Source organism: Cupriavidus gilardii (assembly GCF_013347325.1).
Lineage (GTDB): Bacteria > Pseudomonadota > Gammaproteobacteria > Burkholderiales > Burkholderiaceae > Cupriavidus > Cupriavidus gilardii.
In genome coordinates this window covers 2,862,537-2,907,500 of the sequence record NZ_CP054626.1, presented here as the reverse complement: position 1 = coordinate 2,907,500, position 44,964 = coordinate 2,862,537, and the positions used below count along the sequence as shown (strand labels likewise).

At 67.4% G+C, this 44,964-nt stretch carries 35 protein-coding genes and 2 rRNA genes (1 of these 37 cut by a window edge); 30 read left to right on the top strand and 7 right to left on the bottom strand.

What is annotated here, in order from left to right; all coding sequences use genetic code 11:
- The first annotated feature begins 248 nt into the window (after nt 1-248).
- The 3 genes from FOB47_RS23280 (at nt 249) to FOB47_RS23270 (ending at nt 4,604) form a co-directional block, all read left to right on the top strand.
- Nucleotides 249-3,129, top strand: a 23S ribosomal RNA gene (locus FOB47_RS23280).
- 123 nt (nt 3,130-3,252) lie between these two features.
- Nucleotides 3,253-3,366, top strand: a 5S ribosomal RNA gene (gene rrf / locus FOB47_RS23275).
- Between the two features lie 173 nt (nt 3,367-3,539).
- Nucleotides 3,540-4,604, top strand: a complete 1,065-nt coding sequence (locus FOB47_RS23270) for a DUF3047 domain-containing protein (protein ID WP_315904342.1) — start codon at nt 3,540-3,542, stop codon at nt 4,602-4,604.
- Nucleotides 4,605-4,747: 143 nt separating this feature from the next.
- Here FOB47_RS23270 and FOB47_RS23265 read toward each other — a convergent pair whose 3' ends face one another.
- Together FOB47_RS23265 and FOB47_RS23260 are read right to left on the bottom strand one after the other, a co-directional pair.
- Nucleotides 4,748-5,821, bottom strand: a complete 1,074-nt coding sequence (locus tag FOB47_RS23265; protein ID WP_226994768.1) for a DUF2891 domain-containing protein — start codon at nt 5,819-5,821, stop codon at nt 4,748-4,750.
- Nucleotides 5,818-7,011 (bottom strand): M20 aminoacylase family protein, encoded by a 1,194-nt coding sequence (locus FOB47_RS23260; RefSeq protein WP_053822582.1) that lies wholly within the window; start codon nt 7,009-7,011, stop codon nt 5,818-5,820. Before FOB47_RS23260 ends, FOB47_RS23265 begins: the two co-directional genes overlap by 4 nt.
- A 482-nt stretch (nt 7,012-7,493) precedes the next feature.
- On the opposite strand from FOB47_RS23260, the gene FOB47_RS23255 reads away from it, so the two are divergent.
- From FOB47_RS23255 to FOB47_RS23220, 8 genes are all read left to right on the top strand, one after another.
- On the top strand, nt 7,494-9,083 hold the full coding sequence (locus FOB47_RS23255; protein ID WP_053822581.1) for an ABC transporter substrate-binding protein: 1,590 nt from the start codon (nt 7,494-7,496) through the stop codon (nt 9,081-9,083).
- A gap of 274 nt (nt 9,084-9,357) precedes the next feature.
- Nucleotides 9,358-10,335 (top strand): ABC transporter permease, encoded by a 978-nt coding sequence (locus tag FOB47_RS23250; protein ID WP_151023197.1) that lies wholly within the window; start codon nt 9,358-9,360, stop codon nt 10,333-10,335.
- A gap of 5 nt (nt 10,336-10,340) precedes the next feature.
- The gene (locus FOB47_RS23245; RefSeq protein ID WP_244959371.1) at nt 10,341-11,330 is read left to right on the top strand and encodes an ABC transporter permease; all 990 of its coding nucleotides are present in this window, start codon (nt 10,341-10,343) and stop codon (nt 11,328-11,330) included.
- A 28-nt stretch (nt 11,331-11,358) separates the two neighbouring features.
- Nucleotides 11,359-12,360 (top strand): ABC transporter ATP-binding protein, encoded by a 1,002-nt coding sequence (locus FOB47_RS23240; RefSeq protein WP_174782199.1) that lies wholly within the window; start codon nt 11,359-11,361, stop codon nt 12,358-12,360.
- Between the two features lie 5 nt (nt 12,361-12,365).
- Entirely contained in the window at nt 12,366-13,421 is a 1,056-nt protein-coding gene (locus FOB47_RS23235) for an ABC transporter ATP-binding protein (protein WP_390884875.1), read from the top strand.
- Between the two features lie 162 nt (nt 13,422-13,583).
- A complete protein-coding gene (locus FOB47_RS23230; RefSeq protein ID WP_174782198.1) occupies nt 13,584-15,683 on the top strand; it encodes a molybdopterin-containing oxidoreductase family protein in 2,100 nt (699 codons plus the stop codon).
- Entirely contained in the window at nt 15,683-16,948 is a 1,266-nt protein-coding gene (locus tag FOB47_RS23225) for an aminopeptidase (protein WP_174782197.1), read from the top strand. The genes FOB47_RS23230 and FOB47_RS23225 overlap by 1 nt, the downstream gene beginning before the upstream one ends.
- A gap of 179 nt (nt 16,949-17,127) precedes the next feature.
- Complete coding sequence (locus tag FOB47_RS23220) at nt 17,128-18,810, top strand: long-chain fatty acid--CoA ligase (protein ID WP_053822579.1); 1,683 nt, start codon at nt 17,128-17,130, stop codon at nt 18,808-18,810.
- Between the two features lie 34 nt (nt 18,811-18,844).
- On the opposite strand, the gene FOB47_RS23215 is transcribed toward FOB47_RS23220, so the two are convergent.
- From FOB47_RS23215 to FOB47_RS23200, 4 genes are all read right to left on the bottom strand, one after another.
- Nucleotides 18,845-19,276 (bottom strand): hypothetical protein, encoded by a 432-nt coding sequence (locus FOB47_RS23215; protein WP_174782549.1) that lies wholly within the window; start codon nt 19,274-19,276, stop codon nt 18,845-18,847.
- Between the two features lie 83 nt (nt 19,277-19,359).
- A complete protein-coding gene (locus FOB47_RS23210) occupies nt 19,360-19,863 on the bottom strand; it encodes a MarR family winged helix-turn-helix transcriptional regulator (RefSeq protein ID WP_053822578.1) in 504 nt (167 codons plus the stop codon).
- Nucleotides 19,864-19,965: 102 nt separating this feature from the next.
- Nucleotides 19,966-20,985, bottom strand: coding sequence for a Bug family tripartite tricarboxylate transporter substrate binding protein (locus tag FOB47_RS23205; RefSeq protein ID WP_174782196.1), 1,020 nt, complete (start codon nt 20,983-20,985; stop codon nt 19,966-19,968).
- Nucleotides 20,986-21,181: 196 nt separating this feature from the next.
- Entirely contained in the window at nt 21,182-22,294 is a 1,113-nt protein-coding gene (locus FOB47_RS23200; protein ID WP_053822577.1) for a porin, read from the bottom strand.
- 322 nt (nt 22,295-22,616) lie between these two features.
- Here FOB47_RS23200 and coq7 point away from each other — a divergent pair, with 322 nt between their 5' ends.
- From coq7 to lpxC, 18 genes are all read left to right on the top strand, one after another.
- Complete coding sequence (gene coq7, locus FOB47_RS23195; protein ID WP_053822576.1) at nt 22,617-23,243, top strand: 2-polyprenyl-3-methyl-6-methoxy-1,4-benzoquinone monooxygenase; 627 nt, start codon at nt 22,617-22,619, stop codon at nt 23,241-23,243.
- A gap of 469 nt (nt 23,244-23,712) precedes the next feature.
- Entirely contained in the window at nt 23,713-24,141 is a 429-nt protein-coding gene (gene mraZ / locus FOB47_RS23190; RefSeq protein ID WP_006577764.1) for a division/cell wall cluster transcriptional repressor MraZ, read from the top strand.
- A 7-nt stretch (nt 24,142-24,148) separates the two neighbouring features.
- A complete protein-coding gene (gene rsmH / locus FOB47_RS23185) occupies nt 24,149-25,141 on the top strand; it encodes a 16S rRNA (cytosine(1402)-N(4))-methyltransferase RsmH (RefSeq protein WP_174782195.1) in 993 nt (330 codons plus the stop codon).
- A complete protein-coding gene (gene ftsL, locus FOB47_RS23180; protein WP_174782194.1) occupies nt 25,138-25,491 on the top strand; it encodes a cell division protein FtsL in 354 nt (117 codons plus the stop codon). Before rsmH ends, ftsL begins: the two co-directional genes overlap by 4 nt.
- Nucleotides 25,488-27,332 carry a peptidoglycan D,D-transpeptidase FtsI family protein gene (locus FOB47_RS23175; RefSeq protein ID WP_053822574.1) on the top strand — a complete coding sequence of 615 codons (1,845 nt, stop codon included), beginning with the start codon at nt 25,488-25,490 and terminating at the stop codon, nt 27,330-27,332. Before ftsL ends, FOB47_RS23175 begins: the two co-directional genes overlap by 4 nt.
- Nucleotides 27,329-28,870 carry a UDP-N-acetylmuramoyl-L-alanyl-D-glutamate--2,6-diaminopimelate ligase gene (locus FOB47_RS23170; protein ID WP_174782193.1) on the top strand — a complete coding sequence of 514 codons (1,542 nt, stop codon included), beginning with the start codon at nt 27,329-27,331 and terminating at the stop codon, nt 28,868-28,870. The genes FOB47_RS23175 and FOB47_RS23170 overlap by 4 nt, the downstream gene beginning before the upstream one ends.
- 8 nt (nt 28,871-28,878) lie before the next feature.
- Nucleotides 28,879-30,360, top strand: a complete 1,482-nt coding sequence (locus FOB47_RS23165) for a UDP-N-acetylmuramoyl-tripeptide--D-alanyl-D-alanine ligase (protein WP_244959369.1) — start codon at nt 28,879-28,881, stop codon at nt 30,358-30,360.
- A 93-nt stretch (nt 30,361-30,453) separates the two neighbouring features.
- The gene (mraY, locus tag FOB47_RS23160) at nt 30,454-31,623 is read left to right on the top strand and encodes a phospho-N-acetylmuramoyl-pentapeptide-transferase (RefSeq protein WP_053822571.1); all 1,170 of its coding nucleotides are present in this window, start codon (nt 30,454-30,456) and stop codon (nt 31,621-31,623) included.
- A 54-nt stretch (nt 31,624-31,677) separates the two neighbouring features.
- Complete coding sequence (gene murD / locus FOB47_RS23155; RefSeq protein WP_174782192.1) at nt 31,678-33,210, top strand: UDP-N-acetylmuramoyl-L-alanine--D-glutamate ligase; 1,533 nt, start codon at nt 31,678-31,680, stop codon at nt 33,208-33,210.
- Nucleotides 33,207-34,475: a putative lipid II flippase FtsW gene (gene ftsW / locus FOB47_RS23150; protein WP_053822569.1), complete on the top strand. Its 1,269-nt coding sequence runs from the start codon at nt 33,207-33,209 to the stop codon at nt 34,473-34,475. Before murD ends, ftsW begins: the two co-directional genes overlap by 4 nt.
- Nucleotides 34,476-34,584: 109 nt before the next feature.
- Nucleotides 34,585-35,661 carry an undecaprenyldiphospho-muramoylpentapeptide beta-N-acetylglucosaminyltransferase gene (gene murG / locus FOB47_RS23145; RefSeq protein ID WP_174782191.1) on the top strand — a complete coding sequence of 359 codons (1,077 nt, stop codon included), beginning with the start codon at nt 34,585-34,587 and terminating at the stop codon, nt 35,659-35,661.
- Between the two features lie 44 nt (nt 35,662-35,705).
- Nucleotides 35,706-37,223, top strand: coding sequence for a UDP-N-acetylmuramate--L-alanine ligase (murC, locus tag FOB47_RS23140; protein WP_082371554.1), 1,518 nt, complete (start codon nt 35,706-35,708; stop codon nt 37,221-37,223).
- Complete coding sequence (locus FOB47_RS23135; RefSeq protein WP_174782190.1) at nt 37,220-38,212, top strand: D-alanine--D-alanine ligase; 993 nt, start codon at nt 37,220-37,222, stop codon at nt 38,210-38,212. Before murC ends, FOB47_RS23135 begins: the two co-directional genes overlap by 4 nt.
- 21 nt (nt 38,213-38,233) lie before the next feature.
- Nucleotides 38,234-39,166 (top strand): cell division protein FtsQ/DivIB, encoded by a 933-nt coding sequence (locus FOB47_RS23130; protein ID WP_174782189.1) that lies wholly within the window; start codon nt 38,234-38,236, stop codon nt 39,164-39,166.
- On the top strand, nt 39,163-40,395 hold the full coding sequence (gene ftsA, locus FOB47_RS23125) for a cell division protein FtsA (RefSeq protein WP_006579112.1): 1,233 nt from the start codon (nt 39,163-39,165) through the stop codon (nt 40,393-40,395). Before FOB47_RS23130 ends, ftsA begins: the two co-directional genes overlap by 4 nt.
- Nucleotides 40,396-40,559: 164 nt before the next feature.
- Nucleotides 40,560-41,753, top strand: coding sequence for a cell division protein FtsZ (ftsZ, locus tag FOB47_RS23120; protein WP_006579111.1), 1,194 nt, complete (start codon nt 40,560-40,562; stop codon nt 41,751-41,753).
- Nucleotides 41,754-42,241: 488 nt separating this feature from the next.
- Nucleotides 42,242-42,748 carry a peroxiredoxin gene (locus FOB47_RS23115; RefSeq protein WP_053822566.1) on the top strand — a complete coding sequence of 169 codons (507 nt, stop codon included), beginning with the start codon at nt 42,242-42,244 and terminating at the stop codon, nt 42,746-42,748.
- Between the two features lie 252 nt (nt 42,749-43,000).
- Nucleotides 43,001-43,918 carry a UDP-3-O-acyl-N-acetylglucosamine deacetylase gene (gene lpxC / locus FOB47_RS23110; protein ID WP_053822565.1) on the top strand — a complete coding sequence of 306 codons (918 nt, stop codon included), beginning with the start codon at nt 43,001-43,003 and terminating at the stop codon, nt 43,916-43,918.
- A gap of 35 nt (nt 43,919-43,953) precedes the next feature.
- On the opposite strand, the gene FOB47_RS23105 is transcribed toward lpxC, so the two are convergent.
- Entirely contained in the window at nt 43,954-44,466 is a 513-nt protein-coding gene (locus FOB47_RS23105) for a DciA family protein (protein ID WP_053822564.1), read from the bottom strand.
- Between the two features lie 254 nt (nt 44,467-44,720).
- On the opposite strand from FOB47_RS23105, the gene secA reads away from it, so the two are divergent.
- Nucleotides 44,721-44,964 carry the start of a preprotein translocase subunit SecA gene (secA, locus tag FOB47_RS23100; protein WP_053822563.1) on the top strand. Its footprint extends 2,531 nt past the window's final position, so only the first 244 of its 2,775 coding nucleotides appear in the window; it begins with the start codon at nt 44,721-44,723; the stop codon falls past the right edge of the window.

The following is a 44,964-nucleotide window of genomic DNA, read 5'->3' as shown; positions in this document are numbered from 1 at the left end:
GCGTTTGCCTTTGGCGTTGGCCAAGACGATGCACGGCAAGTGCGTTGGCTGTTCTTTAACAAAATGGGATGTAGTAAAGGTGTCGCGACGCGTTGATGAGGCGCGTGGACGATCGAATCTGATCGCGCGATACCGGGTTGTGATTGTATCAACCAAAGTATTTAAGTGATCGAAAGATGACTTGGAATACGGCACAAATGCGAGAACTCAACCTGTAGCGGGAGGCGTCGTAGACGCACTCGTTATAGGGTCAAGCGAACAAGTGCATGTGGTGGATGCCTTGGCGATCACAGGCGATGAAGGACGCGGTAGCCTGCGAAAAGCTTCGGGGAGCTGGCAAACGAGCTTTGATCCGGAGATGTCCGAATGGGGAAACCCGGCCCGTATGGGTCATCCCACACTGAATCCATAGGTGTGGGAAGCGAACGCGGCGAACTGAAACATCTAAGTAGCTGCAGGAACAGAAATCAACCGAGATTCCCAAAGTAGTGGCGAACGAAATGGGATGAGCCTTGTACCTTTTAGCAGTGTGGTTAGCAAAACGGGATGGAAAGCCCGGCCATAGCAGGTGATAGCCCTGTATGCGAAAACCGCGTTGTGGAACTAGGGGTACGACAAGTAGGGCGGGACACGTGAAATCCTGTCTGAAGATGGGGGGACCATCCTCCAAGGCTAAATACTCGTGATCGACCGATAGTGAACCAGTACCGTGAGGGAAAGGCGAAAAGAACCCCGGGAGGGGAGTGAAATAGATCCTGAAACCGCATGCATACAAACAGTCGGAGCCTGGAAACGGGTGACGGCGTACCTTTTGTATAATGGGTCAGCGACTTACATTCAGTGGCAAGCTTAACCGGTTAGGGAAGGCGTAGCGAAAGCGAGTCCGAACAGGGCGATTGAGTCGCTGGGTGTAGACCCGAAACCAGACGATCTATCCATGGCCAGGTTGAAGGTGCGGTAACACGTACTGGAGGACCGAACCCACTAACGTTGAAAAGTTAGGGGATGAGCTGTGGATAGGGGTGAAAGGCTAAACAAGTCTGGAAATAGCTGGTTCTCTCCGAAAACTATTTAGGTAGTGCCTCGTGTCTCACCTTCGGGGGTAGAGCACTGTCATGGTTGGGGGGTCTATTGCTGATTACCCCGCCATAGCAAACTCCGAATACCGAAGAGTGCAATCACGGGAGACAGACATCGGGTGCTAACGTCCGGTGTCAAGAGGGAAACAACCCAGACCGCCAGCTAAGGTCCCCAAGATTGGCTAAGTGGGAAACGAAGTGGGAAGGCTAAAACAGTCAGGAGGTTGGCTTAGAAGCAGCCACCCTTTAAAGAAAGCGTAATAGCTCACTGATCGAGTCGTCCTGCGCGGAAGATGTAACGGGGCTAAGCCAGTCACCGAAGCTGCGGGCGCACCTTGTGTGCGCGGTAGGAGAGCGTTCCGTAAGCCTGTGAAGGTGTCTTGTAAAGGATGCTGGAGGTATCGGAAGTGCGAATGCTGACATGAGTAGCGATAAAGGGGGTGAAAGGCCCCCTCGCCGTAAGCCCAAGGTTTCCTACGCAACGTTCATCGGCGTAGGGTGAGTCGGCCCCTAAGGCGAGGCAGAGATGCGTAGCTGATGGGAAGCAGGTTAATATTCCTGCACCGTCGTATGATGCGATGGGGGGACGGATCGCGGAAGGTTGTCCGGGTGTTGGAAGTCCCGGTCCCTGCATTGGAGAAGGCGCTTAGGCAAATCCGGGCGCGTAATTCAAGGATGTGGGGCGAGCGGCCTAGTGCTGCGAAGCAATCGGAAGGGGTCCCAAGAAAAGCCTCTAAGCTTCAGTCATACGAGACCGTACCGCAAACCGACACAGGTGGGCGAGATGAGTATTCTAAGGCGCTTGAGAGAACTCGGGAGAAGGAACTCGGCAAATTGGTACCGTAACTTCGGGATAAGGTACGCCCTGGTAGCTTGACTGGCCTGCGCCAGAAGGGTGAAGGGGTTGCAATAAAATGGTGGCTGCGACTGTTTAATAAAAACACAGCACTCTGCAAACACGAAAGTGGACGTATAGGGTGTGACGCCTGCCCGGTGCCGGAAGATTAAATGATGGGGTGCAAGCTCTTGATTGAAGTCCCGGTAAACGGCGGCCGTAACTATAACGGTCCTAAGGTAGCGAAATTCCTTGTCGGGTAAGTTCCGACCTGCACGAATGGCGTAACGATGGCCACACTGTCTCCTCCCGAGACTCAGCGAAGTTGAAGTGTTTGTGATGATGCAATCTCCCCGCGGCTAGACGGAAAGACCCCATGAACCTTTACTGCAGCTTTGCATTGGACTTTGAACCGATCTGTGTAGGATAGGTGGGAGGCTTTGAAGCGAGGACGCCAGTTCTCGTGGAGCCGTCCTTGAAATACCACCCTGGTTTGTTTGAGGTTCTAACCTAGGCCCGTGAATCCGGGTCGGGGACAGTGCATGGTAGGCAGTTTGACTGGGGCGGTCTCCTCCCAAAGTGTAACGGAGGAGTTCGAAGGTACGCTTGGTACGGTCGGACATCGTACCTAAAGTGCAATGGCAAAAGCGTGCTTAACTGCGAGACCGACAAGTCGAGCAGGTGCGAAAGCAGGACATAGTGATCCGGTGGTTCTGAATGGAAGGGCCATCGCTCAACGGATAAAAGGTACTCTGGGGATAACAGGCTGATACCGCCCAAGAGTTCATATCGACGGCGGTGTTTGGCACCTCGATGTCGGCTCATCTCATCCTGGGGCTGTAGCCGGTCCCAAGGGTATGGCTGTTCGCCATTTAAAGAGGTACGTGAGCTGGGTTTAAAACGTCGTGAGACAGTTTGGTCCCTATCTGCCGTGGGCGTTGGAATCTTGACGGGGGCTGCTCCTAGTACGAGAGGACCGGAGTGGACGTACCGCTGGTGTACCTGTTGTCTCGCCAGAGGCATCGCAGGGTAGCTATGTACGGAAGAGATAACCGCTGAAAGCATCTAAGCGGGAAACTCGCCTGAAGATGAGGATTCCCTGGAGCCTCGAGCTCCTTGAAGGGTCGTTCAAGACCAGGACGTTGATAGGCTGGGTGTGGAAGCGCAGTAATGCGTTAAGCTAACCAGTACTAATTGCCCGTAAGGCTTGATCCTATAACCAGTGCGTTTAGCGCGTTCGACGCGCACCGCTGGTATCCGCATACGTGCCATACAGCACAACCCGACGCTACATCCCAATACGCCCGATTGGCCCAGCCAGTCCGGCAACCCTTTATGCCTGGTGACCATAGCAAGTCGGAACCACCCCTTCCCATCCCGAACAGGACCGTGAAACGACTTCGCGCCGATGATAGTGCGGACTACCCGTGTGAAAGTAGGTCATCGCCAGGCTCTCCTTTGAAAACGCCCCAGATCCTCAAGGTCTGGGGCGTTTTGCTTTGCGGCGGGCTGAATCAAAACGACATGGTGTGCGCCGGCCCGCAGACGGAATACAACAGATTGGCCGCCCGCGTGAAGTCACCGGTTCCCGGCCCGAACGGCCTCTGCTATGGTGTCGCTCGGCATTGGCATCCGCCCTGTTTCAGGGCATGGCAGGCCGGCGTCATGCAATCAGAGCCGCGGTCGAATCAGCGCCCGGCGATCGGAAGTTCGGGGAGAGAGGGATGGCCGCAAACAGGGCCGGAATCATCGGCATGGACCTGCGCAGGCCTGCATTTGCAACAGCAGTTGCCGTGCTGACCGCCACGTTGGCGGCTTGTTCGACCTCTTCATCGCCACCGATCGACTCAGCGGCCCGCGCGCCGTCGGCGAAGCCATCGGTCAAGATCGCCGCGACCGACTGCCGCGGCTTTCATAAGCGGCTCGCCGCTTCCTCCACCGCCAAAACGCTGCGCACGCAAGCATCGGCCGGCACGGACGCCGCGGGCGTGTTCCAGAAAGTTGCCGACGGAAGCGAGCAAGAAGACAGCGAGCCGGCGCCGTTGTCGCATCTTCCATTATTTTCCGCGTCTGATCCCGAGCAATCGCTGCCGGCCGGCTGGCGCAGCTGGACGGTCAACCGCAGCAAGACGCCGACGCAATATGCGCTTGCCGAAGTCGATCAGCGTGTCGTGCTGCATGCCCGCGCCGAGGGCTCGGCATCAGGGCTCTATGTCCCGCTGACGCCGCGCGATCCGGGCAAGTTGCGTTGGGCCTGGAAGACCCGCGACGTCATCGCCGACGGCGACAACGCCGCCGGGCCGCGCGAAGACGCGCCGCTGCGGGTGTTCGTGGCGTTCGATGGCGACAAGAGCACGCTGTCGCTGAAGGACCATCTGATGGACGAGATGGCGCGGCTGATGACCGGGCGCGAGATGCCGTACGCGACCTTGATGTACATCTGGGGTTCGAAACGTGCGGAAGGGACCGTCATTCCGAATCCCCATACCGAGCGTGTCCGCATGATCGTGGCCGACTCGGGCACGCGTCACGCCAGGCAATGGCGCTGTCATGAGCGCGACCTGCGCGCGGACTATCGTGCCGCCTTCGGCAAGGAGCCGGGCCGTCTGCTGGCGGTCGGCATCATGACGGACACCGACAATACCAAGAGCCAGGCCGAAGCGTGGTATGGCGACATCGCGCTGGACTAGCCGCAGGCAGACCGATACGACCATTGATCGCCGAATATCGATCGCCGAACATCGATCGCGGAACATCGATCGCCGAACCTCGATCGCCGAAAATCAATCGACGAAGAACGATCGCCGAACATCAATCGTCGAAGAACAGGCGCTCACGCCGTCAGCACGGGGTCGGTCAGGGCCAGCGCCGCGAACGACGCCAGCCAGTGCGTACCGACATAGTCGCCGCTGACCGCCTGCGCCAACGACGCGTCCAGATGATCGGCCCAAGCGCCCGCCGCTTTCGTCCGCAGCGGTTCCGGCAGCGACGGCCCCAGCAGGCGCCAGCACCAGGCGCGCGACAGGTTCAGTCCATCGAGGTGCACCAGCTTGGGATCGGTGCGATCGGCGACCACCACTGGCGTCAGCCAGGTCGCCAGATCGTTCGGCGCCGGCGCAAACATCTCCCACCATTCGGCGAACGCGCAGTCGTCCAGCACCCTGCGCATCAGCACCGCCTCCATCAGGCCGCCTGACAGGAACTCGTCGCCGCCCGGCTCATAGCGGGCCGGGTAGCGCTGGTCGTGGCCGAACCAGCGATGCGCGCGCCGCGCAATCGCCCGGCGCAGCGCCGGGTGGCCGTCGGTGCGCGCATAACCGTCGGCCAGCACCAGCGCGAAGGCGCTGTTGGCGTGCGTGCCGGTGCGGATCGGGAAGTCGGCGATATCGAGATAGTCGGTCAGCCGTCCCGCCAGCTCGGTCGCCAGCGGCTCGCAGGCCTTCGCCCAGCGCTGGACTTGCTCGTCGGCCCCGGGGAATTCGCGCAGCTCCGCCTGCAGCCGCAGGATCCAGGCCCACCCATAGGGGCGTTCGAAGGTGGCGCAACCCGGCCGCTGGAAATAGGCAAGTTCGGCCGCGACCGCCTGCGCCTGCCACTGGATATCGAGCGTCGAGCGGATCGCGCCGGCCTCGGGAAGATCGGGCCGCTGCGCCAGCAGCCGGACCAGCAGCCAGTGCATGTGCACGCTGGAGTGCCAGTCGTAGCTGCCGAAATAGACCGGATGCAGCGTGCGCGGCTCCGCCAGGTCGCCGGCGCCCATCATCATGTGGTCGATGCGGTAGGGATAGGGCCGCAGGATGTTCTCGAGCGCGACCTGCGCGAAGGCGCTGGCGGTTGCGATATCGAGCGCCGGCAGCGCGGTCCGCCCGGCCGTGCCATTCACGCCGGCAACGTGCTGGTCGCTCACGCCGGCGCCAGCCACTTCTCGACCAGCTTGACGAAGAAGGTCGAGCCGACCGGCAGGATCTCGTCGTTGAAGTCGTAGCTGGGGTTATGCAGCATGCAGGGCCCGATGCCGTGGCCGGCCTCCCGGTGCCCGCCCTCACCATTGCCGATGAACAGATAGCAGCCGGGCCGCTCGAGCAGCATGAAGGAAAAGTCCTCGGCGCCCATCGTCGGTTCGACGTTGGCCTCGACGTTGTCGACGCCAACCAGCTCGCGTGCGACCTCGACCGCAAAGGCGGCTTCCGCGGCGCTGTTGACGGTCGGCGGATAGTTGCGCTCGAAGCTGAATTCGATGGTGCAGTCGAATGCCGTGGCGACGGCACGCGCCACCTCTTCCATGCGCCGTTCGATCAGGTCGAGCACCGGCAGCGTGAAGGTGCGTACGGTGCCGCCGATCCACGCCTCGTTGGGCACGATATTGGTGGCGTCGCCGGCGTGGAACTGCGTGACCGAGATCACCGCCGCGTCGATCGGCCGCTTGTTGCGGGTAATGATGCCCTGCAGCGCGCCGACAATCTGCGCAGCGGTAAAGACCGGGTCGTTGCCGTTATGCGGCATCGCCGCATGCGCGCCCTTGCCGCGCACGACGATGCGGAACTCGTTGCTCGATGCCATCAGCGGCCCGGCGCAGGTGCCGAAGGAACCGGCCGGCATGCCGGGCCAGTTGTGCATGCCGAACACCGCGTCGCACGGAAAGCGCTCGAACAGCCCGTCGCGGATCATCTCGCGGGCGCCGCCGCCGCCTTCCTCGGCAGGCTGGAAGATCAGATGGACGGTGCCGTCGAAGTTGCGGTGCCGCGCGAGGTAGCGGGCCGCGCCGAGCAGCATCGCGGTATGGCCATCGTGTCCGCACGCGTGCATCTTGCCGTCGTATTGCGAGCGGTGGCCGAAGGTGTTGGCCTCCTGCAGCGGCAACGCGTCCATGTCGGCGCGCAGGCCGATGCTGCGCGCGCTGCTGCCGTTGCGGATCACGCCGACCAGGCCGGTCTTGCCCAGGCCCCGATGGACCTCGATGCCCCAGTCGGTCAGCGTGCGCGCGACCACGTCGGCGGTGCGCTGCTCCTCGAATCGCAGTTCCGGATGAGCATGGATATCGCGGCGGATCGAACGGATCTCGTCTTGCGCCTGGAGGATTTCGGGGATCAGTGTCATGGCCGTGGCAGCAGCGGTAAGCGGTGATAAACGAGAAGGTAATGACCCGGGGAGAAACACCGGGTCGGCAATACGGAATGGGGAAACCGCAGGGGGTGAAACAACCGGATCATACGACGCCCCGCCGGAATGCGCCAAAACCGCCTCCAATAGCGGCACCAACATCGCCGCCAAGGCCAGGGCCCAACAGCCCCCGCCAAAACCATCGCGCCGCGAGATTTCTGCTGCGAGGTTTCCCCTGGATACCGGCGCCAATATACCGCCGGCCTTGCCGCCCGCATTCGTCATCGTCGCGCCCGGAGGTGGGTTTCCCCGCATTGCCGCCGGTGCTTCTCTACTGGAACAGTTAATGCTTGCCGTACCGCGTCCGCGAGCCGGGCCGCGCATGTGTCCCGACGCCTGCACCAATTTGCGGCGTCGCAGCTTGCGACGGTCACAGGCCGCTCGTTATAGTTGCCCCCACTTTTCGGGAGAATCGCTCGATGCCGCTACGCCACCACCAGAAGGCATTTGCAACCGCCCTGCTCGCCGCAGCCATCAGCTTCGGCGCCGGCGGTCAGGCACTGGCAGCCGATTTCAAGCTGGCCATGAGCTCGCCGCCGACCTCGATGGACCCGCACTTCTACAACCTGTTCTCGAACATCAACGTGTCGGAGCACATCTTCGACAGCCTGATCAAGATGGACGCGGACAGCCGCATCATTCCGGGCCTGGCCGAGTCGTGGAAGCTGGTCAACGAGACCACCTGGGAGTTCAAGATCCGCAAGGGCGTCAAGTTCCATGACGGCTCGCCGCTGACCGCCGAGGACATCCTGTGGTCGCTGGACCGGCCCGCGACGATCCAGAACAGCCCCGGCAAGTTCGATGTCTACACCAAGGCCATCGTCGCCAAGAAGGTCATCGATCCGAACACGATCCAGTTGATCACCGCGCAGCCCTATCCGCTGGTGCTGAACGACCTGACGTCGATCTTCATCGTGCAGAAGAAGGCCACGCAGGGCCTGAACTCGGACGATTTCGCGCAGGGCAAGGGCATGATCGGCACCGGTCCGTTCAAGTTCGTCAGCTATGCGCGCGACGACCGGGTCGAGCTGACGCGCAACGCCGACTACTGGGGACCGAAGCCTGCGTGGGACAAGGTGACGCTGCGCTTCATTCCGAACCCCGCGACGCGCCTGGCCGCGCTGCTGTCGGGCGACGTGCAGGCGATCGAGAACGTGCCGACGCCGGATCTGCCGCAGGTGCGCAAGAACCCGAAGCTGTCGTTCTTCTCGAAGATCTCGCACCGCGTGATCTACCTGTATTTCGATGCCAAGCGCGACAAGTCGCCGTACGTCACCAGCAAGGACGGCCAGCCGATGGACAAGAACCCGCTGAAGGATGCGCGCGTGCGCAACGCCATCAGCATGGCCATCAACCGTCAGGGCATCAAGGACCGGCTGATGGAGGGCCTGTCCGAGCCGACCAACAACCTGGTGCCGGCGACGCTGTTCGGGCATAACCCCAACCTGAAGACCGTCAAGTACGACCCCGAGGGCGCCAAGAAGCTGCTGGCCGAGGCCGGCTATCCGAACGGCTTCGGCGTGACGCTGCATACGCCGAACAACCGCTATGTCAACGACGAGAAGATCGCGCAGACCATCGCGCAGAACCTGACGCGGATCGGCATCGCCACCCGCGTCGAGGGCATGCCGATGGCGACCTACTCGTCCAAGGGCATCAAGCACGAGTGGTCGTTCGGCCTGCTGGGCTGGGGCGCGCAGACCGGCGAGGTCAGCTCGCCGCTGCGCGCGCTGCTGGCGTGCGAGGACGCCAAGAAGGGCTTCGGCACGACCAACTGGGGCGAGTACTGCAATCCGAAGATGGACGCGGTACTGGAGAAGGCGCTGCGGACCGTCGACGATGGCGAGCGCTCGAAGCTGCTGCAGGAGGCGACCGCGATCGCGATCAACGACGGCGGCATCATTCCTATTCATCAACAGGTGACCACCTGGGCCACGCAGAAGGGCATCACCTACGTGCCGCGGACCGACGAGCGGACCTACGCGCACAACTTCAAGCCGCAGCAGTAATCTCGGCAGGGCTGTCGGCGGGCCGTTCGCTTGACAGCCCGGGCGCGCGCGGTGCCCAATGGCGCCGCGCGTCCCAACCGGCCCGCGCCGCGCAGTCGGCCCCGCCGCCCGCGGGTCCGGCGATGCGCCGATCGCCACGAAAACAGCCGCCCGGCGACGATCGGGCGGCGATAGCCGTCAGCCGGTGCCGCGCTCCGCCGCATGCCTTCGCGCGACCCCTCGCGCGGGACATGGCGGTGCGCGGCGCCGGCGGCGAAGGAAAAGCGTCCCGACTATGCTGGTCTTTATCATCCGGCGCCTGATGCAGAGCGTGGTCGTGCTCTTCGTCATGTCGCTGCTGGTCTTTCTCGGTGTGTTCGCCATCGGCAACCCGGTGGACATCCTGATCAATCCGCAGGCCGATCAGGAAGACATCAAGCGCACCATCGCCGCGCTCGGCCTCGACAAGCCGCTGTGGGAGCAGTACTGGATCTTCCTGACCAATGCGCTGCAGGGCAATCTGGGCATCTCGTTCGCGCACGGCACGCCGGCGCTGAAGCTGATCTTCGAGCGGATGCCGGCGACGATGGAGCTGGCGGTCTGCGCGATCCTGCTGGCGATCGTGCTCGGCATCCCGCTCGGCCTGTGGGCCGGCCTGCGGCCCAACGGCATCGCGGGCAAGTCGATCATGACGGTGTCGATCCTCGGCTTTTCGCTGCCGACCTTCTGGGTCGGGCTGATGCTGATCATGGTGTTCGCGGTGCAGCTGGGCTGGCTGCCGTCGAACGGGCGCGGGCAGACCGTGTCGGTGCTCGGCATCCCGGTCAGCTTCCTGACCGTCGACGGCATCCGCCATCTGGTGCTGCCGGCCGTCACGCTGTCGCTGCTGAATATCGCGATGGTGATCCGGCTGACGCGCGCCGGCACGCAGGAGGCGATGCTGCAGGACTACGTCAAGTTCGCGCGCGCCAAGGGCCTGTCGAACACCCGCATCGTCGGCGTGCATGTGCTCAAGAACATCCTGATTCCGATCGTCACCGTGATCGCGCTGCAGTTCGGTTCGATCATCGCCTTCGCCATCGTCACCGAGACGATCTTCGCCTGGCCCGGCATGGGCAAGCTGATCATCGATTCGATCCAGCTGCTGGACCGGCCGGTGATCGTCGCCTACCTGATGGTGATCGTGACGCTGTTCATCCTGATCAACCTGGCGGTCGACATCCTCTACAGCGTGCTCGACCCGCGCGTGCGCATCGCCGACAACAAGGGCTGATCCCAATGACCATCGCTACGCAACCGGGCACGCCGGACGGGCTGCCGGCCCCGACCACCGATCTCGCCGCCGGTCCCCCGGGCACCCCGACCGGCACGCCGACGCCGTCAGCGGCGGCCGTCGATACGCCGTGGCGCCGTTTCGCCCGCCAGTTCTTCTCCAGCAAGATCGCCGTGGCCGGCCTGGCTGTGCTGATCGCGATCGTGCTGGTCGCGATCTTCGCGCCGTGGCTCGCGCCGCAGAATCCCTACGACCTGGCGACGCTGGACGTGCTGGACGCGCGCCTGGCGCCGGGGGAGGTGGCCGGCAACGGCATGACGTTCCTGCTCGGCTCGGACGAGCAGGGCCGCGACATCCTGTCGGCCGTGATGTACGGGCTGCGCATCAGCATCGGCGTCGGCGTGGTCAGCACGGTGATCGCGCTGGTGCTGGGCGCCACGCTCGGGCTGATCGCCGGCTTCGTCGGCGGACGCGTCGAGGCGCTGATCATGCGCGTCGCCGATCTGCAGCTGTCGTTCCCGCCGATCCTGCTGGCGCTGATCCTGCTGGCCTTCCTGCGGCCCGGTATCGGCAATATCGTGATCGCGCTGGTGGCGGTGCAATGGGCCTACTACGCGCGCACCACGCGCAGCGCGGCGCTGGTCGAGCGGCGCAAGGAATATATCGAGGCGGCCACCTGCCTGGGGCTGCCGGCGCGGCGCATCATGTTCCGCCATCTGCTGCCGAACTGCCTGCCGCCGCTGATCGTGATCGCCGCGCTGCAGGTGGCCTCGGCGATCACGCTGGAGGCCACGCTGTCCTTCCTCGGCCTGGGCGTGCCGATCACCGAGCCGTCGCTCGGTTCGCTGATTTCGAACGGCCAGCAGTACATGCTGTCCGGCAAGTACTGGATCAGCTTCTTCCCCGGCATTGCGCTGGTGGTGACCATCGTCGCGATGAACCTGGTCGCCGACCAGCTGCGCGACGTGCTGAATCCGCGCCTGCAGACGCTTTGACAGACGACGCCAACAAGGGAATGACCGGATGAGCAGCAAACCAACCCTGCTGGTCGAGGACCTGGAAACGCATTTCTTCACGCGCGGCGGCGTCGCGCGCGCGGTCGATCGCGTCTCCTTCTCGATCGGCCGCGGCGAGATCATGGGCCTGGTCGGCGAGTCCGGCTCGGGCAAGTCGATGACCGGCTATTCGATCATGGGACTGATCGACCCGCCGGGGCAGGTGGTCGGCGGACGCATCGAGCTGACCAGCCGCGACGGCGTCACGCGCGACCTGCGCAGGCTGACGCCGGCGCAGATGCGCAGCGTGCGCGGCAACCGTATCGCGATGATCTTCCAGGATCCGATGATGACGCTGAACCCGGTGCTGCGCATCGACACGCAGATGATCGAGGCGGTGCTGGCGCACGAGAAGGTCGACAGGGCGGTGGCGCGCGAGCGCGCGCGCAATGCGCTGGCGCGGGTCGGCATTCCGTCGCCGGACGAGCGGCTGCAGGCCTATCCGCACCAGTTCTCCGGCGGCATGCGCCAGCGCGTCGCGATCGCGATCGCGCTGCTGAACAAGCCGGACCTGATCATCGCCGACGAGCCGACCACCGCGCTCGACGTGACGATCCAGGGCCAGATCCTCTACGAGATGCAGAAGCTGTGCCGCGAGTCCGGCACCGCGCTGATCTGGATCACGCACGACCTGTCGGTGATCGCGGGGCTGGCCGACAGCGTCTGCGTGATGTACGCCGGCAGGATCGTCGAGGCTGGCGACGTGCGCCAGGTGCTCGAGCGTCCCGAACATCCCTATACGCACGGACTGATCGGCTCGGCGCCGTCGCGCAATCCGCGCGGCGCGCCGCTACGGCAGATCCCCGGCATGACGCCGTCGCTGCTGAACCTGCCGGGCGGCTGCGCGTTCCGCGAGCGCTGCCCGCGTGCCACCGAGATCTGCCGCACCGAGCCGCCGCTGAGCAGCGCGCCCGACGGACGGCGCCTGCGCTGCTTCCATCCGGTGCTCGAAACCCAGGAGGCCGCATGACCGATATGTCCGTGATCGACGCGCCCGCCGACGCGGCAGCGAAGCCGGCCTCGGCGTCGGCAACCGGCGCGCCGCTGCTCGAGCTGCGCGGCGTCTCCAAGCGCTTCGTCAAGTCGCTCGACGCCGCCGCACGCATCGCCAATCTGTTCGGCGCGCATGCGAAGGAAGAAGTGGTGCACGCGGTCGACCATGTCGACCTGGCCATCCGCGCCGGCGAGGTGGTCGGCCTGGTCGGCGAATCCGGCTGCGGCAAGTCGACGCTGGGCCGGATGGCCGTCGGCCTGCATACGCTGACCGAAGGCACGCGGCTGTGGAAGGGCGAGGACCTGGAGCAGCTGCCGGCGGAGAAAAAGCGCGAGAAGCAGCTGGCGATCCAGATGATCTTCCAGGATCCGTACGCCTCGCTGAACCCGCGGCTGCGCGTGCTCGATATCGTCGGCGAAGCGCCGGTGGTGCACGGCATCGTGCCGGCCTCGGGCCAGAAGGCCTATGTCGAGGAGATGCTGACGCGGGTCGGCATGGACCCGACCGTGCTGCGGCGCTTTCCGCATCAGTTCTCGGGCGGCCAGCGCGCGCGGATCGGCATCGCGCGGGCGCTGGCGGTCAGGCCGGAGTTCCTGGTCTGCGACGAATCGGTGGCGGCGCTGGACGTGTCGATCCAGGCCCAGGTACTGAACCTGTTCATGCGGCTGCGCCAGGAGCTGAACCTCACCTACCTGTTCATCAGCCACGACCTCGGCGTGGTCAAGCACATCAGCGACCGCGTGGTGATCATGTACCTGGGCCGCGTGGTCGAATCCGCGCCGACCGAGCAGGTGTTCGCCGCGCCGAACCATCCGTACACGCAGGCGCTGCTTGCCGAGGCCCCGAAGCTGGAGGTCGGCAAGAAGACCTATGTCGCGATCCAGGGCGAGATCCCGTCGCCGCTGCATCCGCCCTCGGGCTGCCACTTCCATCCGCGCTGCCCGCATGCGATGCCGCGTTGCCGGCAGGAGGCGCCCGCGCTGAAGGAGATCGCCCCGGGGCGGATGTCGGCCTGCCATCTGAACGACCAGCGTTGAGCGCCTGACGCGGACGACGGGACCACTGGCCGGAGGAGGCGAGCAGGGGACGCAGGGAGGCGGCGGCGCCTGCGCCGGCTGCCCCTAGATGGAATCCGATCGAATCCGACGGAATCCGATCGAATACAATCGGCCACAAAGACCATCGCCCCCGGAGAACCCATGTCCACCCGCATCGTCCGCGCCGCCTGCCCGCACGATTGTCCCGACAGCTGCGCGCTGCTCGTCACCGTCGAGGACGGCCGCGCCGTCAAGGTGGCCGGCGATCCCGACCATCCGGGCACGCAAGGCGTGCTGTGCACCAAGGTGTCGCGTTATACCGAGCGCACCTACCATCCCGACCGCCTGCTGAGCCCGATGAAGCGGGTCGGCCCGAAGGGCAGCGGACAGTTCGCGCCGATCGGCTGGGACGAGGCGCTCGACATCGTCGCGCAGCGGCTCGGCGCAATCGCCGCCCGGGATCCGCAGGCCATCGTGCCCTACAGCTACGCCGGCACGATGGGGCTGGTGCAGGGCGAAAGCATGGCCGCGCGCTTCTTCCACAAGCTCGGCGCCTCGCTGCTCGACCGCACCATCTGCGCCAGCGCCGGCGCCACCGCGCTGCGCTACACCTATGGCGCCAGCGTCGGCATGGACATCGAGCATGTCGAGGACGCGAAGCTGATCGTGATCTGGGGCGGCAACCCGATCGCCTCGAACCTGCACTTCTGGACCCGCGTGCAGCAGGCCAAGCGCCGCGGCGCGACGCTGGTGGCGATCGATCCGTACCGCTCGCTGACGGCCGAGAAGTGCCATCGCCATCTCGCGCCGATGCCGGGCACGGACGGGGCGCTGGCGCTGGCCATCATCCATGTGCTGATCCGCGACGACCTGCTCGACCACGACTACATCGCGCGGCACACGGTCGGCTTCGACGCGCTGCGCGACCGCGCGGCGCAGTTCTCGCCGGCGCATGCCGCGCAGATCTGCGGCATCGATGCCGAGGACATCGAATGGCTGGCCGGCCTGTACGGCACGCTGGCGGTGCGCGAGCGGCAACCGGTCGCGATCCGCCTGAACTATGGCATGCAGCGCGCCCACGGCGGCGGCCAGGCGGTGCGCGCGGTGGCCTGCCTGCCGTCGCTGGTCGGCGCATGGCGCCACGCCGCGGGCGGCTTGCAGCTGTCGACTTCGGGCTTTTTCCCGATCGACAATGCGGCGCTGCAGCGCCCGGACCTGCTGCCGAGCTGGCCGAAGCTGCCGCGCACGATCAATATGTCGACGATCGGCGATGCGCTGCTCGGCGAGGGGCTGCCGGCCGGCACGCCGCCGATCGAGGCGATCGTCGTCTACAACAGCAATCCGGTCGCGGTCGCGCCGCAGTCGGGCAAGGTCGCGGCGGGCTTCGCGCGCGAGGACCTGTTCACCGTGGTGCTCGAGCACTTCCGCACCGATACCGCCGACTACGCCGACATCATTCTGCCGGCCACCACGCAGCTCGAGCACGTCGACGTGCACAAGGCCTACGGCCATACCTACTTCCTCGCCAACAACCAGGCGATCGCACCGCTGGGCCAGGCGCTGCCCAATACCGAGATCTTCCGCCGGCTGGCGCGGCGCATGGGCTTTACCGAGCCGTGCTTCGCCGACAGCGACGAGGACATCGCCGCGCAGGCGATCGCGCGCAGCGACCCGCGCGCGGCCGGCATCGACTGGACGACGCTGAAGGAAAGCGGCTGGCAGAAGCTGAAGCTGCCGGCGGCGCCGTTTGCCGAGGGGGGCTTTCCCAGCCCCACCGGCAAGTGCCAGTTCTACGCGGCCGAGATGATCAAGGACGGCCTCGATCCGCTGCCGGGCTATGTGGCGCCGTACGAGGCGCCCGCCAGCGCGCCGGAGCTGGCGGCGCGCTATCCGCTGGCGATGATCTCGCCGCCGGCGCGCAACTTCCTGAACAGCACCTTCGTCAACGTCGACAGCCTGCGCGCGACCGAGGGCGAGCCGCATCTGGACATCCATCCGGACGACGCCGCCGCGCGCGGCATCGTCGACGGCATGATGGTGCGCGCCTTCAACGACCGCGGCAGCATGCAGGCGCGCGCGCGCGTCACCGACCGCGCGCGCCAGGGGCTGGTGGTCGGGCTGTCGATCTGGTGGAAGAAGCTGGCGCCGGACGGCAAGAACGCCAACGAGCTGACCAGCCAGCGTCTGACCGACATGGGCCGCGCGCCGGTCTTCTACGACTGCCTGGTGCAGGTGGAGGCCGCCGCGCAGGCGGTGACGTGATGGCACGGCGGCCGGCTCGCGTCCGCCTGGCGGCCGCGCTGGCCGCCCTTGCCGCCCCGGCGCTCGGCGCGCTGCTGGCCGGCTGCGAGGCCGTCGGCTACTACGCGCAGTCGATCAGCGGCCATCTGGGCGTGATGGCCCAGGCCACGCCGCTGTCCGACGCGATCGCCTACGCCAACGGCAGCAACGACAAGCGGCTGGCCGACCGGCTCGCGCTGGCCGGGCGCATGCGCGACTTTGCCTCGCGCGAGCTGGCGCTGCCGGACAACGGCAGCTACCGGCACTACGCCAATCTGCATCGTCCCTATGTGGTGTGGAGCGTGTTCGCCACGCCCGAGCTGTCGATGGAGCTGCACAAGTGGTGCTTCCTGGTGGTCGGCTGCATCAACTACCGCGGCTACTACGCGATCGAGGACGCGCACCGCTATGCCGCGGGGCTGCGCAGCCAGGGGCTGGAGACCTATGTGGCGGGCGTGCCCGCCTATTCGACGCTGGGCTATTTCGACGATCCGTTGCTGAACACCTTCGTCTATCTGCCCGAGGGCGAGCTGGCGCGGATGATCTTCCACGAGCTCGCGCACCAGGTGGTCTACGTGCGCAACGACACCACCTTCAACGAGTCGTTTGCCTCCGCGGTGGAGATCGCCGGCGTCGAACGCTGGCTGGCGCGCGAGGCCTCGGCCGACGCGCGCGCGAGCTATCGCCAGTACGATGGGCGCCGCCGGCAGTTCCGCGCGATGCTGCTGCAGACGCGCGCCGAACTCGACGCGCTGTACCGCAAGCCGATCGACGACGAGGCCAAGCGGGCCGGCAAGGCGGCGATCTTCGCCGCGCTGCGCCAGCGCTATGCGGCGCTGAAGGAATCGTGGGGCGGCTACAGCGGCTACGACCGCTGGTTCTCGCAGCCGCTGACCAATGCCCACCTGGCCGCGGTGGCCACCTATCAGCAATGGGTGCCGGCGTTCCTGGCGCTGCTCGAGCAATGCGGCGGCGACTGGAAGGCCTTCTATGCCGAGGCCGCGCGCATCGGCAAGCTCAAGCCCGAGCAGCGCAACGCGCGGCTGCGCGCGCTGGCGCCGAAGGAGCCGACGACCGCGGCGGCGACCGTGAACGCCGCCACCGGCAACACTGCGGTACACAACACTGCGGTGGACAACGCTGTGGCCGGAAATGCCGCGGTGGACAATGCTGCGACCGGCAATGCTGCGACGGCCCACGGTGCGGCAGGCAACGGTGCAACGATCGCCGAACCCGGCGGATCCTAGGGTATTCCCGCGCCGGCGCGCGCACCGACGGCACGGTCGGCCGCCGTTACACTGGCAGCGGTCCAGAGGACTTCATCTAACGTGTTGTCCTGGTGTTGTCTTAAGGGTGCCCGCCGTTTAGCATCGCCGTTTAGCGTTGCAAAAAATCGAACGATCATTCAGAAACCAGGAGACGGCATATGGAAAAGCAGTGGCTGAAACACTATCCGGCAGGCGTCCCCGCCGAGATCGACGCCACCCAGTACCGGTCGCTTGCCCAACTGCTGGAGGAATCCTTTCGGGACTACGCGGACCGGCGCGCCTTCGTCTGCATGGACAAGGCGATCACCTATGCCGAGCTGGACCGGCTGTCCGGCCACTTCGCCGCCTGGCTGCAGTCGCGCGGGCTGAAGCCCGGCGCACGCGTCGCGATCATGATGCCCAACGTGCTGCAATATCCGGTGGTGCTGGCCGGCGTGCTGCGCGCGGGCATGGTGGTGGTCAACGTCAATCCGCTGTACACGCCGCGCGAGCTCGAGCACCAGCTCAAGGACAGCGGCGCCGAGGCGATCGTGATCCTGGAGAACTTCGCCGCCACGCTGCAGCAGGTGCTGTCCGCCACGCCGGTCAAGCACGTGGTGGTGGCCAGCATGGGCGACATGCTCGGCGGGCTCAAGGGCGCGGTGGTCAACTTCGTCGTGCGCAACGTCAAGAAGATGGTGCCCGCGTGGGAGCTGCCGAACTGCGTGCGCTTCCCCACGGCGCTGGCCGAGGGCAGCCGGCTGCAGCGCAAGCCGGTCGATACCGGCCCGGACGACATCGCCTTCCTGCAATACACCGGCGGCACCACCGGCGTGTCCAAGGGCGCGGTGCTGCTGCACCGGAACGTCGTCGCCAACGTGCTGCAGTCGCAGGCCTGGATGCAGCCGGCGCTGGCCAAGGGCGCGCCGATCGACCAGGTGGTGACGATCACCGCGCTGCCGCTGTACCACATCTTCGCGCTGACGGTCTGCGCGTTGCTGGGCATGCGCAGCGGCGGCCTGAGCGTGCTGATTCCGAATCCGCGCGACATCCCGGGCTTCATCAAGGAACTGCAGAAGTACCGCTTCCACATGTTCCCGGCGGTCAACACGCTGTACAACGCGCTGATCAACCATCCGGACATCGACAAGGTCGACTTCTCGGGGCTGCGCGTGGCCAACGGCGGCGGCATGGCGGTGCAGGAGGCGGTGGCCAAGAAATGGCTGGCCAAGACCGGCTGCCCGATCATCGAAGGCTATGGCCTGTCCGAGACCTCGCCGTCGGCGACCTGCAATCCGACCGACAGCGACGCGTTCTCGGGCACCATCGGCCTGCCGCTGCCTTCGACGGAAATCGCCATCCGCGACGACGACGGCCGCGACGTGCCGCTGGGCCAGCCGGGCGAGATCTGCATCCGCGGGCCGCAGGTGATGGCCGGCTACTGGAACCGGCCGGACGAGACCGCCAAGGTCATGACGCCGGACGGCTTCTTCAAGACCGGCGACATCGGCATCATCGACGAGCGCGGCTATACCCGCATCGTCGACCGCAAGAAGGACATGATCCTGGTGTCGGGCTTCAACGTGTACCCGAACGAGATCGAGGGCGTGGTCGCGGAGTGCCCGGGCGTGCTGGAGGTCGCGGCGGTCGGCGTGCCGGACCAGCACTCGGGCGAGGTGGTCAAGCTGTTCGTCGTCAGGAAGGACCCGGCGCTGACCGAGCAGGACGTGATCGCGTTCTGCAAGGACCGGCTGACGGGCTACAAGCGGCCGAAGTACGTCGAGTTCCGCACCGAGCTGCCGAAGACCAACGTCGGCAAGATCCTGCGCCGCGAGCTGCGCGATTCGCGCAAGGCGGCCTGATCGCCGCCACGGCGCCGACGATGACGGCGCCGGCTCAGCACTCGTTGGACGGCGCCAGCCCCGGCTCGCGCCGTCCGTCCGCGTAGACCACGCGCACGCAGCTGCCGACATCGAGCCCTGGCGCCGCCGGGCCGTTGACCGTCGCGGCGGTGCCGTCGTTCAGCTTGATCTCGTAGGCAAAGATGTCGACCTGCTGCACCGGCGCGCGATTCAGCAGCCGGCCCAGGTCGAACGCCAGCCCGACCCCCACGCCGCCGCCGCTCCAGCCGCCCCCGCTGGCGGCGCCGACCCCGACCCCATAGCCCGAATAGCCGCGCGCCTGTTCGACGTCGACCCGTGTGACGAAGCGCTTCTCGGCGATCCGCCCCAGCTTGACCGTGGCGTTGACCGGCGTGATCCGCGGCGCGGGGGGGACGCCCGGCGAGCTGGCGCAGGCGCCGGCGAGGACGGCGACGGCGGTGGCCATGGCGGCCACCGCGGCGGCCCGCGCCGGCAGGCCCAGGACACGCAATGCTTGCGGTTGGGGCCGCTGTTGCAACGGTAGGGGTTTCATGCGGACACCAGAGTCGATTTGAGACGGCCCAGCAGCTTGAACAGCGCGCGCCGCTCGGTCTCGGCGAGCCCTTCGAACAACTGCTCGACCCATTGCTCGTGCGCGCGCGCCATGCGCGTGAAAGCCGCGCGGCCGGCCGGTGTCAGCCGGATCAGATAGGCGCGCCGGTCGTTGGCGAGCGGCTCGCGCGAAACCAGCCCTTCCTGCTGCAGCTGATCGGTGATGCCGGTCACGTTGCCGCCGGTCACCATCATGCGGCGCGACAATTCGCCCATCTTCAGGCCCTCGGGATGGCGCTCGAGCTGCGCCATCAGGTCGAAGCGCGGCAGCGTGCAGCCGAACGACTCGCGCAGCCGGCTGCGGATATCGGCCTCGACCAGGTTGGTGCAGGTCAGCAGCCGCAACCACAGGCGCAGCGCCTCGTGGCTGGCGTCATCGGCGCGGGTTTCGAGATCGACTGGCGCCGCGTTGGGCGCGGCGTCGGCGGCGGAGGTCGGCATTGCAGGCGGGCATCGGGAAATGGTTGACGCCTGAAGTATATGCGTTCGGCCGGCCGCCAGGCTCGCCGCGGCAACCGGCACGGCGCAGCGCAGGAGGGGCGATCAGTCGACCTTGGCGCCCGAGTCCTTGACCACCTTGGCCCACTTGGCGGTTTCCGCGCGGATATGCTGCGCGAACTGCTCCGGTGTATTGCCGACCGGCTCGGCGCCCTGGGCCTGCAGTTTTTCGCGGATCGCCGGGGTGCCCAGCGCCTTGGCGACTTCCTGCTGGATGCGCGACACGATCGCGGGCGGCGTGCCGGCCGGCGCCAGCAGGCCGAACCACGAGCTGGCCTCGTAGTTGGGCAGCTTCGCGGCCTGCGCGATGGTCGGCAGGTCCGGCAGCGCCGGCGACGGCCTGGCGCTCGTTACCGCCAGCGCCTTCAGCTTGCCGGCCTTGATCAGCGACATCGACGACGGCAGGTTGTCGAACATCACCTGCATGGTGCCGCCGGCCAGATCGGTCAGCGCCGGGCCGCTGCCCTTGTACGGGAAGTGGACCATGAAGGTCCGGGTCTGCGTCTTGAACAGTTCGCCGGCCAGGTGGATCGAGGTGCCGTTGCCGCTCGAGGCCATGTTCAGCTTGCCGGGATTGGCGCGCGCGTACGCGATCAGGTCGTTGACGCTGTTGATCCTGTTCTGCTGCGCGAACGCCGGGTTCAACACGAGCACGTTGGGCACCGCGGCGACCAGCGTGATCGGCGCGAAGTCCTTGATCGGGTCGTACGGCAGCTTGCCGTACAGCGACTGGTTGATGCCATGCGTACCGACCGTGCCCATCAGCAGCGTATAACCGTCGGGCTCGGCCTTCGACACGATCTCCGCGCCGATATTGCCGCCCGCGCCGGGACGGTTGTCGACCACCACGTTCCAGCCCGGCAGCTTCGACAGCTCGGCGGCGACCGCGCGCGCCAGGATGTCGGTGGTGCCGCCGGGGGCGAAGGGTACGACCATGCGGATCGGCTTGGCGGGGTAGCTGCCGGGATCGGCGGCGTGCGCGGGAATCTGCCATGCCGTCGCGGCGAGCCCGCTCAGGGTAGCGGCCAGGGTCAGGCGCAGCGCGCGGCGGCGGGTTGCTTGCATCGGTTCGTCTCCTCGGGCGCCTGGCTGGCGCATCGTCTTGTGCTTGCCGGCGGGCCGGCGGGACTGCTGCATTCTAGTGGCGCCGGCGCGGCGCTGCCGATGAGGTGAAGCCCTATGGCACCGCCGCCAGGCCAACAAGAAAGGCACCCGGAGGTGCCTTTCCAAAGCGGGCGTGCCCGCGGTATTGCCGTTGTTCTTAGAACTTGTGGCGGATGCCGATGCCCACGCCGACCATGTTGTCTTCGCCGGCGCCCAGCGGGTAGCCGTTGGCAAAGCTGATCACGGCGCTGTCGAAGTTCAGGCCGGCGTTCTTGGTGTAGGCAGCGGTCAGGTAGATGTCGGTCCGCTTGGTGATGTTGTAGTCCGCCACGAAGCTGACCTGCCACGGGTTCGGAGCGTTGACGCCGTTCAGGTTCTTGACGTCGGCGTAGTAGTACGCCAGCGTCAGGCCCAGCGCGGCGGTGGCCTGGTAGTTGGCGCCGGCCCAGTAGTAGTCGTCGCGATAGATGGTGGCGTCGTTCGGGGCCTTGTTCTGGCCCCAGCGGTAGCCGGCCATCAGCTTGGCCGGGCCGAACGCGTAGCTGGCCGCGGCGCCTGCCTTGCGGAACGTCGCCGTGTCGCCGCCGGTGTTGGCCACGGTCGGGTTCGACTGGTCGTAGGCGATGGTCACGCCGAGCGGACCGGCCGCGTACGCCACCGCGCCACCGTAGCCGGTGTCGCGCCGGAACTGGCCCGGGACTTCGCCGGTGCCGGCGACGCCGTTGCCGAACGACCAGTGCGCGATGGCCGTGACCGGACCGAACTTGCCGGTGTACTTGGCGGTGTTGTCCGAACGGAAGTTGGTGCCCAGCTGATAGGCGATCGGCTCATACTGCGTCGCGTAGCCGGTCGGCGAGAAGTTGGCGAACGCATCGAACATCGAGGTGTACTGGCGGCCGAAGGTGATGCGGCCGACCTGGTTGCTTTCGATCCCGACGTACGCCTGACGACCGAACAGGCGGCCGCCCTGCTGCATGCGGCCATCGTCCACGCCGAAGCCGCTTTCGAGCACGAACAGCGCCTTCATGCCGCCGCCCAGATCTTCCACGCCGCGCAGACCCCAGCGCGAACCGGACAGGCCGCCGGAAGTCACCCCGAACTTGTTCTCCCCACGACCCGGGAATCCGGCGGTGCCGGCCGCGGTCGAGGACATGTTGCTGACGTATTCGATGTTGGCGTCGACCACCCCGTACAGCGTGACGCTCGATTGGGCCTGTGCAGTGCCGGCGAATGCGCCGAGCGCGGCCAATGCAAGAAGCGACTTCTTCATGCTGGTTTATCTCCTGTAGTAAGAATTATTGGTGTGATGCGCGAGGCAGCCTCCTGAGCTCTCCATGGCCCACGCACCCAACTTCGCGAGAAGTTGTCAGGTACTGTAACAAACGGCCTTGTTTGCACAATCGCACAGTCGTTCTATTGTCGGCTTTTCACAACTCAGGGTTTTGGAGTAGCCCGCCAGCCCAAGCCAGTACTGGCAAGGCGCCCCGCGCGGGCGGTCCGAAACGGGGGCGGTACAATGCGGGAATTCCCCGAACCGACCCAAGGCGGCTCATCGTCACTTTCACCGTTACGCGGGCCGCCGCCGTACCGACATGGACAAGCTGATCCACGAATTCGACGTCGCCCTGCGCGCCATCACCGGCGCGACCCGAGCGGGGCGCCCCAGCCCGGCCGAGCCGCTGGCCGAACACGACGACACGCAGCTCGACGCCGGAGAGCGCCGGCATGTCGCCGGGCTGATGCGGGTCAACCATGTCGGCGAGGTCTGCGCCCAGGCGCTGTACCAGGCGCAGAAGCTGACCGCCCGCGATGGTGCGGTGCGCGCGCAGATGGATGCCGCCGCGCGCGAGGAAGAGGATCACCTCGGCTGGTGCGCCGAGCGGCTGCGCGAACTCGGCTCGCGGCCTAGCCTGCTCAATCCGCTGTGGTACGCCGGCGCCTTCGCCATCGGCTGGCTGGCCGGACGGGCCGGCGATCGCGCCAGCCTGGGCTTCGTGTCCGAAACCGAACGCCAGGTCGAGCAGCACCTGACCGGCCACCTGGAGCAACTGCCTGCCGCCGACGCACGCTCGCGCGCGATCCTCGAGCAGATGCGCGACGACGAGGCCCGCCACGGCGCCAGCGCGCGGGAAGCGGGCGGCATCACGCTGCCCGCACCGGTGCGCGCGGCGATGCGCGCGGCCTCGCGCGTGATGACCACCACCGCCTACCGGATCTGAGCAGTTACCCCGGCAGTTACCCCGGCAGTTACCCAATGCTGCGCGCGTTCGGATCGCCGCGATCCGACGCGCGCCGCGGGCTCGCCCCGAGGGCTATCGGCACCGAATCGTTGTATCCTTTGGCCGGGCTCGGGACCGCGGTATTTCCTTGCGCCAGCGACTTCTCCCCTCGTAGTTCTCAGGTGGTTTCTCGGCTTTCTCCCCTAAGACCTTCATTTCATTAGGAATTCACCTTCCTGGTGCGCGCTCGCCCTGCGCTAAGTCTTTGTTCTGATTCCGAAAAACGCCTTTTTGGCACCGTTGACGAGCCTTGACCGCCCAATAGGCTTCCTCTAAAGTGGGGAATAGTGTGAGGAAGTGTATTTTTGTGTGAGGAAAGGGCTTCGGTGTGGGATGATGTGCACTAGCCGAAGCGGACCAGTCAACGCCACGCCAAGCCGCCGCAGGCAGGCGCGGGACGGGGGTGAACTTGTTTCAGGGAGCATCGGCGCTCTCCCTCGATGCCAAGGGTCGGATGTCGATTCCGACGCGGCACCGGGAAGCGCTGCAACAACAGGCCGAGGGCCGGGTGACGCTGACCAAGCACCCGGATGGATGCCTGCTGCTCTTTCCCCGGCCGGAATGGGAAACCTTTCGCACACGCATTGCGGCGTTGCCGATGGACGCGCACTGGTGGAAGCGCATTTTTCTGGGCAATGCCGCGGACGTCGAAATGGACAGCGCCGGGCGCGTGCTGATCGCGCCGGAGCTGCGCAGCGCCGCCATGCTGGACAAGGAAGTGATGCTGCTCGGCATGGGCAGCCATTTCGAGGTCTGGGATGCCGCGACCTACGCCGCCAAGGAACAGCAGGCGATGGCCCAGGGCATGCCTGAAGCATTGAAGAACTTCTCTTTCTGAAGTGGTTATGGAACCGACCCGTACGCCGGGGCCCACCCCCCTGCGCCATCGCACCGTGCTGCTCGACGAAGCCGTCGATGCGCTCGTGTGGCGGCCCGACGGCGTGTACGTGGACGGCACCTTCGGCAGGGGAGGGCACAGCCGGGCCGTGCTGGCGCGGCTGGGACCCGAAGGGGCACTGGTCGCCTTCGACAAGGATCCGGCAGCAATCGCAGAAGCGGGCACCATCAAGGATGCCCGCTTCTCTATTGAGCACGCGAGCTTCGCCGCCATGGGCGAGCGCCTGGCCGGCGCGAAGGTCGCGGGCGTGCTGCTCGACCTGGGGATCAGCTCGCCCCAGATCGACGACGCAGCGAGGGGGTTTTCGTTTCGGTTCGAGGGCCCGCTCGACATGCGCATGGACACCACGCGCGGCATCACTGCCGCCGAGTGGCTGGCGCAGGCCGACGAGCAGGACATCGCGAGGGTGATACGAGACTATGGGGAAGAACGGTTTGCTGTACAGATTGCAAAGGCGATTGTTGCTCGCCGGAGCGAACCCGGCGATGGCGGACGCCTCGCCACTACTGCCGACCTTGCCGCGCTCGTGGCGAAAGCCGTCAAGACACGCGAGAAGGGTCAGGACCCTGCGACCCGCACCTTTCAGGCTCTACGGATTTTCATCAATCAAGAGCTTGCGGACCTCGAAAGCGGTCTGAACGCGGCCTACGATCTGCTCGAGGTAGGGGGACGGCTGGTGGTGATCAGCTTTCATTCGCTGGAGGACCGCATCGTCAAGCGGTTCATGCAGGCGCACGCACGCCCGCAGCAGGACGCCGATCCGGCGCTGCGGCGCGCGCCGCTGCGCGCGGCCGACCTGCCCCAGCCGACCATGAAGCTGCTCGGCCGCGTCAAGCCCGGCCCGCAGGAGACCGCCGACAATCCGCGCGCGCGCTCGGCGGTGATGCGCATCGCTGAAAAACTGGCGCCCGTCGCGCCGCAGGGCGGGGCGCGCGCATGAACCGCCTGACCTTCTTCCTGCTCGGCGCGCTGATCCTGTGCGCGCTGTCGCTGGTCAGCGCCCAGCACGAGGCGCGCACGCTGTTCGTCGCGCTCGAGCGCGAGCAGTCGGAGGAGCGCCAGCTCGAGACCGAGTGGTCGCGGCTGCAATACCAGCAGAGCGCGCTGTCCAAGAGCGCGCGCATTGCCGACGCGGCCCGTGCGCAACTGAAGATGTCGCCGGTCAGCCCCGGCCGCACCCAATACCTGCAGGGCATCGTGCTGCCGCGCGCCGACGGCGCCGCGGCCGGCGAAGGGGGCGATGGCGCAGACAAGCAGCAGTCCAGCGCCAACGCGGAGGCCCGTCCATGACGATGGCCCGTCCCAGCCTGCACCGCCCGCGCGCCGCGCGGCCCGCCGCCACGCGTCCGCGCTCGGGCCAGTTCTCGGCCAGCCCGGTGCTCGGCCTGCGCCTGCCGATGTGGCGCTCCAAGCTGGTGGTGTTCCTGATGTTCGCGGCCTTCGTCGCGCTGGCCGTGCGCGCGCTGTGGATCCAGGGCCCGGGCAACCAGTTCTACGAGGCCGAGGGCAAGAAGCGCTTCCAGCGCACGCTCGAGCTGCCCGCCACGCGCGGCAAGATCCTCGACCGCAACGGCCTGGTGCTGGCCACCAGCCTGCCGGTCAAGGCGATCTGGGCGGTGCCCGAGGACGTGCCGTCGAACCTCGATGCAAGCAAGCTGCGCCAGCTCGCGAAGCTGCTCGACATGTCCGAGAAGGACCTGCGCAAGAAGCTGACCGAGGACAAGAGCTTCGTCTATCTGAAGCGGCAGGTGCTGCCCGACGTCGCCGAAAAGATCGCCGCGCTGAAGATCGACGGCGTGCACCAGAGCGGTGAGTACAAGCGCTTTTACCCGGAAGGCGAGGCGATGGCGCACATCGTCGGCTTCACCAACGTCGAGGACCGCGGCCAGGAAGGCATGGAACTGGCCCGCGAAGGCGTGCTGGCCGGCAAGGCCGGCGCCCGCCAGGTCATCAAGGACCGGCTCGGCCGCGTGGTCGAGGACATCGGCGTGCTGCGCAGCCCGCGCGACGGCCAGGACCTGCAGCTGTCGATCGACGCGAAGATCCAGTACCTGGCCTTCAACGAGGTCAAGGCGGTGGCCGAGCGCAGCAAGGCCAAGGCCGCCAGCGCGGTGGTGCTCGACGCGCAGACCGGCGAGGTGCTGGCGCTGGCCAACTGGCCCAGCTACAACCCGAACGACCGCGCGCGCCTGTCCGGCGAGCAGCTGCGCAACCGCGTGCTGACCGACACCTTCGAGCCCGGCTCGATGATGAAGCCGATCACCGCCGCGCTGGCGCTGCAACTGAAGCGCGTGACGCCGTCGACCGTGTTCCAGACCGACGGCCGCTACACCTTCGAGCGCGCGACGATCTCGGATACCCACAACTACGGCCCGCTGACCGTCGCCGGCGTGATCCAGAAGTCCAGCAACATCGGCACCATCAAGATGGCGATGCTGATGAAGCCGCAGGAAATGTGGGACATGTTCACCAGCCTGGGCCTGGGCCAGGCGCCCAAGCTCGGCTTCCCCGGCGCCGCCGCCGGCCGCGTGCGCCCGTACAAGAGCTGGCGGCCGATCGAGCAGGCCACCATGTCGTACGGCTATGGTCTGTCGGTGTCGCTGATGCAGATGGCGCACGCCTATACGATCTTTGCCCACGACGGCGAACTGATCCCGATCACGATGTTCCGCACCGACGGTCCGGCCAGCGGCGAGCGCGTGATCTCGCCCCAGGTCGCGCGCGATGTGCGCGGCATGCTGGAAATGGTGACGGCGCCGGGCGGCACCGCGACCCAGGCCCAGGTGATGGGCTACCGCGTCGGCGGCAAGACCGGTACCGCCTACAAGCACGTCGGCCGCGGCTACGACCGCAGCAAGTACCGCGCCTCGTTCATCGGCCTGGCGCCGATGTCGAACCCGCGCATCATCGTCGCGGTCAGCGTCGACGAGCCGACCTCCGGCAGCCACTATGGCGGCGCGGTCGCCGGCCCGGTGTTCGCCGCGATCACCGGCGGCACGCTGCGCGCGCTGAACGTCCAGCCCGATTCGCCGATCCGGCAACTGGTGGTCACCGAGAGCGTGCCCGAGACCCTGCCCGATACGCCGCCCGAAACCCTGTCCGCCCGCGGATCCGGGAGCACCGCCCGATGACCGCCCGCAGCAAGCACGCCGCGCTCGAACAGGCCGCTGCCAAGGCAGCGGCCTGGTTGCGCCAGCACGCAGCCGGCACCGCCCGGCTGACCGGCGACACGCGCCGGCTGCGCCAGGGCGATGTCTTCTTCGCCTATGTGCTCGGCAACGCGCGCCTGTCGACCGACGCCCGCCCGTATATCGCCGAGGCGCTGGCGCGCGGCGCCGCTGCGGTGGTCTACGAGAGCCGCGGTTACGACTGGCAGCATGGCGACGCCGTGCCGCATCTGCCGATCGAAGGGCTGGAGCGGCTGGCCGGCCCGATCGCCGCCGCCTGGTACGGCAACGTGGCGCGCGGTCTGGCAATCACCGGCATCACCGGTACCAACGGCAAGACCTCGTGCAGCCAGTGGCTCGCGCGCGTGCTGCAGGCCGCCGGCACCCGCTGCGCGACGATCGGCACGCTGGGCAGCGGCTTTCCGGACGCGCTGCAGCACACCGGCTTCACCACGCCCGACGCGGTGCAGCTGCAGGACAGCCTGGCCGAGCTGCATGCCGCCGGCGCGGCCGCGGTGGCGATGGAAGTGTCCTCGCACGGCCTCGAGCAGGGCCGCGTCGCCGGCACGCCGTTCCGGGTCGCGGTGCTGACCAATCTGACCCAGGACCACCTCGACTATCACGGCAGCATGGCCGAGTACGAGGCGGCCAAGACGCTGCTGTTCCATTGGCCCAAGCTGCAGGCCGCGGTGGTCAACCGCGACGACGCGATGGGCCGGCGCCTGCTGGCGGCCGGCATGGCGGCGCGGCAGGTGATCGAGTACGGCATCGGCGGCCCCGCCGGCGCGACCGGCTTCAGCGGCGGCGCGGCGTGGCTGCGCGCCACCGGCGTCAAGGCGACCCCGACCGGCACCGTGTTCAAGGTCGACGGCAGCTTCGGCAGCGCCGAGGTCGCCACGCCGCTGATCGGCGAGTTCAACGTCAGCAATCTGCTGGCCGTGCTCGGCGCGGCGCTGGCCAACGGCGTGGCCTGGGACGCGGCGCTGGCGGCGCTGCGCGCGCTGCGCCCCGTGGACGGGCGCATGGAGCTGTTCGGCGGACAGGAAGGGCCGCTGGCCGTGGTCGACTACGCGCATACGCCCGACGCGCTGGAGAAGACGTTGAATGCGCTGCGGCCAGTGGTGGCGGCGCGCCAGGGCCGGCTGTGGTGCGTGTTCGGCTGCGGCGGCGACCGCGATCCGGGCAAGCGTCCGCAGATGGGCGCGGTGGCCGAACGGCTGGCCGACGAGGTGGTGCTGACCAGCGACAACCCGCGCAGCGAGGACCCGCAGGCGATCCTCGATGCGATCGCCGACGGCATGCGCGACTTCCGCCGTGGCCGCCAGATCGAGGACCGCGCCGCGGCCATCCTCTATGCGGTCAAGCATGCCGGCGCAAACGACGTGGTGCTGGTGGCCGGCAAGGGCCACGAGGCCACGCAGGAAATCCAGGGCCGCAAGCGGCCGTTCTCCGATCGCGAACATGTCCGCCTGGCGCTGGCGGCGCGCGGGGTATCGGCATGACTGTCGGCATGAGTATCGATATGAACGCGAAGGCGACACCGGAACAGGCGATGACCGACCTGCAGCAGGCCGCGGGCTGGATCGCCGGCGCGCGCGTGGAAGGCGATGGCACACGGCGGTTTACCCGCGTGCATACCGACAGCCGTACCGTCGCGCCCGGCGACCTGTTCGTCGCGCTGCGCGGCGAGCGCTTCGACGCGCACGATTTCATTGCCGACGTGGCCGCCAAGGGCGCCGCCGCGGTGCTGGTCGAGCGCGATGTCTCCGCCGCGGCGCCGGGCTTGCCGGCGATCGTGGCACCCGACACGCGCATCGCGCTGGGCCAGCTCGGTGCCGGCTGGCGCGCCCGCTTCACGCTGCCGACGGTGGCCGTGACCGGCAGCAATGGCAAGACCACGGTCAAGGAAATGATCGCGGCGATCTTCGCCGCGGCGGTCGGCGAGCCGCAGCGGCTGGCCACCGGCGGCAACCTGAACAACGACATCGGGCTGCCGCTGACGGTGCTGCGGATGCGTCCGAGCCACCGGCTCGCGGTGCTCGAGCTCGGCATGAACCATCCGGGCGAGACCGCGTCGCTGGCGGCGATCGCGCAGCCCACGGTGGCGGTGATCACCAACGCGCAGCGCGAACACCAGGAATTCATGGTCAGCGTCGAGGCCGTCGCGCACGAGCACGCCAGCATCCTGGCCGCGCTGCCGGCCGGCGGCACCGCGGTGTTCCCGGTGGACGCGGCCAGCGGCGGTGCGCATGCCGGCATCTGGCGCGCCGCCGCTGGCAGCCGGCCGGTGCTGACCTTCGGCCTGGCCGAGGGCGGCAATGCGAGCCAGGCCGACGTCAGCGCCGAAGTGAGCCTCGACGACGGCGTACAGCGGCTGCAGGTGCGCGCGCCCGGCCGCGTCTTCGAGGTCCGGCTGGCGCTGCTCGGCATGCACAACGTGCGCAATGCGCTGGCGGCGATCGCCTGCGCGCTGGCCGCCGGCGTCGAGATCGACGCGATCCAGCGCGGCCTGGCCTCCTTCGCGCCGGTCAAGGGCCGGCTGCAGGTCAAGCGTGCCGCTGTCGGCACCGTGGTGATCGACGACACCTACAACGCCAACCCCGACTCGATGCGCGCGGCCATCGACGTGCTGGCCGGCTTCGCGCCGCCGCGCGTGCTGGTGATCGGCGACATGGGCGAGGTCGGCGATCAGGGGCCGGCGTTCCACGCCGAGATCGGCGCCTATGCGCGTGCGCGCGGCATCGAGACGCTGTGGGCGACCGGCGAGGCCTCGCCGCATGCGGTGCAGGCGTTCGGCGAGGGCGCGCGCCACTTTGCCGGCGCCGGCGACCTGGCGGCGACGCTGGCCGCCGATGCCGACGGTACCGTCGCGCGGGCGAGCGCCGTGCTGGTCAAGGGCTCGCGCTTCATGCGGATGGAACGCATGGTCGATGCGCTGGTCACGCCGGCGGCCGGGCCGGCTGCGTCCGCCGAGCCGGCGAACAAGGGTTGAGACTGAACGGCAGTGAAGCTTAACGATTGATTGGAATTGGCCGCAGGCCCCGAACGAGGGACACCGCGGCAGCAGACTGGAAACCGAAGAACGATGTTATTGGCCCTGGCCCAATGGCTGCAAGATGACTACAGCTTCCTGCGGGTCGTCAACTATCTGACCTTCCGCGCCGTGATGGCCAATCTCACGGCGCTGGTGATCGGCCTCGCGCTCGGTCCGTGGGTGATCCGCAAGCTGACCGAGATGAAGATCGGCCAGGCGGTGCGCACGATCGGCCCGCAGACCCATCTGGTCAAGTCCGGCACGCCGACCATGGGCGGCGTGCTGGTGCTGCTGTCGATCGGCATCTCGACGGTGCTGTGGTGCGACTGGGGCAACCGCTTCGTCTGGGTGGTGATGCTGGTGACCTTCGGCTACGGCGCGATCGGCTGGGTCGACGACTACCGCAAGGTCGTCTATCGCGACCCGCGCGGCATGTCGAGCGGCGAGAAGTATTTCTGGCAGACGCTGATCGGGCTGGTGGCCGCGGTCTACCTGGCGTTCTCGATCTCCGAGGCCAGCAACGTCAAGGTGTGGGAGCTGTTCCTGAGCTGGGTCGAAGGCGGGCTGTCGCTGGACATGCCCTACAAGTCGAACCTGCTGGTGCCCTTCTTCAAGGAGGTCAGCTACCCGCTCGGCGTGGCCGGCTTCATCGTGCTGACCTATTTCGTGATCGTCGGCTCGAGCAACGCCGTGAACCTGACCGACGGCCTCGACGGCCTGGTGATCATGCCGGTGGTGCTGGTCGGCAGCGCGCTCGGCGTGTTCGCCTACGTGATGGGCAACGCGGTCTACAGCAAGTACCTGCTGTTCCCGCACATTCCGGGCGCGGGCGAGCTGCTGATCTTCTGCTCGGCGATGGCCGGCGCGGGGCTAGCGTTCCTGTGGTTCAACGCGCATCCGGCGCAGGTATTCATGGGCGATGTCGGCGCGCTGGCGCTGGGCGGGGCGCTCGGCACCATCGCCGTGATCGTGCGCCAGGAGATCGTGCTGTTCGTGATGGGCGGCGTGTTCGTCGCCGAGACGGTGTCGGTGATGCTGCAGGTCGCCTGGTTCAAGTTCACCAAGCGGCGTTATGGCGAAGGGCGGCGGCTGTTCCGCATGGCGCCGCTGCACCACCATTTCGAGCTCAGCGGGTGGAAGGAAACGCAGGTCACCGTCCGCTTCTGGGTGATCACGCTGCTGCTGGTGCTGATCGGGCTCTCGACGCTGAAGCTGCGCTGACGCGCACGGATCGCAAGTTCAATCGACGACAGGAAATCAAAGGCAGGAAACGAAGTGTTTGGCGAGTTGCAGACCCCTGATGTGCTGGTACTGGGCCTCGGTGAATCGGGCCTGGCGATGGCGCGCTGGTGCGGCCGGTATGGCTGCGCGCTGCGTGTCGCCGATACCCGTCCGGCGCCCGCCAATCTTGCCTTCCTGCAGGCCGAGCTGCCCTCGGCCGAATTCGTCGGCGGCCCGTTCACGGCCGCGCTGCTCGACGGCATCGGGCTGATCGCGATCAGCCCGGGCCTGTCGCCGGCCGAAGCCGACACCGGCGCGCTGCTGGACGCGGCGCGCGAGCGCGGCATTCCGGTGTGGGGCGAGATCGAACTGTTCGCGCGCGCGCTGGCGCATCTGCAGGCCGAAGCGGGCTACGCGCCGAAGCTGCTGGCGATCACCGGCACCAACGGCAAGACCACCACCACCGCGTTGACCGGCCGGCTGGTCGAGCGCGCCGGCAAGACCGTGGCGGTCGCCGGCAATATCAGCCCGTCGGCGCTGGACAAGCTGTCGGCCTGCATCGCCGCGGCGACGCTGCCCGACGTCTGGGTGCTGGAACTGTCCAGTTTCCAGCTGGAGACCACGCATACGCTGGCGCCGCACGCGGCCGCGGTGCTCAACGTCACCCAGGACCACCTCGACTGGCACGGCACGATGCAGGCCTACGCGGCGGCCAAGCAGCGCATCTTCGGGCCTGCCGGCAGCGACGGCTCGCACTGCGTGCAGGTGCTGAACCGCAACGACCGGCTGACGATGGAGATGGCGCGCCAGGGCAGCGTGCCGGTGACGTTCGGTACCGACCTGCCGGAAGTGCCGGGCAGCTTCGGCATCCTGCGCGAGGGCGGCATGCCGTGGCTGGTGCTGGCCGAGCCCGACACGGAGGCCGACGAAGCGAAGCCGCGCCGCCGCAAGGGCGCGGCCGGCGACGACGCCGCGCCGATGCCGGTGCGGCACAAGCGCCTGATGCCGGCCGACGCGCTGCACATCCGCGGCATGCACAACGCCACCAACGCGATGGCGGCGCTGGCGCTGTGCCGCGCCATCGATCTGCCGCTGAACGCGCTGCTGCACGGCCTGCGCGAATACCGCGGCGAGCCGCACCGGGTCGAGTGGCTCGCCACGATCGACGACGTCGAGTACTTCGACGACAGCAAGGGCACCAATGTCGGCGCGACCGTCGCCGCGCTGTCCGGCCTGGACAAGCGCGTGGTGCTGATCGCCGGTGGCGAGGGCAAGGGTCAGGACTTCTCGCCGCTGGCGGCGCCGGTGGCGCAGTACGCGCGCGCGGTGGTGCTGATCGGCAAGGCGGCCGGCGAACTGCGCGCGGCGTTGGAAGGCACCGGCGTCGCGTTGTTCGACGCGGGTTCGGAAGAGGGCGCGCTCGAGGCCGCGGTGCGGCTGGCCGCCGCACAGGCGCAGCCGGGTGACGTGGTGCTGCTGTCGCCGGCCTGCGCGAGCCTGGACATGTTCCGCAACTACGTGCATCGCGCGCAGGTGTTCCGCGCCGCGGTCGAAGAACTGGCGCTGTCCCGGGGGATCATGCCATGAGCGAGATGCAGGCAGAGCGCCAGGCCAAGCGCAGCGGCTTCGTCGGCGCCACCATCGTCGGCGCGACCATCGGCAATGCCTGGGAAGGGCTGCGCGATGCGGTGTCGGGCGTCAAGCCGACCCGCTCGCGGATGATGGAGTACGACCAGCCGCTGCTGTGGGTCGCGATCGTGCTGCTGTCGCTCGGCCTGGTGATGGTCTATTCGGCCACCATCGCGCTGCCCGACTCGCCGCGCTTCGCCAATTACCGCGAGAGCCATTTCCTGATCCGCCATGCGTTCTCGCTGCTGATCGGGCTGGGCGTGGGGCTGCTGGCCTTCCAGATCCCGGTCAAGTACTGGGACCGCTATGCGCCCAAGCTGTTCGTGCTGGCGCTGGTCCTGCTGATCATCGTGCTGGTGCCCTTCATCGGCAAGGGCGTCAACGGCGCGCGCCGCTGGATTCCGCTGGGCCTGATGAACTTCCAGCCGTCCGAGCTGATGAAGCTGGCGGTGGTGCTGTACGCCGCCAACTACACGGTGCGCAAGCAGGAATGGATGCAGAGCCTGGGCAAGGGCTTCCTGCCGATGGGCGTCGCGGTGGCGGTGGTCGGCATGCTGCTGCTGCTCGAGCCCGACATGGGCGCGTTCCTGGTGATCGCCGCGGTGGCGATGGGCATCCTGTTCCTCGGCGGCGTCAACGGCAAGCTGTTCGGCGCGCTGGTGGCGATCGCAGTCGGCACCTTCGCGCTGCTGATCGCGGTGTCGCCGTGGCGGCGGGAGCGGATCTTCGCCTATCTCGATCCCTGGCGCGAGGAATACGCGCTGGGCAAGGCCTATCAGCTGACCCACTCGCTGATCGCCTTCGGCCGCGGCGAATGGGCTGGGGTCGGGCTGGGCGGCAGCATCGAGAAGCTGCACTACCTGCCCGAGGCGCATACCGACTTCATCCTGGCCGTGATCGGCGAGGAGCTGGGCTTCATCGGCGTGCTGACCGCGATCGTGCTGTTCTACTGGCTGGTGCGCCGCGCCTTCTCGATCGGCCGCACCGCGCTGCAGCTCGACCGCACGTTCGCCGGCCTGGTCGCCAAGGGCATCGGCATCTGGATCGGCTGGCAGGCCTTCATCAACATGGGCGTGAACCTGGGCCTGCTGCCGACCAAGGGGCTGACGCTGCCGATGGTCAGCTACGGCGGTTCGGGGATCCTGATGAACTGCGTCGCGTTGGCGCTGCTGCTGCGCATCGATTATGAAAACCGCGTATTGATGCGTGGAGGGAAGGTATGACCGGAACGCAGCAATACGCGGTTTCGGCGCAGGCTAACTTCCCGCGCCAGCGGGAAGTCAAGCGCAGCGGCCGTAGCCACAATCGGGTGTTGATGCGTGGAGGGAAGGTATGACGGCCACGCAGACACGCACCCTGCTCGTGATGGCGGGCGGCACCGGGGGCCATGTGTTCCCGGGGCTCGCCGTCGCGCATGCGCTGCGCGCGCAGGGCTGGCGCGTGGTCTGGCTCGGCAACCGCACCGGCATGGAAGCGACGCTGGTGCCGAAGCACGACATCCCGATGGAGTTCATCCAGTTCGGCGGGCTGCGCGGCAAGGGGCTGCTGACCAAGCTGCTGCTGCCGCTGAACCTGCTGCGCGCGTTCTGGCAGAGCATCGGCGCGCTGCGCCGGGTGCGCCCGAGCGTGGTGCTCGGCATGGGGGGCTATATCACGTTCCCGGCCGGCATGATGGCCTCGCTGCTGGGCCGGCCGCTGGTGCTGCACGAGCAGAACTCGATCGCCGGCCTCGCCAACAAGGTGCTGGCCAGGGTCGCCGACCGCGTGCTGTGCGCATTTCCGCAGACGCTGCCCGGCGCCGAGTGGACCGGCAATCCCGTGCGCGAGGAAGTCGCGGCACTGGCAGAGCCGGCCGCGCGCTACGACGGCCGCCAGGGTCCGCTGCGGGTGCTGGTGGTCGGCGGCAGCCTCGGCGCCGCTGCGCTCAATTCGGTGGTGCCGCAGGCGCTGGCGCTGCTGCCCGAAGGCGAGCGGCCGCTGGTGCGGCACCAGGCCGGCGTCAGGCAGATCGATACGCTGCGCGCGAACTACGCAGCGGCCGGGGTCGCGGCCGAGGCCGTGCCCTTCATCGACGACATGGCGCAGGCCTACGCCGAAGCCGATCTGGTGATCTGCCGCGCCGGCGCGATGACGGTATCGGAGGTGGCGGCCGCCGGCGTGGCCGCGCTGTTCGTGCCGTTCCCGCATGCGGTGGACGACCACCAGACCACCAACGCGCGCTTCCTGTCGGAACAGGGCGCGGCGCTGCTGGTGCAACAGGACGCATTGACCGCGGAGGGGCTCGCGCAGACGCTGGCGCAGCTGTCGCGGCCGCAACTGAAAGAGATGGCGCTGCGCGCGCGCGGACTGGCCAAGCCGGATGCGACCCGGCGCGTGGCGCAGGTCTGCAGCGAGCTGGCCAGGGATTAGTACGGGGAACCGAGCGGATCGAGGTCCACCGACAAGCAGGATTCATGAAGCATATCGTCAAGAACATCCACTTCGTAGGCATCGGCGGCGCCGGCATGAGCGGCATCGCCGAGGTGCTGCTCAATCTCGGCTACCGGGTGTCCGGTTCCGACATGGGCAGCAATGCCGCGACGCGCCGCCTCGCCGCGCTGGGCGCGACGGTGATGCACGGCCACGATGCCGCGCATATCGCCGGCGCCAACGCGGTGGTGGTGTCGACCGCCGTCAGCGGCGACAACCCCGAGGTGCTGGCCGCGCGCGCCAAGCGCATTCCAGTGGTGCCGCGCGCGGTGATGCTGGCCGAGCTGATGCGCCTGAAGCAAGGCGTCGCCATCGCCGGCACGCACGGCAAGACCACCACCACCAGCCTGGTGGCGTCGGTGCTGGCCGAGGGCGGACTCGATCCGACCTTCGTGATCGGCGGCCGGCTGAACTCGGCCGGCGCCAACGCGCGGCTGGGCACCGGCGACTTCATCGTCGCCGAGGCGGACGAATCGGACGCGTCGTTCCTGAACCTGTTCCCGGTGATCGAGGTGATCACCAACATCGACGCCGACCATATGGACACCTACGGGCATGACTTTGCCCGTCTGAAGCAGGCCTTCGTCGAATTCACGCAGCGGCTGCCGTTCTACGGCATCGCGGTGCTGTGCGTCGACGATCCGAACGTGCGCGAGATCCTGCCCTTCGTGTCCAAGCCGGTGGTCCGTTACGGCTTCGCCGAGGACGCGCAGGTGCGCGCCGTCAACGCCCGCGCGGTCGACGGCCAGATGCATTTCACGGTGCTGCGCCAGCTGAACAACCATGCCGAGCCGCCGCTGGACGTGGTGCTGAACCTGCCGGGCCTGCACAACGTGCAGAATGCGCTGGCGGCGATCGCGATCGCCACCGAGCTGGAAGTGCCCGATGCCGCCATCGTCAAGGCGCTGCGCGAATTCCACGGCGTCGGCCGGCGCTTCCAGCGCTACGGCGAGGTGGCCTGCGCGGACGGCAGCGGCACCTTCACGCTGGTCGACGACTACGGCCACCACCCGGTCGAGATGGCCGCGACGCTGGCCGCCGCGCGCGGCGCGTTCCCGGGCCGCCGGCTGGTGCTGGCGTTCCAGCCGCATCGCTTCACGCGCACGCGCGACTGCTTCGAGGACTTCGTCAAGGTGCTCGGCACCGTCGACGCGCTGCTGCTGGCCGAGGTCTATCCGGCCGGCGAGGCACCGATCGTCGCCGCCGACGGCCGCGCGCTGACGCGCGCGCTGCGGGTCGCCGGCAAGGTCGAGCCGGTCTTCGTCGAGCAGATCGACGACATGCCGCAAGCGATCCTCGACGCCGCGCGTCCGGGCGACGTGGTGGTGACGATGGGCGCCGGCACGATCGGCGCGGTGCCGGGCCTGCTGGTGTCGGGCCAGGCCGGGGCCTCCTCCGCATCCACGGCATCGGCGGCGTCTTCCCCTTCGCAACCCGCTGCCCAGTCAGCGTCGCAACAACCAGTGCAAGCGGCCGTGCCGCAAGCCGGAGGCCAGGCATGAGCTTCGTCCCCAATCCCCAGATCGATCCGAAGACGCTCGGCAAGGTCGGCGTGCTGATGGGCGGCCGTTCGGCCGAACGCGAAATCTCGCTGCTGTCCGGGCAGGGCGTGCTGGCCGCGCTGCAGTCGCGCGGCGTCGACGCGCATGCCTTCGATCCGGCGCTGCGCAGTGTCGCCGAACTGGCCGCGGCCGGTTTCGACCGCGTCTTCATCGCGCTGCACGGCCGCTACGGCGAGGACGGCACCATGCAGGGCCTGCTCGAGCAGCTGGGCATTCCTTACACCGGCAGCGGCGTGCTGGCCTCCGCGCTGGCGATGGACAAGCCCGCCACCAAGCGGCTGTGGAGCACCCACGGATTGCCGACGCCGCGCTTTGCGATGCTGACGGCCGACTGCACCGAGCGCGAGTTCGATGCAGTGGTGGCGGACCTGGGCCTGCCGCTGATCGTCAAGCCGGCGCGCGAAGGCTCGTCGATCGGCCTGACCAAGGTCACGGACGCCGGCCAGATGCGCGCCGCCTACGAGAAGGCCGCCGCGCTGGACAACGACGTGATCGCCGAAGCGTTCGTCGACGGCGCCGAGCTGACCTGCCCGATCGTCGGCGAGGGCCGCGAGGCGGTGGCGCTGCCGGTGATCCGGATCGTCGCGCCCGACGCCAACTACGACTATCAGAACAAGTACTTCACGGACGTGACCCAGTACCTGTGCCCCGCGAACCTGGGCGACGAACTCGAGCAGCGCGTGCGCAGCCTCGCGGTCGAGGCCTTCCGCGTGCTGGGCTGCCGCGGCTGGGCGCGCGCCGACGTGATGCTGACCGCCGACGGCCAGCCCTACCTGCTGGAGATGAACACCTCGCCCGGCATGACCGGCCATTCGCTGGTGCCGATGTCGGCGCGCGCGGCCGGCATCAGCTACGAGGACTTCGTGCTGCAGGTGGTCGCCGCGGCGACGCTGGACCTGCATCCGAACGAGCACTGGAAACCCGAATAACCCCGCGCCTTCCGAATCGACATGTGGCACAACGCACGCCTGCTGAACCTGATCGCCACCACGCTGTACGCCGTGGTGGTGGTGATGGCGCTCGCGGCCGGCCTGATGTGGCTGGCGCAGCGGCCGGTGTTCGCGATCACCCATGTCGAGCTGGCGCCGATGTACGGTGGCGCGCTGCGCCACGTCAACGCGCCGGCGGTGCGCGCCAATGCGCTGGGCAAGCTGTCGGGCAACTTCTTCACGCTGGACCTGGACGCCGCGCGCCAGGCCTTCGAGTCGGTGCCCTGGGTGCGCAAGGCCAGCGTGCGGCGCGAATGGCCGAGCGGCCTGACGGTCAGGATCGAGGAACACGAGGCGCTCGGTACCTGGGGCGCGCCCGATACCGGCCGGCTGATCAATACCTATGGCGAGCTGTTCGTGGCCAATCCCGCCGAGGCGGAAGAGGACGCCCGGCTGCTCGCGCTCGATGGCCCGCCCGGCAGCGAGGCGGACGTCGTCGACAAGCTCGAGATCATGCGCGACTGGTTCCGGCCGCTGAAGGCCGAACCGCTCGCGGTGACGTTGTCCGGGCGTTACGCCTGGCGGGCCAGGCTGTCCAACGGCATGGTGGTCGAACTGGGACGGGAACAGACCGACCTTGACCGGATGGCGATGGAGGAGCGCGTCAAGCGTTTCGTCATCGCCTGGCCGCAGGTGACGGAGCAGTGGGGCAAGCAGATCGAGTATGCGGATTTGCGCTATCCGAACGGGTTTGCCATCCGGGCAGCCAATGTGCGCTTCCTGACCGAGGCCCAGGCGGCAGCCGCCGCCAAGGCACGCGAGCAGGGAACGAGCAATGCGAACGGCGCCAACCGTGCCAGTGCCAGTGCCAGTGCAAGCAGCACGAAGCGTGGCCCGGCTTCCAACAACAATCCGACGCGACTGAGAAAAGAGAACGCGGAGAAAACCCGATGAGCAAGGAATACAAGGACCTGTTGGTTGGTCTGGACATCGGCACCTCGAAGGTGGCGGCGGTGGTCGCGGAATTGCGCCCCGACGGCAGCTACGAAGTGATCGGGATGGGCCAATCCGAGTCCAAGGGGTTGAAGAAAGGGGTCGTGGTCAATATCGAGGCCACCGTGCAGTCGATCCAGAAGGCGCTCGAGGAAGCCGAGCTGATGGCCGACTGCAAGATTGCCGAGGTCTTCACCGGCATTGCCGGCAGCCACATCCGCTCGTTCAACTCGAGCGGCATGGTGGCGATCAAGGACAAGGAGGTGACCCAGACCGATGTGGCGCGGGTCATCGAAACGGCGAAGGCGGTCAATATCCCGACCGACCAGCAGATCCTGCACATCCTGACCCAGGAATTCATCATCGACGGCCAGGAGGACGTGCGCGAGCCGATCGGCATGAGCGGCATCCGCCTGGAGGTCAAGGTCCATATCGTGACCGGCGCGGTCAGCGCCGCGCAGAACATCGTCAAGTGCGTGCGCCGCTGCGGACTGGAGGTGCACGACCTGATCCTGCAGCCGCTGGCGTCGAGCCTGGCGGTGCTGACCGAGGACGAGAAGGAACTGGGCGTGGTGCTGGTCGACATCGGCGGCGGCACCACCGATATCGCGATCTTCAGCGAAGGCGCGATCCGCCATACCGCGGTGATTCCGATCGCCGGCGACCAGATCACCAACGACATCGCGATGGCGCTGCGCACGCCGACGCCCGATGCCGAAGACATCAAGATCCAGTACGGCATCGCCAAGCAGGCGATCGCCGATCCGGAGGAAATGATCGAGGTGCCGGGCGTGGGCGACCGCGGTACGCGCACGCTGTCGCGCCAGGCGCTGGCGGCGGTGATCGAGCCTCGCATCGAGGAGCTGTACTCGCTGGTGCATCAGGTCGTGCGCGAGTCCGGCTACGAGGAATTGCTGTCGTCCGGCATCGTGATCACCGGCGGCACCGCAATGATGCCCGGCATGGTGGAACTGGGAGAGGACATCTTCCTCAAACCGGTTCGGGTTGGCGTTCCCGAGTACCGCGGCAACCTGCACGAGGTCGTCAAGAGCCCGCGCTACTCGACGGTGATGGGCCTGCTGCTGGAAGGCCGCGTGCAACGGATGCGCGGACGCAAGGTCGCGGTGCAGAGCGGTTCGGTCAAGCAGATCTGGACGCGCATGAAGGAATGGTTCGTCGGCAATTTCTGATTGGCCGGCATCGAATTGGCGACGCGCTTGTTGCCGGCTTGTCCACCGTGGCGGGCGCGGCGCGTTGATGGAGCAGTTTCTTTCTTTTGGTTCTTTGTTCAGGAACCAAGGGTTGCGGCGGGGAGGCCGCAGCGTTTGGCGACTGATTTTTCTCGGAGGCAGTGATGGACTTTGACATGATCGAATCGGAAATGCAGGACGGCACCATCATCAAGGTGGTCGGCGTGGGCGGCGCGGGCGGCAACGCCGTGCAGCACATGATCAACCGCGGGGTGCAGGGCGTCGAATTCATCTGCATGAACACCGATGCGCAGGCGCTCAAGCGCTCGACCGCGGCGCGCGTGCTGCAACTGGGCAATACGGGCCTAGGCGCCGGCGCCAAGCCGGAAGTCGGCCGCACCTGCGCCGAATCGGCGCGCGAGCAGATCGCCGACGCGCTGCGCGGCGCGCATATGGTCTTCATCACTGCCGGCATGGGCGGCGGCACCGGTACCGGTGCGGCGCCGATCGTGGCGCAGGTCGCCAAGGAGATGGGCATCCTGACCGTCGGCGTGGTCAGCAAGCCGTTCGACTTCGAAGGCGCACGCCGCGCGAAGGTCGCCGAGCACGGTTCGGCCGAGCTGGAGAACAACGTCGACTCGCTGATCGTCGTGCTCAACGAGAAGCTGTTCGAGGTGATGGGCGACGACGCCGAGATGGACAAGTGCTTCCAGTGCGCCGACGACGTGCTGCACAACGCGGTGGCCGGCATTGCCGAGATCATCAACGTGGACGGCCTGGTCAACGTCGACTTCGAAGACGTCAAGACCGTGATGGGCGAGCAGGGCAAGGCGATGATGGGGACGGCCACGGTGTCGGGCGTCGATCGCGCGCGCCTGGCCGCCGAGCAGGCGGTCGCCAGCCCGCTGCTGGAAGGCGTGGATCTGTCCGGCGCGCGCGGCGTGCTGGTCAACATCACGGCCAGCCGCTCGCTGAAGCTGTCGGAGACCAAGGAAGTCATGAACACGATCCGCAGCTATGCCGCGGAAGATGCGACCGTGATCTTCGGTACCGTCTACGACGACTCGATGGGCGATGCGCTGCGCGTGACCGTGGTCGCCACGGGCCTGGGCCGCTCGGGCAAGAAGCAGCAGCCGATGACGCTGCTCAAGACCGGTACCGACAACATGCCGGTGCAGATGATGGCCGGCCTGCAGCATGGCTCGGCGCTGCACAGCGCGCCGGACTACAGCGGCCTCGATACGCCGGCGGTGTTCCGCAGCTCGCGCGAAACCGCGTCGGCCCACGTGGCTGCGCTGCAGGAAAAGGGTGTCGACACGTACGACATTCCGGCCTTCCTGCGCAAGCAGGCGGACTGAGCACGGCGCGACGTCGACCCACGGCGAGCCGACTGCTCGGCTGGCCGATCGCATCGCCGGCAGGTTGCCGGCCGCGCATCCGCGACAGCGGGGCACGATGGGCGCTCCCCATCCGCCCGTGCCTGCGCTACGGATGACGGCCGCCGGCCTTGCGCGCGAGCGAGGAGACTGACGCCGCCCGCTGTCCTCCGTCCGCATCCCGTGCCGGGACAGGCGCGCCGCCGGCCGCCTCCCCGGACTGGTCTCCCGCCGTATCCCGGCCGGGATGTGCCTCCCGTCCGCGCGGCGAGCGCAAGCTCGCCGCGCCTGTTTTTGTCAGTTCTGCTTGCCAGCCTGTCGGCATGCGCCGACAGCCGTGCGCGCCGCCGTCCCACTTGGGATGCCGGAAGGCGGCAACTATGATGCAGACTGGGTTTGGCCAGGGCGATCGCCGTCGTTGCCGATGTTCGAGGTGGACGCCGGACGCCGTGGCGCCTGAGGAAATCGCCATGATCGAAATTGGTGCACGCGTGCCGGACGCGACGCTGTACGAATACTTCGAAACCGAGGCGGGCGGCTGCGCGCTCGGTCCCAACGCCTTCTCGGTCGCCGAGCTGGCCAAGGATCGCCGCATCGTCGTGTTCGGTCTGCCCGGCGCGTTCACGCCGACCTGTTCCGCACGACACGTGCCCGGCTTCGTCGAGCAGGCCGACGCGCTGCGCGCAGCCGGCGTCGACGAGATCTGGTGCGTGTCGGTCAACGACGCCTTCGTGATGGGCGCGTGGGCGCGCGAGCAGGGCACCGCCGGCAAGGTCCGGATGCTCGGCGACGGCAGCGCCGACTGGACGCGTGCGCTCGGCCTGGAGCAGGACCTGGGCAAGCGCGGCATGGGCGTGCGCTCGCTGCGCTATGCGATGGTGATGGACGACGGCGTGGTCACGCATCTGGCCGTCGAAGCCCCGGGCAAATTCGAGGTCAGCAGCGCGGAAGCGGTGCTCGCGATGTTGCGCGGGTAAGACGGGATTCCGTACCTCGGCGGCTGTGGACGTGCGGAAAGCGGCAATGGAAGTGATTGGGATGCCGCTTATCGGGCCTTCCGCGACGCGTTCTCCGTCGATCGCCGCATCTTTTTCGGGGCTTTAACCGTCGAATGCCACACCGTTAACACGACGAAACAAAACTGGTGCAGCGCAATATCCGTGCCGGTGGTAAGATACGGTTTATTAGATCTCACGCCCGATAGATTTTAATAATTAGCAGAGGCCGTCATGCTCAAACAGCGCACTATCAAGTCCCTGGTCAAGACCGTTGGCATTGGCTTGCACTCGGGCCGCAAGGTGACGCTGACATTGCGGCCCGCGCCGACCGATACCGGCATCGTGTTCACCCGCGTCGACCTGGCCGAGCCGGTCGAGATCCCGGTCAAGGCGTCGGCCATCGGCGATACGCGCCTGGCGTCCGTGCTGCAGAAGAACGGCGCGCGCGTGTCCACCATCGAACATCTGATGTCCGCCTGCGCGGGTCTCGGCATCGACAACCTGTTCGTCGACGTCGACGCCGAGGAAATCCCGATCATGGACGGCAGCGCCGCGTCCTTCGTGTTCCTGCTGCAGTCGGCGGGCATCGAGGAGCAGCCGGCGGCCAAGCGCTTCATCCGCGTCAGGAAGGCGGTGGAGGTGCGCGATGGCGACAAGCTGGCCCGGCTCGAACCCTACTTCGGCTTCAAGCTGTCGTTCACCATCGATTTCCGCCATCCGGCCGTCGACAAGACCGGCCAGACCTTCGAGATCGATTTCGGCGACACCAGCTATGTCCGCGAGATCGCGCGCGCGCGCACCTTCGGCTTCGCGCACGAGGTCGAGGCGCTGCGCGAGATGGGCCTGGCCCGCGGCGGCAGCCTGGACAACGCGATCGTGCTCGACGAGCACCGCATGCTGAACAACGAGGAGTTGCGCTATGGCGACGAGTTCGTGCGCCACAAGATCCTCGACGCGATCGGCGACCTCTATGTGGTCGGCCATCCGCTGATCGGCGCCTACGTCGCCAACAAGTCCGGCCACGGGCTGAACAACCAGCTGCTGCGCGCGCTGCTGGCCGACGAGCAGGCCTACGAGATCGTCAGCTTCGAACGTCAGGAAGAGGCCCCGGCCGCCTTCCTGCCGCAGCTGCAGCCCGCCTTCGCCTGACCCGCGGGTGCGCCCGCTCTCCGCTTGCGGTTGCGCTAGCCACGTCCCTGGCGGTGCCGCGACAGCATCGTCTGCACCGCGTCCCGCAGCGGCGAGTCCGGCAGCGTCTGCGCCAGTTCGCCCAGGCTGTTCAATGCCGCCGCCGGCACGCCCGTCTTCTTCGGCCGCTCGGCCGGCTCCACGTCCCAGTCGCCGCGTGCGGCGTCGGGCTGTACCCGTACCTTGACCGCATCGATCCGCGCGCCGCGCTGCTGCAGCCGCGCCAGCAGGCTCGGCACGATCTGCCGCACCCGCGCCGCGGCGGCGCCGTGCGCGGCCAGCAGCAGCAGCGTGTTGGGCTGCCCCGGGCTGCGGGTGTCCTGGCGCACGCCGCCGACCGCGATGCCGGCGCGCATGCCGGGGGGCAGCAGGGCCATCACCTCGGCTTCCAGCGCGGCCAGCTCGCGCGCCGCCTGCATCAGCGACGACATCGGACCGGCCTTGGCCAGCCAGTCGTTCAGCGGCTTGGCGTGGGGCGTTTGCAGGGCGTGGTGGGTGAACAGGCGCATGCCGCATTCTAGCCTCTGGCTGCCTCGAGCGGCCCCGCCGCGGCACCGGCGGTGCCGTGCGCGAGACACCGTGCCGGCAGGGCCGGCAGCCACGCCCGGCGTCTCGGAAACCGCGCGGGACCGGCCACGGAACCGCCCGCCGCGCGTGATAAACTCGGCGTTTTGCGCTAATCCTCTCTTCGCCACGCGCGCTTCGCGTCCGGCCCTCCGGCTCGGACGGCGGGACCGCAATCGTGCGCAGGTGACACCAATCGATGATCACGGGCCTTCTCAAGAAAGTCTTCGGCAGCCGTAACGAGCGGCTGATCAAACAATATCGACGGACAGTCGAGCGGATCAACGCGCTGGAGCCGAAGTTCGAAGCGCTGTCGGACGACGAGCTGCGCGGCATGACCGAACAGTTCCGCCAGCGCCACGCCGGCGGCGAATCGCTCGAGTCGCTGTTGCCCGAAGCCTTCGCGGTCTGCCGCGAGGCCAGCAAGCGCGTGATGAAGATGC

What these genes read in the sequence shown, in the direction of transcription:
- mraY (WP_053822571.1), top strand. Translation starts at nt 30,454, where the DNA reads ATGTTATTGGCCCTGGCCCAATGGCTGCAAGATGACTACAGCTTCCTG.
- FOB47_RS23250 (WP_151023197.1), top strand. Translation starts at nt 9,358, where the DNA reads ATGCTGGTCTTTATCATCCGGCGCCTGATGCAGAGCGTGGTCGTGCTC.
- ftsW (WP_053822569.1), top strand. Translation starts at nt 33,207, where the DNA reads ATGAGCGAGATGCAGGCAGAGCGCCAGGCCAAGCGCAGCGGCTTCGTC.
- FOB47_RS23170 (WP_174782193.1), top strand. Translation starts at nt 27,329, where the DNA reads ATGACCGCCCGCAGCAAGCACGCCGCGCTCGAACAGGCCGCTGCCAAG.
- FOB47_RS23205 (WP_174782196.1), bottom strand. Translation starts at nt 20,985, where the DNA reads ATGCAAGCAACCCGCCGCCGCGCGCTGCGCCTGACCCTGGCCGCTACC.
- FOB47_RS23260 (WP_053822582.1), bottom strand. Translation starts at nt 7,011, where the DNA reads ATGACACTGATCCCCGAAATCCTCCAGGCGCAAGACGAGATCCGTTCG.
- FOB47_RS23130 (WP_174782189.1), top strand. Translation starts at nt 38,234, where the DNA reads ATGTGGCACAACGCACGCCTGCTGAACCTGATCGCCACCACGCTGTAC.
- FOB47_RS23135 (WP_174782190.1), top strand. Translation starts at nt 37,220, where the DNA reads ATGAGCTTCGTCCCCAATCCCCAGATCGATCCGAAGACGCTCGGCAAG.
- ftsA (WP_006579112.1), top strand. Translation starts at nt 39,163, where the DNA reads ATGAGCAAGGAATACAAGGACCTGTTGGTTGGTCTGGACATCGGCACC.
- FOB47_RS23240 (WP_174782199.1), top strand. Translation starts at nt 11,359, where the DNA reads ATGAGCAGCAAACCAACCCTGCTGGTCGAGGACCTGGAAACGCATTTC.
- FOB47_RS23105 (WP_053822564.1), bottom strand. Translation starts at nt 44,466, where the DNA reads ATGCGCCTGTTCACCCACCACGCCCTGCAAACGCCCCACGCCAAGCCG.
- FOB47_RS23230 (WP_174782198.1), top strand. Translation starts at nt 13,584, where the DNA reads ATGTCCACCCGCATCGTCCGCGCCGCCTGCCCGCACGATTGTCCCGAC.
- FOB47_RS23220 (WP_053822579.1), top strand. Translation starts at nt 17,128, where the DNA reads ATGGAAAAGCAGTGGCTGAAACACTATCCGGCAGGCGTCCCCGCCGAG.
- murG (WP_174782191.1), top strand. Translation starts at nt 34,585, where the DNA reads ATGACGGCCACGCAGACACGCACCCTGCTCGTGATGGCGGGCGGCACC.
- FOB47_RS23245 (WP_244959371.1), top strand. Translation starts at nt 10,341, where the DNA reads ATGACCATCGCTACGCAACCGGGCACGCCGGACGGGCTGCCGGCCCCG.
- FOB47_RS23115 (WP_053822566.1), top strand. Translation starts at nt 42,242, where the DNA reads ATGATCGAAATTGGTGCACGCGTGCCGGACGCGACGCTGTACGAATAC.
- FOB47_RS23215 (WP_174782549.1), bottom strand. Translation starts at nt 19,276, where the DNA reads ATGGCCACCGCCGTCGCCGTCCTCGCCGGCGCCTGCGCCAGCTCGCCG.
- ftsL (WP_174782194.1), top strand. Translation starts at nt 25,138, where the DNA reads ATGAACCGCCTGACCTTCTTCCTGCTCGGCGCGCTGATCCTGTGCGCG.
- ftsZ (WP_006579111.1), top strand. Translation starts at nt 40,560, where the DNA reads ATGGACTTTGACATGATCGAATCGGAAATGCAGGACGGCACCATCATC.
- FOB47_RS23200 (WP_053822577.1), bottom strand. Translation starts at nt 22,294, where the DNA reads ATGAAGAAGTCGCTTCTTGCATTGGCCGCGCTCGGCGCATTCGCCGGC.
- FOB47_RS23175 (WP_053822574.1), top strand. Translation starts at nt 25,488, where the DNA reads ATGACGATGGCCCGTCCCAGCCTGCACCGCCCGCGCGCCGCGCGGCCC.
- lpxC (WP_053822565.1), top strand. Translation starts at nt 43,001, where the DNA reads ATGCTCAAACAGCGCACTATCAAGTCCCTGGTCAAGACCGTTGGCATT.
- FOB47_RS23225 (WP_174782197.1), top strand. Translation starts at nt 15,683, where the DNA reads ATGGCACGGCGGCCGGCTCGCGTCCGCCTGGCGGCCGCGCTGGCCGCC.
- FOB47_RS23235 (WP_390884875.1), top strand. Translation starts at nt 12,366, where the DNA reads ATGTCCGTGATCGACGCGCCCGCCGACGCGGCAGCGAAGCCGGCCTCG.
- rsmH (WP_174782195.1), top strand. Translation starts at nt 24,149, where the DNA reads ATGGAACCGACCCGTACGCCGGGGCCCACCCCCCTGCGCCATCGCACC.
- murC (WP_082371554.1), top strand. Translation starts at nt 35,706, where the DNA reads ATGAAGCATATCGTCAAGAACATCCACTTCGTAGGCATCGGCGGCGCC.
- FOB47_RS23165 (WP_244959369.1), top strand. Translation starts at nt 28,879, where the DNA reads ATGAGTATCGATATGAACGCGAAGGCGACACCGGAACAGGCGATGACC.
- FOB47_RS23255 (WP_053822581.1), top strand. Translation starts at nt 7,494, where the DNA reads ATGCCGCTACGCCACCACCAGAAGGCATTTGCAACCGCCCTGCTCGCC.
- coq7 (WP_053822576.1), top strand. Translation starts at nt 22,617, where the DNA reads ATGGACAAGCTGATCCACGAATTCGACGTCGCCCTGCGCGCCATCACC.
- FOB47_RS23210 (WP_053822578.1), bottom strand. Translation starts at nt 19,863, where the DNA reads ATGCCGACCTCCGCCGCCGACGCCGCGCCCAACGCGGCGCCAGTCGAT.